This is a genomic window from Reyranella sp. (assembly GCF_017305915.1).
Lineage (GTDB): Bacteria > Pseudomonadota > Alphaproteobacteria > Reyranellales > Reyranellaceae > Reyranella.
In genome coordinates, this window is sequence record NZ_JAFKJN010000006.1 from 164,690 (window position 1) to 219,784 (window position 55,095).

A 55,095-nucleotide genomic window follows, 5' to 3' on the forward strand; every position below is an offset into this window, starting at 1 on the left:
TTCGGCCCTGACCTCGCGGCGGGCGCCGCCCGGCTCGAAGCGACGCTGCAACAGCTCGGCGTGTCGCCGCGCGCCACCGATCACGGCATCGCCGCGCGCGACTGGTCGGCGCTGGTCGACGGCGCCCTGGCCGGCGAGCGCGGCCGCAACTTCATCGGCAGGCGGGAGGTCTTGATCGGGCAACTGGCTGCCTGAAAAAGCAAAAGGAAAGGGAAGGAAACCATGAGCAAGATGACACGTCGCAAGCTGGGGCTTCTGTCCGCCGGCGTCCTGCTGGCTGCGCCCGCGGTCCGCGCCCAGACGGTGCTGAAGGTCGGGCTTATCCCGTCCGAGGACTCACGCGCCATGCTGGCGCAGAGCAAGGACATCCTCGACGCCGTCGAGAAGAACCTCGGCATGAAGGTCCAGGGCTTCGTCGCCACCGACTACAACGGCGTCATCGAGGCGCTGCGGGCCAAGCACCTCGACATCGCCTATCTCGGCCCGTTCTCCTACGTGCTGGCGACCACGGTGACGCCGGTCGAGGCCTTCGTCATCGCCGAGACGGCGAAGTCCGGCCGCACCTACTATCACAGCCAGATCATCGCCCTGAAATCGAGCGGCATCAAAGACCTCAACGATCTCAAGGGCCGCAACTTCGCCTTCGTCGACCCGGCCTCGACCTCGGGCTACGCCTTCCCGCTGGCCGGCCTGCTCAAGGCCGGCATCGAGCCCAAGCGCGACTTCAAGACGGTGATCTTCACCGGCGCGCACGACGCCAACGCCGTCGCCGTGGCCAACGGCAAGGTCGACGCCGCCACCATCGCCGACCGCATCCTCGATGCGGCGGTCGCCAAGGGCCACATCAAGGCCGAGGCGATCCAGATCGTGTGGCGGTCGGCGCCGATTCCCGAATCGCCGATGGTCTGGCGCAAGGACCTGCCGGACGACCTCAAGAAGCGGGTCAAGGACGCCTTCCTCGCCATCAAGGACCTCAACTGGTCCGACCAGGGCAAGCTGAACGGCTTCAAGCCGACCAGCGACGCCGACTACGACGTCGTGCGCGAGACCGCCAAGCTCGCCAACATCGACCTCAAGAAGCACAAGTAGCCGGCCATGATCGAGATCCGCCGGCTGGCGAAGTCCTATGGCAGCCATCAGGCTCTGAAGGACGTCAGCCTGACCATCCGGCCCGGCGAGTTCGTCGTCGTGCTGGGACCGAGCGGCGCCGGCAAGTCGACGCTGCTGCGCTGCATCAACCGGCTCACCCCGCCGACCGGCGGCGAGATCGTGGTCGACGGCGCGCCATTCTCCTCGAGCGGCCGCGACCTGCGGCTGCTGCGGCGCAACGTCGCCATGATCTTCCAGCAGCACAACCTGGTGAAGCGGCTGAGCGTGCTGAAGAACGTGCTGGTCGGCCGCATGGCCGACCTCTCGCCGGTGCTGAGCAGCCTGCAGCTCTTCCCTGAGGCCGACGTGAAGATCGCGATGCACTGCCTCGAACAGGTAGCGATGGTCCACAAGGCGCGCAGCCGCGCCGATGCGTTGTCAGGCGGCGAGCAGCAGCGCGTGGGCATCGCGCGGGCGCTGGCGCAGCAGCCGCGCTTCATGCTGGCCGACGAGCCGGTGGCCAGCCTCGATCCCAAGACCTCGCGGGTGGTGCTGACCTACCTCAAGAAGAGCTGCAAGGACTCCAACATCGCCGTGCTCTGCAACCTGCACCAGATCGACTACGCACTGGAGTTCGGCGAGCGCATCGTCGGCCTGTCGGGCGGCGAGGTGGTCTATGACGGCGCGCCGGGCGGCGTGAGCGGCGACGTCATCCGCCGTATCTATCCCGGCCTCGACGATCCCAATGTCCTCGATGCCGCCCAGCGGCTGACCGAGCGGCGGCGCGCCGCCGCCGAGGCCGAGACCGCCGCCACCGTTCGCGAAGAGAGGGTCTGACCATGTCGCTCGGCACCCTGCAATTCGTCGTCAACAAGCCGCGCGGGCCGCTCGGCTGGTGGATCCTGGCGCCGATCGTCGGCATCGCCGGCGCAGTCCTGTGGTGGTCCGCGGTCGGCACGCAGCTCAGCCTGTCCGGGCTGGTCGCCGGCCTGCCGTGGATCGCCGACTTCCTCGACCGCATGCTGCCGCCCAACTTCGCCTTCATGCAGAAGCTGGTGAAGCCCGCGATCGAGACCGTGCAGATCGCCCTGTGGGGCACCCTGCTCGGCATCCTGCTGGCGCTGCCGGTCTGCTTCTTCGCCGCGCGCAACCTGTCGCCCTATGCCTGGGTGTTCCACGGCCTGCGCCAGGTGCTCAACGTGATGCGCGGCATCAACGAGATCATCCTGGCGCTGATCTTCGTCGCCGCGGTCGGGCTCGGGCCGTTCGCCGGCGTGCTGGCGATCGCCATCCACGGCGCCGGCATGCTGGGCAAGTTCTTCGCCGAGGCGATCGAGGAGATCGACGAAGGCCCGCTCGACGCCCTGCGCGCCGCCGGCGCAGGCACTCTGCAGCGCATCGTGTTCGGCGTGCTGCCGCAGGTGCTGCCGGCCTGGATCGGCGTCGTGCTCTACCGGTTCGAGACCAATATCCGCGTCTCCACGGTGCTCGGCATGGTGGGGGCGGGCGGCATCGGCTTCGAGCTGATCAGCTCGATGAAGCTGTTCGCCTACGAGGACACCGCCGCCTGCGTGCTGGTGATCCTGATCCTGGTGCTGGCCGCCGACCTGATCTCCTCCAAGCTCCGGGCGATGATCCGCTAGGACGGTGGCGCGGTGATCCCCGAGAGGCGATAGTCCGTAGACAGGCCATCGGGGGAGAGCCGCATGAACGCCTTCGTCACCGTCTTCTACGACTGGTCGCTCGCCGTCGCGCGCCCGTTCTTCTGGGCGGCACCGCTCGCCGTGCGCATCGTCGTCGGCCTGGTGTTCGCCGACACCGGCTGGGGCAAGCTGCACGCGCTGCCGCGCATGATCGAGAACTTCCGCGGCTGGGGCATCCCGGCGCCCGAGATCCTGACCCCGCTCGCTTCGGGCATCGAGTTCGTCGGCGGCCTGATGCTGCTGGTCGGCCTGCTGACCCGCTTCGCCGCGGTGCCGCTGATGATCGTGATGGTGGTCGCGATCCTTTCGGCCAAGCTGGGCGAGATCGATTCCCTCGTCACCCTGCTGGGCTTCGAGGAGGTCTCCTACCTCGTGATGTTCGCCTGGCTGGCGATCGTCGGGCCGGGCCCGGTGTCGCTCGACCACTTTATCTTGAAGGCTTCAGGCCGCGATCCCAGGGCTCACGGCGCCTGAGAGCCCGGCTTGCGATCCAGCAGGATATCGAGCATGCGTTCGGTGTCGTTGAGGCAGGTGCGGGTCACGCCGTAGTGCTCGGTGTCGCGATACTCGATGCGGCGCGGCGGCCCGTCGTCGAGCCCATGGATCGCCGCGTCCGGATAGGCCAGCAGGATCGGCGAATGGGTGGCGATCAGGAACTGCGAGCCGTCCTTCACCAGATCGTGCAGGCGGGACAGGAAGGCGAGCTGCCGTTTCGGCGACAGGGCCGCCTCGGGAGCCGTTCTCCCCCACGAAGAACGTCACCGGACGGTCGAACTCGATCGTGTCGAGGCCGCCGATCGCCGGAATGCTGAACGGGAACTCGGTGAACGACGTCACGATCTCGCGCCGGAGGGTGGCGCGGACCAGGAAGTTGCGGGCGTCCCATGTCGCCATGGAGACGCGATACTACAGCTGCGCCCGCTTCACCACGTTCTACCGGTTGCGTTCGCGCGAATCGGCGGGAGCCTCGGCGCGTTCCGTCATGCCGTAGTCGCGCAGCACCGAGGCGACGCGCAGGCGGTAGTCGCGGAACACGCCCTCGCGGCCGGCCTTCTGGGCCTGCCGGTGATGCTCGACGTTGCGCCACGCCTTGACCGCCGCCTCGTCGCGCCAGAAGGACAGCGACAGGATCTTGGTGTCGTCGACCAGGCTCTGGAACCGCTCGATGCCGATGAAGCCGTCGATCCGCTCGAGCTCGGGCCTGAGGCTGGCGGCAATGTCGAGATAGGTCTGCTTGCGGCCGTCGGCCGGCCAGACTTCGAAGATCACGGCGATCATGGCTGCTCTCCTTTCAGGGCTCGGCCGACGGCTTCGTAGAGACTGCGCCGTCCGGTCTCGAGATGCATCAGGTGCGTGCCCGCCTCGAGCCGGCGGTCGTGCCGCGACGGCGCTGCGGTCGCGGCGTCGAGGATCATCGCGGCGTCGCCGTCGCGACACAGCGAATCCCAGGCGCCGCGCACGATCGCGACGGGCCGCGTGAGCCGTGCCGGATCCCACGGCAAGCGGCCGGCCCACGCCTCCATGTTGTCGGCGCGCGGGCCGTTGGGGATGCGCACGGCGGGCGGCGCGCGATCCGCGGCCACGGGATCGCTGGCGAGATAGGCCGGCGCCCAGCGGTCGAAGCCGATCAAGACCGGCGGATGGCCCGCGGGCACGTCCTCGACGAAGCGGGCGTGCTGCGCCGCGTCGGTGACGTCGACCCAGGCCGGCAGCGACGCCGGCCTGCCGCCGGCGCGCCGCGCGATCGGCGCGAACAGGACGAGGCGGTCGATCGTCTCGGGCGCGGCGATCGTCGCCAGCGCCGCCGGTGCGCTGCCCCAGGAATGCGCGACCAGCGACACCGGCCGCCCGGTCTCGCGGCGGATCGAGGCCACGACATCGGTAACCTGCTGGACGGCTTCGGACGCCCGGCCGAGCGGCGGATGGCGGTCGGCGGGCTCGCTCATCTCGGCGTAGCGGCCGCTCTCGCCGAAGCCTGCGAAGTCGAACGCCCAGGCGTCGAAGCCGCGGGTATTCCAGTCGTCGAGCCAGGAGCCATCGCCGAAGTCGAAACCGACCGACAGCGCCGACGGGAAGGTGGCGCCATGGACATAGAGCACTGCCGGCGCACCGGGGCGCGGCTGGCGGCGGACGAGCAGCGACGGCCGACGGTCGGTCGCGGGAAGCCGGAAGGTCTGCTGGGTCATGCGGCGGAGATAGGCACTCGCCGCGCGCCGTCCCTTCGGCGGCCGCCGAAGGGAACTTATCCACAGAAGGGGACAAGGAGGTGCTGGGAAAGCGGGAAGAATCGCAGAAAGGCCAAGCGGGCCGGCGTCTTACGCTTCCCACGGCGGTGGGAAATCGGTGGGAAACCCTTCCAGCCCGCTGCCGCCATAGAGCCAGTCGAGGGCGGCGTACCAGTCCTCCTGGCTCTTGGCGCCCATGATGGCGTTGCGCAGCGCCGCGTGCGGTCCGGCCGGGTGATAGACGTGATCGCCCATCGCCCGCGAGGTGAGCTGCACCCGCGTGGTGCGCAGCACGCGGCGACCGCGGTAGGTCTCGAGACCCGAATCCAGCGTGTCGGTCTTCGCCAGCGAATCGGCGAGGCAGACCGCGTCCTCCATCGCCATGCAGGCGCCTTGCGCCATGTATTGCAGCATCGGGTGCGCGGCGTCGCCGAGCAGCGCCACCCGGCCATCGCGCCAGCGCTCGACCGGGTCACGGTCGCACAGCACCCATAGGCGCCAGTCGCGGCCGTGGCTGATGATGCTCTGGGCGCGGGCGCAGATATGGGTGAAGCCCTGCCGCACCTCCTCCATCGACACCGGCTTGCCGGCGACCGGCTCGGGCGCATCGTTGTGATAGGTGACGACCAGGTTGAACACCTTCCAGCCCGATAATGGGTAATGGACGATGTGGCACTTCGGTCCCGCCCACAGCGTGGCTGCGTTCCAGCGCAGATCCTCCGGCATCTGCTCGGTCGGGATCACCGAGCGATAGGTGGTGTGGCCGGAGACGCGCGGTGCGCCGTCGCCCACCACCTGGCGCCGCACGTTGGACCACAGCCCGTCGGCACCGATCAGCGCGGCGCCGGTGACGGCCCTGCCGTCGGCGAGCCGCGCGGTCACGGTCGTGCCGTCCTGGTCGTAGCCGGTGACCTCGCTCGATACCTGCAGCTCGATCAGCGGATGGTCGCGGCAGCCCTTGAGCAGCACGCCATGCAGGTCGCCGCGATGCACGACCGCATAGGGATTGCCGTAGCGCTTGCGGAAGGCCTCGCCGAGATCGATGTGGCAGATCTCACCGTCGGTCATCGAATCCATCAATCGTAGTTGGTCGATATAGACGGCCATCTGCCGCGCGGTGTCGCCGACGCCGAGGCGATCGAAGCAATGGAAGGCGTTGGGGCCGAGCTGGATGCCGGCGCCGATCTCGCCCAGTTGCGCGGCCTTCTCCAGCACCAGCGACGGGATGTTCTTCCGGGCGAGCGCCAGCGCCGCGGCCAATCCGCCGATGCCGCCGCCGGCGATCAGGATTCTATCGCCAAATTTACTTGTTGGGGCCACCCACGACCTTCTCGTCATGCAGCCGGGCGATCTCGTGCCCCGGCAGGCCGAGGATACCCGACAGGATCTCGTCCGTATGCTGCCCCAGCACCGGCGCCGGCTTCGGCGCCTCGCGTGGGGCGGCGCCGAACTGCAGCGGCGAGGCGGCCACCGGATAGGCGCCGATGCCCGGCTGGTCGATGAAAGTGAACATCGGGTTGTCGATCACGGCATCCTTGTCCGTGCTGAGCTCGCGGAAGGTCTTGTAGGGCGCCCACAACGCGCCGGCCGTCTTCAGCGCCGCGCTCACCTCGTCCGTGGTGTGCGCGGCGACCCACGGCTCGATCACGGCGATCAGCTCGGCGCGGGCGTTCCAGCGGCCGGCGTCGGTCTTGAGGTCCTGGCCGGTCTTCTGCTCGATGGAGGCGAAGGCCTCCTTGAAACCGCCGGCGGCCGCCAGCGCATCGACATGGCGGTCGGAGAAGATGCAGATCATCACGTGCCGGCCGTCCTTGGTGCGGAAGTCGCGGCCGAAGGTGCCGAAGATCTCGTTGCCGAAACGCGGTCGGTCGACCTGGTTGACGACAGCTTCGCCGAGGTAGCCCAGCGCCGAAGTCGCCGCCAACGCCATGTCCTGCAGGGGCAGCACGATGCGCTGGCCCTGCCCGGTCAGCCGCCGGTGCCGCTCGGCCGCCAGCAGCGCCATCGCACCGGCGTAAGCCGTGGCGAGATCCCACGGCGGCGCCACGGCATTGACCGGACCGCTATGGCCGACCGCGCCGGTCACCATCGGGAAGCCGGTGATGGCGTTCACCGTGTAGTCGACATTCGCCGTACCGTGGCGGTCGCCCAGGATATTGAGGGCGATCAGGTCGGCGCGCTTCTTCGACAGCGCCTCGTAGGAGAGCCAGCCGCGCGCCGGCATGTTGGTGGTGAAGATGCCGGCGCCCTCGCCCGGCGCGGTGATCAGCGCCGTCAGCAGCTCGCGGCCCTTCGGCGAGCGCAGGTCGACGGCGATCGAGCGCTTGCCCTTGTTGAGGCCCGCCCAATAGATCGACTTGCCGTCCTTGGTGACCGGCCAGCGATCCGAATCGAGACCGCCCTTGATGTCGTCGAAGCGGATCACGTCGGCGCCCATCTGCGCGAGCGTCATGCCGCCCAGCGGCGCGGCAATGAAGGCCGAGCCTTCGACGATGCGAAGGCCTGCGAGAATGCCGGTCATTTCGGCTGCCCTGTTGCGGCTCTGTCGGCAGGGAGGTTGTTCTTGCGCTTGTCGAGCCACCAGCCGTACTCGGGGTTCCACATCCCGAAGTCGATGTCGCAGCCCAGCTCCTGCGCGGCATGGACCGGCCAGAACGGGTTGTAGAGCGCCTGGCGGCCGATCGCGATCAGGTCGGCGTCGCCGTCCTGCAGGACCTTCTCGGCCTGCGGCCCGTCGAGGATCAGGCCGACCGCCATGGTCGGGATGTCGGCGCCGCGCTTCACCGCGGCGGCGAACGGCACCTGGAAGCCGAGCGAGCGCTTCACCGGCAGCGCCGTCGAGACGCCGGTGAGGCCGCCCGAAGAGGTGTCGATCACGTCGATGCCCAGCGCCTTCAGCTCCTGGGCATAGGCTACCGTGTCGTCGACGTCCCAACCGCCGCCGCCATCGACCGCCGAGACGCGGATGAACATCGGCTTGCTCTCCGGCCACGCCTCGCGCACCGCGCGAGCAGCAGCCAGAGGAAAGCGCATGCGGCCGGCGCGGTCGCCGCCAAACTTGTCGTTGCGCTTGTTGCTGAGCGGCGAGAGGAACTGCGCCAGCAGGTAACCATGCGCGCCATGGATCTCGATCACGTCGTAGCCCGCGGCGTCGGCGCGGCGCGCGGCCTCGCCGAACTTCCGGACGATGTCGTCCATCTCCGAGGCTTCGAGCGCAACCGGCAACTCGGAGTAACGGTCTCCAGCGGACAGCGCCGAGGGGCCAACGACTTGCCAGCGCTGCCAACCTGCCCCCTTCGGCCCGAACTCGTCCGGCTTGTCGAACTGGCGCGGCGACGACGCTTTGCGGCCGGCGTGGGTGATCTGGGTGGCGGCGAGCGCGCCCTCCTGCTGCAGGAAGCGCGTCAGGCGCCTGTGGCCCTCGATCTGGCTGTCGTCCCACAGGCCGAGATCGCCCTGGGTCACCCGGCCGCGCGGCTCGACCGCGCAGTTCTCGGTGAAGACGATGCCGAACTTGCCCAGCGCGAACTTGCCGAGATGCACCAGGTGATAGTCGTTCACCTGCCCGTCCCTGGCGCGGTACTGCACCATCGGCGAGACCACGCAGCGGTTGGGCGCGACCACGCCGCGCATCTTGAAGGGCGTGAAGAGCTTCGGCTTTTGCAAGGGCGGGATCCCCGAAACGAATGGATTGGTTGGGGCGGGAACATAGACCGCCGGGCCATCCCAAGCCTATCCTCGGACCATGTTTGACCTCGTCATCCGAAACGGCACCGTGATCGATGGCTCCGGTGCCCCGCGTCGCATCGCCGATGTTGCGGTGCAAGACGGCAAGATCGCCGCCGTCGGCGCCAAGCTTGGTGCGGGCAGGCGCGAGATCGATGCAGGCGGCCTGCTGGTGACGCCGGGCTTCGTCGACATCCATACCCATTACGACGGCCAGGCGACCTGGGATCCGTTCATCACGCCCTCGTCGTGGCACGGCGTGACCACGACGGTGTTCGGCAATTGCGGCGTCGGCTTCGCGCCGGTACGGCCCGGCCATTCGGCCTACCTGATCAACCTGATGGAAGGTGTCGAGGACATCCCCGGTTCGGTCCTCAGCGAAGGCGTGAAGTTCACCTGGGAGAGCTTCCCGCAGTTCCTCGACGCGCTGGCCGCGATGCCGCGCACGGTCGACGTGGCGGCGCAGTTGCCGCACGGCGCGCTGCGCTTCTACGTCATGGGCGACCGCGGCGCCGACCATGCCGAGATGCCCAACCAAGGCGAGCGCGAGGAGATGACGCGGCTGGTCGAGGAAGCGCTGCGCGCCGGTGCGCTCGGCGTCACGACCTCGCGCACCACCAAGCACAAGGCCAAGGACGGCCGCTTCACGCCCTCGCTCAGCGCCCGCGAGTCCGAGCTGTTCGCGCTGGCCGAGGGCATGCGCCGCGCCGGCTCGGGCGTGCTGCAGGTCAACTCCGACTTCGGCCCGGGCGAGTTCGAAGCGCTCGATGCCGCGGCCGAGCTCGCGGGCCGGCCGCTGTCGGTGCTGCTGGTCCAGGTCGACGCGCAGCCCAAGCTGTGGCGCGAGACCCTCGACCAGGTGCACGGCGTCCGGGCGCGCGGCCGCGCCGCCAACGCGCAGGTCGGCTCTCGGCCGATCGGCGTGATCATGGGCTTCGAGACCACGGTGCATCCCTTCGCGGCCCACGCGGTGTGGCGCGAGCTGCGCAAGCTCTCGCCCGCCGAGCTGCAGGTGCGGCTCACTGCCGACGCCGACCTGCGCCGCCGCCTGGTGGCGCCGCGTGCCGATGGCGGCGCGCCGGCCTTCATGGGCGAGTCGTTCCACAAGATGTTCCCGCTCGGCGCCAAGCCGGACTACGAGCCCGATGCTGCGAACTCCGTCGCGGCGATCGCCCAGCGCACGGGCCGCACGCCACAGGAAGTCGCGCTCGAGACGATGATGGCGCAGAACGGCAAGGGCCTGCTGATGCTGCCGTTCGAGAACTACGCCTATGGCAGCCTCGACGTGGTGCACGAGATGATCACCGATCCCGCGACCGTGCTCGGCGTCGCCGACGGCGGCGCGCATGTCGGCGTGATCTGCGACGCCTCCTCGCCGACCTCGCTGCTCACTTTGTGGGGCCGCGACCGCCAGCGCGGGCCGAAGCTTGGCCTCGAGTTCCTGGTCGCCAAGCAGACGCGCGGTACGGCCGGGGCCTACGGCCTCGCCGACCGCGGCCTGCTGGCGCCGGGCTACAAGGCCGACATCAACGTCATCGACTTCGACGCGTTGTCGGTAAAGGCGCCGGAGGTGGTTTACGACCTGCCGGCCGGCGGCCGCCGCCTGATCCAGCGCGCGAGCGGCTATCGCCACACCTTCAAGAACGGCACCGAGACCCTGCAGAACGACGAGCTGACCGGCGCGCGGCCGGGCGGCGTGGTGAGGGGCGGCGTACACGGCGGTCAATAATCGCCAGGCCCCGAGCGGGACGCCGGGAGTCCACGGAGTCCGCACGAGTCCACACCGGTGTGGACCGGTTCGATGCCGATGGCATCGGCGTTTTCGGCCCGGAGTCCACGAATCCACCGACTCTGGCGGGGCCCCGAAAAAACACTCCATCCAGAGTCCCGGCACGACCGCGCGCAGGCAGCGGGCGGCCCCTCCGAGAAGGATCGTAACGTGGCGCATCATCATGCGCGCCACACTGCCTCAGGGCACACCGAATACCTATTATGGGCAATGGAAGCTATTTCTCGCCAAGAAAATCAGGGGGCGACTCGCGTTCCATTGCCCATAAAGAGATTCGTCCGCGAGGGCTTATCCACAGGCTAGAGTCTAATTGCTTCGGCTCGAACCCCAGTGTCATCCCGAGCGGAGCGAGGGATCTATGGGGATCAGTATGGATCCCTCGCTACGCTCGGGATGACACCGTTACCTTCGCGAGAACATCCCGTTCACGCAATTCAGCCTCAGCCGATCCCGAGCTAGACGGTCATGTGCCGGCGCACCGCCTCGGCATCGAAGGTCTCGCGGGTGCCCGACATCACGACCTCGCCGCGGTCCATCACCGCGAAGTCGTCGGCCAGCTCGTGGGCGAAGTCGAGATACTGCTCGACCAGCAGGATCGCCATGTCGCCGCGCTGGCGCAGGAAGGTGATGGCACGGCCGATGTCCTTGATCACCGACGGCTGGATGCCCTCGGTCGGCTCGTCGAGCACCAGCAGCTTGGGCCGCATGGTGAGGGCGCGGCCGATCGCGAGCTGCTGCTGCTGGCCGCCCGACAGGTCGCCGCCGCGCCGGCGCAGCATCGACTGCAGCACCGGGAACAGCTCGAACACCTCGTCCGGCACCTTCTTCTGGTCGCGCTCGAGCGGCGCGAAGCCGGTCTCGAGGTTCTCGCGCACCGTCAGCAGCGGGAAGATCTCGCGGCCCTGCGGCACCAGCGCCACGCCGCGCCGCGCGCGCTCGTAGGCCGGCAGCTTCGAGACGTCCTGGCCGTCGAGCTGGACCGACCCCGATGCGATCGGCTGCAGGCCGCAGATCGCGCGCAGCAGGCTGGTCTTGCCGACGCCGTTGCGGCCGAGCAGGCAGAACACCCGGCCGATCTCGGCCGACAGCGACACGCCGCGCAGCGCCTGCGCAGCGCCGTAGTACAGATTGACGTTCTGGACCGAAAGCATTGCCCGATGCCCCTCACTCATGGCCTTCCTCCCCATTCATATGGGGAGGTGGCGCCGTCATACGGCGACGGAGGGGTCATCAGCCCCAGTCATGCTGTTGCTCATGACCCCTCCGTCGCGGATTACCGCGCCACCTCCCCATATGAATGGGGAGGAAAGCCTGGCAGCGCGAGTGTCGACGCCGTCGTCATTCATCGGCCGAGATAGACTTCGACGACGCGCGGATCGGCGCTGACCTGGTCGAGCGAGCCCTCGGCCAGCATCGCGCCTTCGTGCAGCACCGTGACCTTGACGCCGAGCGCGCGCACGAAGCTCATGTCGTGCTCGACCACGACGACGGAGTGGTTCTTGTTGACCTCGCGCAGCACCTGTGCAGTGGTCTCGGTCTCGACGTCGGTCATGCCGGCGACCGGCTCGTCGACCAGCAGCAGCTTGGGGTTCTGCGCCAGCAGCATGCCGATCTCGAGCCACTGCTTCTGGCCGTGGCTGAGGCGCGCGCCCAGCATGTGCTGCTGCTCCTCCATGCGGATGATCGACAGGATCCCGGCCAGGCGATCGTTCTCGGCCCTGGTCGGCGCGGCGCCGAGCAGCTTGTACCAGCTCCGGATGCCGGCCAGCGCCAGCAGCAGGTTGTCGCGCACCGTGTGGTTCTCGAACACGGTGGGCTTCTGGAACTTCCGCCCGATGCCGAGCGTGGCGATGTCGGCCTCGTCGAGCTTGGTCAGGTCGGCGCTGCCGTCGAACACCACCTCGCCCTCGTCCGGCCGGGTCTTGCCGGTGATGACGTCCATCATGGTGGTCTTGCCGGCGCCGTTGGGGCCGATGATTGCGCGCATCTCGCCCGGCTCGACCAGCAGCGAGAGGTTGTTCAGCGCCTTGAAGCCGTCGAACGAGACGGTGACGCCGCTGAGATACAGGAGCGCGGAAGTGCTGCGGGGTGCGTTCATGCCGGTTGCGCCCTCCGCGCCTTGATCTGGCCCCACAGCCCGACCACACCCTTCGGCAGGAACAGCGTGACCAGGATGAACAGCGCGCCCAGGGCGAACAGCCAGACCTCGGGCAGCGCGCCGGTCAGGTAGGTCTTGGCCCAGTTGACGATGAACGCGCCGACCACCGGCCCGATCAGGGTGCCGCGGCCGCCGACGGCGACCCACAGCACCGCCTCGATCGAGTTGCCGGGCGCGAACTCGCTGGGATTGATGATGCCGACCTGCGGCACGTAGAGGGCGCCGGCGATGCCCGCCATAGCCGCCGACAGCACGAAGACGAAGAGCTTGTAGCCCTCGACCCGGTAGCCGAGGAAGCGCATGCGGGATTCGGCATCGCGCACCGCGGTCAGCGCCTTGCCGAAGCGCGAGCCCACCACCGCGGCCGAGATCACCAGGAAAATCGCCAGCGCCAGCGCCGAGGCGAAGCACAGCACGCCGCGGGTGGCGTCGGACTGGACCGAAAAGCCCAGGATGTCCTTGAAGTCGGTCATGCCGTTGTTGCCGCCGAAGCCCATGTCGTTGCGGAAGAAAGCGAGCAGCAGCGCGTAGGTCATCGCCTGGGTGATGATCGACAGGTACACGCCGGTGACGCGGCTGCGGAACGCGAACCAGCCGAGCGCCAGCGCCAGCGCGCTGGGCACGATCACGATCATGGGGGCGGCAAACCAGAAGCTGTCGAAGCCGTGCCAGAACCACGGCAGCTCCTTGTAGTTCAGGAACACCATGAAGTCGGGCAGGACCGGGTTGCCGTAGACGCCGCGCGTGCCGATCTGGCGCATCAGGTACATGCCCATGCAGTAGCCGCCGAGCGCGAAGAAGGCAGCGTGGCCGAGCGAGAGGATGCCGCAGAAGCCCCAGACCAGATCGACTGCAAGCGCCAGCGCGGCATAACAGAGATACTTGCCGACCAGTTGCAGCACATAGGCCGGCACGTAGAACGGGCTGGTCCTGGGCATCAGCTGGTTGAGCAATGGCAGGGCGATGCCGATCGCCAGCACCAGCAGCACGAACAGGCGCAGGTTGCGGCTCATGCCGTTCCAGAGGAAGCGCGTGATCATTCCACTGACCGTCCCTTGAGCGCAAAGAGTCCGCGCGGGCGGCGCTGGATGAACAGGATGATGAACACCAGCACCAGGATCTTGCCCAGCACGGCGCCGGCATAGGGTTCGAGGAACTTGTTGACGACGCCGAGCGCCGTCGCGCCGACCAGCGTGCCGAACAGATTGCCGACGCCGCCGAACACCACGACCATGAAGGAGTCGATGATGTAGCCCTGCCCGAGGTTCGGGCTGACATTGTCGATCTGGCTCAGCGCCACGCCGGCGAGGCCGGCGATGCCCGAGCCCAGGCCGAAGGTCAGGGCATCGACCCGCGGCGTGCGGATGCCCATGGCCGAGGCCATCGGCCGGTTCTGGGTCACCGCCCGCATGTAGAGGCCGAGCGGCGTCTTGCGCAGCAGCAGGAGCAGAGCCGCGAACACGGCGAGCGCGAAGATCACGATCCAGAGGCGGCCGTAGGTGACGTCGATCTGGCCGACCTTGAAGGCGCCCGACATCCACGACGGCGACGCGACCTCGCGATTGGTCGGGCCGAAAGCCGAGCGCACCGCCTGCTGCAGCACCAGCGACAGGCCCCAGGTGGCGAGCAGCGTGTCGAGCGTGCGGCCGTAGAGGAAGCGGATGATGCTGCGCTCGATCAGGATGCCGACGAGGCCCGACACCAGAAAAGCGAGCGGCAGGGCGATGACGATGGAGAAATCGTTGAGCTGAGGTGCTGCGCTGCGGATCGCCTGCTGCACGACGAAGGTCGTGTAGGCGCCCAGCATCACCATCTCGCCATGCGCCATGTTGATGACGCCCATGGTGCCGAAGGTGATGGCGAGGCCGATCGCGGCGAGCAGCAGCACCGAGCCCAGCGAGATGCCGTACCAGACGTTCTGCGCGCCCGCCCAGGCAGCGAGCGACTGGCGCACCGCATCGGCGGCCGCGGTCGCGGCAGCCTTCACGGTTTCGTCGGGCGACGCGGCTGCCGCCTGCAGCACCCCCATCGCGTCGCGGTCGCCGCGGTCGCGCACGATCGCGATGGCCTCCACCTTCTTGTCGGCCGGCGCGTCCGAGGCGAGCACCACCGAGGCACGCGCCTCGACCATCGCGCGCTTGATGCCGTTGTCCTTCTCGGCAGCGATCGCCTTGTCGAGTCCCTCGAGCGCCGACGGATCGCGCCGGCTGAACAGCGCCTGGGCGGCCGCACGACGCACCCTGGGATCGGGATTCATCAGGGTGAGCGAGCCCATGACGGACTCGATCGTGCCGCGCAGGCGGTTGTTGATCTTGACCCGCTCGAGATCGTCCTCGGTGGCGGTGCCGGCTTCCTTGCCGGTGACGGCGTCGGTCAGCGCGAGCTGCTTGCCGCTGCCCTTGGCGATGACCACCACCTTGTCGGCGTTGCGGACGTAGAGCTCACCCGCGCCCAGGGCCTGCAGGATCGGCGCCGCCCGCTCCTCGCCCGACGCGGCCAACGCGGTGATCGCCGCGTCGCGCTCGCTGTAGCCGCCGGTCACCAGGTTCGCCACCAGGGTCGTGAGGTCGGCCGCAAAAGCCGAACCGGCCACGAGCAGGATGGCGAGGGCTCCCACAACCCTGCCAAGAAGACGCTTCAGCGACATTTTCCAGAATTAACTCGTAGATGGGAACGGGGCGACTCGAAAGTCGCCCCGCCCCTGTGTGTCATCAGGGTGTGTCGATCAGGCCGGGCTTACTTGCCCGAGCCAATGCACTTCTTGGCCACGGTGTCGTAGTTGCCGCAGTTCAGAGCCGAGGTCCAATCGGCCTTGAGGTTCTTGGAGTCGTCCAGGATCGGCGACCAGGCGGCGCCCGGGACCAGGCCCGGCGTCTTCCACACCACGTCGAACTGGCCGTTGGCCTCGATCTCGCCGATCAGCACCGGCTTGGTGATGTGGTGGTTCGGCAGCATCTCCGACACGCCGCCGGTCAGGTTCGGGACCTTGATGCCGACGATGCCGTCGATGACCTTGTTCGGGTCCGTCGTGCCGACCTTCTTGACCGCTTCGACCCACATGTTGAAGCCGATGACGTGCGCTTCCATCGGATCGTTGGTCACGCGCTTGGGGTTCTTGGTGAAGGTCTGCCAGGACTTGATGAACGCCTCGTTGGTCGGGTTCTTGACCGACTGGAAGTAGTTCCAGGCCGCGAGATGGCCGACCAGCGGCTTGGTGTCGACGCCGGCGAGCTCTTCCTCGCCGACCGAGAACGCCACGACCGGGATGTCCTTGGCCTTGATGCCCTGGTTGCCGAGCTCCTTGTAGAACGGGACGTTGGCGTCGCCGTTGATGGTCGAGACCACTGCCGTCTTCTTGCCGGCCGAGCCGAACTTCTTGATGTCCGCCACGATCGACTGCCAGTCGGAGTGACCGAACGGCGTGTAGTTGATCATGATGTCTTCCTTGGCGACGCCCTTCTGCAGCAGGTACGCCTCGAGGATCTTGTTGGTCGTGCGCGGATAGACGTAGTCGGTGCCCGCCAGGACCCAGCGCTTCACCTCGCCGCCGTCCTTGCTCATCAGGTAGTCGACCGCCGGGATCGCCTGCTGGTTCGGCGCGGCGCCGGTGTAGAACACGTTGCGCTGGCTCTCCTGGCCCTCGTACTGCACCGGGTAGAACAGGATGCCGTTCAGCTCCTCGAACACCGGCAGAACCGACTTGCGGCTGACCGAGGTCCAGCAGCCGAACACCGCGGCGACCTTGTCCTTCTGCAGCAGCTCGCGCGCCTTCTCGGCGAACAGCGGCCAGTTCGACGCCGGGTCGACGACCACCGCCTCGAGCTTCTTGCCGAGCAGACCGCCCTTCTTGTTCTGCTCGTCGATCAGCATCAGCATGACGTCCTTCAGGGTCGTCTCGCTGATCGCCATCGTGCCGGATAGGGAATGGAGGATGCCGACCTTGATCGTATCCCCTGCTTGCGCGAACGCGCTGCCCGCGGCGCCGGCCAGCAGGCCGGCGGCGACGAGGCTCGTCCGAAAGATCGAACCCAACTTCATCCCGCTTCTCCTTGTTCTTCTCCGACGGAATACCCCCGCCGGAGCCCAAGAAAGCGAGAAGCGTGCCAACCCGGCCCGGAGGCCGGGAAATGGGGCCCAATGGCCTGTTAGTGGGCCGCCAGCACCAGCGCGCCGCCAACCATGACGAGGCCGCCCAAGGCCCGCATCCCCAGGTTGCCGGTCAGCCGCTGGGCAACCCAGCCGAGTCCCAGGCCCACGGCATGGAGCAGGGCGGTCGCCGCCAGGAAGCCCAGCATGTAGCTGCCCGGGTCGCCGGCCGGCGCCTCGGCGGCGTGGGAATAGCCGTGCAGCGCGGCAAACCAGCCGACCAGCAGCATGGCGGTGGCGAGCGGCAGCCGCACGGCGGCCACGACAAGGCCACCGAGCATGAAAACCGAGGCCAGGATGCCCGCCTCCGAGAAGGGCAGTTTTATGCCCGCGAATCCGGCAGCTGCCCCAAAGGCCATCATCAGCATGAAGGCGGCCGGGACCCAGAAGGAAGCGGCCGGCCGGCGGGTCGCCAGGAAGGCCGCCCACATGCCCACCGCCACCATCGCCAGGAGATGGTCGGCGCCGATCAACGGGTGGAGGAAACCCGATTCGGCATGGCCCGGATGGGCGAAGGCCGGGCTGGCGATCGCCAGAAACAAAGCTGACAAAGCGAGGATACGGGGCATCGCGTATTTTTCTCCCATTCTCAGCGGACGGGCAAGCCGCCCTGGCGGACGATGAAGGCCGCGATCTCGTCGACGCCCTTGTTCTCCTTGAGGTTGGAGAACAGGAACGGCCGCTGGCCGCGCATCTTGCGGGCGTCGCGGTCCATGACGTCGAGATTGGCGCCGACCAGCGGCGCGAGGTCGATCTTGTTGATCACCAGCAGGTCGGAGCGGGTGATGCCCGGCCCGCCCTTGCGCGGGATCTTCTCCCCGGCGGCGACATCGATGACGTAGATCGTGAGATCGGCCAGCTCGGGCGAGAAGGTCGCGGCGAGATTGTCGCCACCCGATTCGACGAACACCACCTCGACGGCGGGCCATTTGCGCACGATGTCCGATACAGCGGCGAGATTGATCGAGGCGTCCTCGCGGATCGCGGTGTGTGGGCAGCCGCCGGTCTCGACGCCGACGATGCGCTCGGGCGCGAGCGCGCCGGCGCGGGTCAGGAACTCGGCGTCCTCCTTGGTGTAGATGTCGTTGGTGACCACGGCCAACTCGTAGGTCTCGCGCATCTTCTTGCACAGCCGCTCGACCAGGGCAGTCTTGCCCGAGCCGACCGGTCCGCCCACGCCCACCCGCAAGGGGCCTCGCATCGTCATCTCATATTCCCTGTGCCAACAAAGCCATCAAGCCGGTCGCCAGGATCATGCAGAGCGGCGAATAGAGTTGCATGTCCCAGGTGGCGAACGGCTCGGTCGAGAAGCGCGCCCGCCAGCGCGGACTATAGCCGGCCGAGCCCCGCACGAAAAAGATCGCCGCCGCGACGATGCCGACCACCAGCACTGGCGGGCTGTCCGGATGCGCCAGCATCGCCCACGGCCACGCCGCCACGATCAGCAGCAGGAGGGCGACACCGAAGCAGGCCCAGGGCGGCGGCATCCGCGTGCGGCCATCGCCGATCACGGCGCGCGCCAGATCGGCGGTATTGCGCGCCGGCCAGATGCCGCCCAAGCCCCAGTAGACATGCAGCGCGGCAATCGCCGTGAATGCCGCCGTGAGGACGGCCGCCAGCCAGGTCATGAGCGGAACAGCCGGGTATACTGCGTCTCGTGACGCATCGAGCACCAGTCGAGCAGCGGCGTGGCGGTGCCGACCTCGTCGAGATCGCCGGCCAGCGCCGCCTGCACGGCCATGCGCACGGCAGGCTCCAGGCTCGCCAGCGCGATCTGGCCGTCGCTCTGCCCCAACGGCACGGCGCGCACCGCGGCCGAGATCAGGTTGGCGGTGAAGGCCTGCAGGTAGCCTTCGAGCGCGGCCTCCAACGCGATGCCGTGCGCCGCCGCCGCCAGCGCGACGGCGACCGGCAAGGCGATCTCGCCAACCAGACGCTGATGCGCCGCGTCGAGATCGGGATGCGGCCAGGCCGTGCGGGTGATCGACAGGAACGAGCCGCCCTGCTGGCGCGATTCCAGCGCCATCTCCGACGTGCCGCGCCAGGCCGCAGCGCGTCCGGCGACCGCATCGAAGGCCGGCCAGTCCTTCGCCTCGGCCGCGCGCCACGCTGATGCGAACAGCGCGCCGTCGACCCGGCCGGTGCCGGCACCAAGCACGGTTTGCAGCCAGGCGACCAGCGAGGCGCGATTGATGACGAAGCCCTCCTCGATCGCGGTCTCGATGCCGTGGCTGTAGCTGAAGCCGCCGATCGGATAGGCCGGCGACAGCCACGCGAGCAGGCGATAGAGCGGCTCAGCCATGGCGCTCGGCGTGCAGCGCGCCGTGGCGATGGTCGGGATCGTGGTTGTGCTGGCCGTAGGCGCCGCCTTCGGGATCGAAGGGGCTGCGGACCTTGCGCACCTCTGCGCCGAGGCCCTTCAGCATGTCGATGATCACATGGTCGTCGCGGATCAGGATGCGGTCACCCTCGATCTGCGCCGGCAGGTGGCGGTTGCCGAGATGCCAGGCGAGGCGCGCGAACGAGGCGGCGTCGCGGCCCTTCACCTCGACCAGGTCCTCCTCGGCCGCCCTGACCTCGACGTAGCCGCCCTCCTCCAGCCTGAGCCCGTCGCCGCCGTGCAGCACGGCCGGCTCGATCAGGTCGAGCAGGAAGTCGAGCCCGCCGTCGCCCAGCATGCGCAGGCGGCGGCGATAGCGGTCGTCGAACAGCAAGGTGACGGTGTCGGCGCGCTCGGCCAACGGCCAGCGCCCGGAGCGAACGACGTCGATGGCGCGTTTCATGGGCTGCCTTTTGTCATCCCGAGCGCCCACCGTGTCATCCCGAGCGAAGCGAGGGATCTATGATGCGCCCTAGATCCCTCGCTACGCTCGGGATGACAAGCTTTGCGGTTCATCGCTCGTGCGTCAAAACAGGAAGTAGCGCTGCGCCATGGGCAGCACCTCGGCGGGCTCGCAAGTCAGCAGCTCGCCGTCGGCACGGACCTCGTAGGTCTCGGGATCGACCTCGATCTTCGGACAGAGCGAATTGTGCACCATGTCCTTCTTGCCGATCTTGCGCGTGCCCTTCACCGCCGCGAGCGGCCTTGCGAGGCCCCACTTCTTCGCCACGCCCTTGGCGATCGCCGCCGCAGACGTGAAGATCACCGGGCTGGCCACCAGGCTTCTACCATAGGCGCCGAACATCGGCCGGTAGTGGACCGGCTGCGGCGTCGGGATCGAGGCGTTGGGATCGCCCATCGGCGCCGCGGCGATCGAGCCGCCGATCAGCACCATGTCGGGCTTGGCGCCGAAGAAGGCCGGCGCCCAGATCACCAGGTCGGCGCGTTTGCCGACCTCGACCGAGCCGACATGGCGCGAGATGCCGTGGGTGATCGCGGGGTTGATCGTGTATTTGGCGACGTAGCGCTTGGCGCGGACGTTGTCGTTGTCGCCGGTCTCCTCCTTCAGGCGTCCGCGCTGCTTCTTCATCTTGTCGGCGGTCTGCCAGGTGCGGATCACGACCTCGCCGACGCGGCCCATCGCCTGGCTGTCGGACGACATCATCGAGAAGGCGCCCATGTCGTGGAGGATGTCCTCGGCCGCGATCGTCTCCTTGCGGATACGGCTCTCGGCGAAGGCCACGTCCTCGGGGATGCGCGCATCGAGGTGATGGCAGACCATCAGCATGTCGAGATGCTCGTCCACGGTGTTGACCGTGTAAGGCATCGTCGGGTTGGTCGACGACGGCAGCACGTTCTTCTCGCCGGCCAGCCGGATGATGTCGGGCGCATGGCCGCCGCCGGCGCCCTCGGTATGGAAGGTGGCGATGGCGCGGCCCTTGAAGGCGGCGCGCGTGGTCTCGACGAAGCCCGATTCGTTCAGCGTGTCGGTGTGGATCGCAACCTGCACGTCCATGCGGTCGGCGACGGTCAGGCAGTTGTCGATCGCCGCCGGCGTGGTGCCCCAGTCCTCGTGCAGCTTCAGCCCGCAGGCGCCGGCCTCGACCTGCTCCTTGATGCCGGCGGGCTTGCTGGTGTTGCCCTTGCCGAAGAAGCCGAGATTCATCGGCAGGCCTTCGGCCGCCTGCAGCATGCGGCCCATGTGCCACGGGCCCGGCGTCACCGTGGTGGCGAGCGTGCCGTGCGCCGGGCCGGTGCCGCCGCCCATCATGGTGGTGACGCCGCTATAGAGCGCGTCGTCGATCTGCTGCGGGCAGATGAAGTGGATGTGGCAGTCGACGCCGCCGGCGGTGACGATCTTGCCCTCGCCCGCGATCGCTTCGGTGCCCGGCCCGATGACGATGGTCACGCCCGGCTGGACATCGGGATTGCCGGCCTTGCCGATGCCGACGATGCGGCCGTCCCTGAGGCCGATGTCGGCCTTCACGATCCCCCAATGGTCGAGGATCAGGGCGTTGGTGATCACCGTGTCGACCGCGCCTTGCGCCCGCGTGCGCTGGCTCTGGCCCATGCCGTCGCGGATCACCTTGCCGCCGCCGAACTTCACCTCCTCGCCGTAGATCGTGTGGTCCTTCTCGACCTCGATGAAGAGGTCGGTGTCGGCGAGCCGCACCTTGTCGCCCACCGTCGGCCCGAACATGCCGGCATAGGCAGCGCGCGAGATCCGCGTCGGGCCCTCGTTCGACGGCCCGACCTTGGCGATCGGCCCCAGCTTGCCCGAGACCTTGGCCTGGAAGCCGTGGCTCTCGCGGCTGCCGAGATAGGGCGTCAGCCGCACGGTGCGCGACTGGCCGGGCTCGAAGCGCACCGCGGTGCCGGCGGCGATGTCGAGCCGCATGCCCCTGGCGCGCTTGCGGTCGAACTTCAGCGCCTCGTTGGTCTCGAAGAAGTGGTAATGGCTGCCCACCTGGATCGGCCGGTCGCCGCTGTTGGCGACCTCGATCGTGATCGGATTGCGGTTCTTGGCGGCATTGAGCTCGAGGTCGCCCTTCGCAGGCAGGATCTCACCGGGCTTCATGGGCGTCCCTCAGCGGATCGGGTTGTGGACGGTGACGAGCTTGGTGCCGTCGGGGAAGGTCGCCTCGACCTGGATCTCGTAGATCATCTCGGCCACCCCCTCCATCACCTGCTCGCGGCGGATCACGGTGCCGCCGTCGCGCATCAGATCGGCGACCGAGCGGCCGTCGCGTGCGCCCTCGACGACGAAATCGGTGATCAGCGCCACCGCCTCGGGATGGTTGAGCCTGACGCCGCGCTCCAGCCTGCGGCGCGCCACGGTGGCCGCCATGGCGACCAGCAGCTTGTCCTTCTCCCGCGGCGTCAGATTCATGGGCTTCGTTTCCCCCTCGATTTCACTATAGAGCGAGCATCAAATATGCCAAATGCGCTTCCCGTCCCACCCGTCCCAGGGGGCCATGGGACGGCTTCGATGCCGATGGCATCGGCATCGAAGGCCTGCGAGTCCCAAAAATTTTTTGACCGAAGCCCGGCTCTGCAAGACGCGCCCCCGTATGCACGGCTCGGGCTCAGCAAGAAGTTTTCACCGGCGCGGCGAGCCTTTATCCACAGCCCTTCAGACGTGCCAAACGCGCGGCAGGCGACGCCCACGGAAATCGCCGAGAAAGCGCGTCGTGGCGGCCCGCACCGCCGTCGCCTCGCCCAGCAGGCGCGCGACCATGATGCCGTTCACCAGGGTCACGCCCGCCCGCACCGCGTCTGCGCTTTCGAGCAGCGCCCGCGCCCTCTCGAACCTTGCCTGCGGCTCGTCCCACACGCCGATGATCGTGGCCAGCGCATTGGCCGGGCCGAAGCCCGCGCCGGCCGGCGTCTCGCCCTCGACGCGCAAGGTATCGGTCCAGGCGAGCTTGCCGGCGCGCCGCACCGACCAGGAGTCGAGCAGCAGGCCCCCGGTGAAGCGCTCGCCCGAGGCGGCGCGGCCCAGCACCACCGTCTCGCAGGCGAGCAGCGAGCCGCCGGCGGCGACATCGGCCACCGTCCGGCGCTTCAGGCGCGCGCCCTGGAACACGATGGTCTCCTGCGGCAGCCAGTCGAGGCTCGCGCCCTCGCCCACCGCCACGGCGATGTCCATGGCGCAGTGCTCGGCGGACCGGGCGGCGCGATAGATCTTCTCCGCCGCCTGGGTCGCGGCGACGGCGGTCGCGCCCGGCCCGACCTCGACAGCCATCGTGAGGGAATCGCCGTCGGTGACGCCGCCCGAGGTGGTGACCAGCACCGCCTGCGGCGGCTCGCCGGGCTCCGGGTCGGGGAACAACACCCGGCAGGGATCGCGTTGATAGAGATCGGCAAGCCGCGTCTGCCCGTCCCGCATGGCGAAGACCACGCGGCTGTGGCCGGAGGCACGCTGCAGGCGGGGTCGGCTGACGTCCATCGGCCCCGTTGATAGAGTAAGGACCGACATGAGCAAAGCCTTCACCAAGGAAGACGACGGCGCGGACGACGACGACCTGCCGGAAGAGTCCGGCGGCCTGCCGCTCGCCGCCAAGAACTACATGACGCCCGCGGGCTTCGCGCGGATGCGCGAGGAGCTCGATTCGCTGATGCGCAAGGAGCGGCCCGAGGTGGTGAAGGTCGTGAGCTGGGCCGCGGGCAACGGCGACCGCTCGGAGAACGGCGACTACATCTACGGCAAGAAGCGGCTGCGCGAGATCGACCGCCGCGTCCGCTATCTCAGCAAGCGGCTGGCCAACGCCGAGGTCGTCGATCCGGCCAAGCGCGCCAGGACCGACCAGGTGTTCTTCGGCGCCACGGTGACCTATGCCAACGGCCGCGGCGAGGAGCGCACCATCAAGATCGTCGGCGTCGACGAGGTCGAGCTCGACAAGGGACACGTGAGCTGGATCTCGCCGATCGCCAAGGCGCTGCTCAAGGCCGAGGAAGGCGACGTCGTGAAGATGCGCACGCCGCAGGGCATCGACGAGATAGAGGTCATCAAAGTCGTCTATGCCTGACGCGGGACGAATCGGGGGGAGGCATGAAATCCAAGGCTTCTTCGTACGTCGTCAACGGACGGCTATCCGACGTCCTGGCCCTCATCCAGGTTCTCGCGCTGGACAAGCACGCACATCGAAGCGCGGAGGGATTGGCGAGAGGGCTGCAAGGCCCTCCCGGTTCGGCCTCGTCGTGGTCGGATGTAGCCGAGAAGCACCCGGAATTCTTTCGGCTTTCAAGCGGCACGAATCGGGTTTCTCTTGTCGCTCGGCACGTGACGCCCCGCGAAGCCGACGATTCGCGAAAACCCCTCGATGCCGACTACACGGCAACCCTGCTCGAGCTCGCGGTCGAGCTGCACGACCGGGAGGTCAAGCGCGCAGAACGATGGCAGGTATGGATGCCTCTGGCCGTCGCCATCACGGCCGGTGTCTTCACCGTTTTTGGCGTCCTCCTGAAAAGTGTACTGGACGTCAACTGATTTGCCGGTGGCCACCGCCGGTCACATCGCGATCAATGCCAGGTCCTGGAACCAGCTCTGCGCCTGGACGTAGGTCTTGATGCGCGGCGACAGCGCCCGCGGCATGGTGTCGTGATAGACCTAGACCATCGCCGCATCGTCGACCGCCCTGGCGTGGATCTGCGCCGCCAGCGCATCCTGCTTGGCGCCGCGGTCCGGCTGGCCGGTGGTCAGCGGGATGTCGGTCATCGGAATGCCGTAACGCACAACCTTCTCCTGCGCCCAGGCGACCGGTGGCAGACCGAGTGCGGCGGTCCCGGCGAGGAGCGAACGGCGTGACAGCGTCATGATGCGGACCCCTGCGTAATACACGGCCAGCTATGCGACTCCTGTGCCAGACCATCGTTGCCGCCTAGCGAACCGAGGCCTAGGCTCGATCACGGTCGCGTAAGCGTTGCCCACCAGAAAACTTCCGGAGGAGAACGCCATGTCGCAGCAACAACGCGCGCCTCATGTGTCACGCCGCGGCGTGATCGGCGCCGCCGGCGCCACCGTCCTGCTGGCACCCGCCATCGTCCGTGCGCAGACGCCGACGCCCGCCCCGCCCGCGGGCCCGGCCGCGCCCGCCACCACCATCACCACGCCGCCGCGCGACTTCAGCCCGCGCGGCGCGCCGACCACCTACTTCTGGGACCCCGACATCATCGACGTCGATCCATCGTTCAAGGGGCTCGCCCAGCCCAACGCTGCGATCAAGCGGCTATGGACCGGCGCGCTGTGGGCCGAAGGCCCGGCCTGGAACTCGGTCGGCCGCTACCTGATCTGGAGCGACATCCCCAACAACCGGCAACTACGCTGGATCGAGGACGACGGCCACGTGAGCGTGTTCCGCTCGCCGTCCAACAACAGCAACGGCAACACCTTCGACTTCCAGGGCCGCCAGCTTTCCTGCGAGCACCTGACGCGCCGCGTGACGCGCTACGAGACCGACGGCTCGGTCGTGGTCATCGCCGACAAGTACAACGGCAAGCGGCTCAATTCGCCCAACGACGTCGTGGCGCATCCCGACGGCAGCTACTGGTTCACCGATCCGCCCTACGGCGGCCAGCTCTACGAGGGCACGACCGATGCGGCCGGCGGGCCGAGCAATCCCGCCGGCAAGATCAATCCCAGGCTCGGCCAGGCGGAGGGCATCGGCGAGTTCAAGCGCGAGCTGCCGACCGGCACCTACCGCGTCGACACCGCCGGCAAGGTCGAGCTGGTGGTCGGCGAGGACCAGGTGCCCGATCCGAACGGCCTCTGCTTCTCGCCCGACTACAAGAAGCTCTACGTCGTCAGCACCGGCAAGGGACCGGGCGACACCGGGCCCGGCGGCAAGGGCGACGTCTGGGTGTTCGACATCGGCGCCGATCACAAGGCGAGCAACGGCAAGCGGTTCTCCGACTTCATGATCGACGGCATCAAGTGCGGCCCCGACGGCGTGCGCTGCGACGTGTTCGGCAATGTCTGGGCCTCGAGCAATGCCGGCCGCAACCTGGGCTACAGCGGCGTCACCTGCTGGTCGCCCGAAGGCAAGCTGCTGGGCCGCATCCGGCTGCCGGAAGTGTGCGGCAACATCAGCTTCGGCGGCCCCAAGCGCAACCGGCTGTTCATGGCGGCGAGCCAGTCGCTCTACGCCGTCTACACCGCGACGCAGGGCGCCGCGCCGGCCTAACGCTTGAGGCTTTCGAGCAACCGATCGACGAAGCTCGGCGAATAGCCGAGCAACGATCCTGAATCGGCCAGCTCCTTCTCGAGCTGGCCGAGAGCTGAAACGAACGAGCCGCCCTGCGCCAGCGCCTTCTCGACGATCGCGCCGGCCTTCGCCTTGCCCATCGTCTCCGCCAGCAGGAACGTCGCCCGCTCGGCGAAGACTGCCGCCTCGGTCGCATCCATGTTGGCCTGGATCGCGGCGGTGTCGATCGCGAGGCCGGGCGCCACCTCTTTCATGGCCTCGACCGCAGAGCCCAGGGTCTCGCACAGCGCCGCCAAAGTCGGCCATTCCGACTGCCAGCCGCCCAGCGCGCGCTCGTGCTCCTGCACCATGCCGCCGACGACGGTCGCGGCGAGCTGGGGTGCGCGGTTGGCGGCGGCCAGCGTCAGCGCCGCGCCGACCGGGTTTCGCTTGTGCGGCATGGTCGAGGAGCCGCCGCGGCCGGGGCCCGACGGCTCGGCCGCCTCGCCGACCTCGATCTGCATCATCAGCGAGATGTCGCGGGCGGCCTTGCCCAGCGCGCCGCAGACCAGGGCGATGTCTTGCGCCAGCGCCGCGACGCGCACGCGCTGCGTGAACCACGGCGCCGGCGGCAACGGCAACGCCAGCTCCTGCGCCAGAACCGTCATCACCGCCTCGGCCTTGTCGCCCAGCGCCGACAGCGAGCCCGAGGCGCCGCCGAACTGCACGACCCGACTCTCGGCGTAGCTCTCCGCCAGGCGCTGCTTCGCGCGGTCGAGATCGGATGCCCAGCCGGCGATCTTCTGGCCGAGCGCCAGCGGTGTCGCCGGCTGCAGCAGCGTGCGGCCGAGCATCGGCGTCGCGCGATGCTTCTCGGCGTGAGCCGCAAAAGCCGCGACGATGGCCTCGATGTCCTTCAGCAAAGGCGGCAGCGCCTCGCCGAGCTGCAGCACCATCGCGGTGTCCAGCACGTCCTGGCTGGTGGCACCCCAATGGACGTAGTCGGCGGCGTCCTTGTCGCGCCTGGCGACTTCCGCAGTCAGCGCCTTGACCACCGGCACGGTCAGCGTCGCGGTACGGCGCGCCGCCTCGGCGAGCGGCGCGGGATCGTAGAGCGACGCATCGCAGGCAGCGGCGATGGTGGCGGCATGCTTCTTCGGGATCAGGCCGGCATCCGCCACGGCCTTCGCCAATGCCGCCTCGAAGCGCAGCATGTGGCGCAGCGTATTGCGGTCGGAGAAGGCGTCTGCGGTCGCCGCGGCGGCGCCCAGCGCGTTGACGAGCGCGCCCGCCATCAGACGTCGAAGAAGACGGTTTCGTTCGGACCGCCGAGATGGATCGGCAAGCGCCAGGCGCCCTTGGCGTCCTTCCTGGCGATCAGCGTCGAGCGCCGCGCCGGATCGACCATCTTCAGCACCGGATCCTCGGCGTTGGCCGGGTCGCCGTCGAAATAGAGCCGCGTCGCGACGCGGTTCAGCAAACCGCGGGCGAAGATCGAGACATTGATGTGCGGCGCCTGCATGCCGCCCGCCGGCCACGGCACGCGGCCGGGCTTTACGGTGTCGAAGGTGCTGCAGCCGTCGGTGAAGGTCGAGGCGCGGCCGTAGCCTTCGAAGCCGGCATCGAGCGGCAGGTTGCGGCGGTCCTCGGGATGGTTGTAGCGGCCATGGCTGTTGGCCTGCCAGATCTCGAACAGGCCGTCGGGCACGATGGCGCCCTCGGCGTCGTGCAGCACGAGCGCGACCGAGAGGCGCTCGCCGGCGACGCCCGGTGGTGCCAGGTCGGCGCGGTAGACCTTGACGATGGTGCCCCAGTAGAACGGGCCGATGGTCTGCGACGGCGTCGGCTGCATTTTCAGTTTTCCAGGGGCGTGGCGTTGCGGCCGCGCAGCACGATGTCGAACCTGTAGGCGAGCGCCCATTCGGGCCGCGTGCTCTCCATGTCGAACGCCGCCTGCAGGCGCTCGCGCGCGCCAGCCGGCACCGAATTGTAGATCGGGTCGTAGGCGAGCAGCGGATCGGCGGGGAAGTACATCTGGGTGATCAGGCGCGTCGCGAAGGCCGGCCCGAACAGCGAGAAGTGGATGTGCGCCGGCCGCCAGGCGTTGTGATGGTTCTTCCAGGGATAGGCGCCGGGCTTGATCGTGATGAACTGGTAGCCGCCATCCTCGTCGGCGCGCACCCGGCCGCCGCCGTAGAAGTTGGGATCGAGCGGCGCGTCGTGCTGGTCGCCGGGATGGTGATAGCGGCCGGCGGCATTGCACTGCCAGATCTCGACCATCGCCTTCGGAATGGCTTTGCCGTTCTCGTCGAGCACGCGGCCGTGCACGACGATGCGCTCGCCGAGCGGCTCGCCCGAGCGCTGCCGGGTGAGGTCGTTCTCCAGCGCATCCAGCCGCTCGGCCTCGAGCAGCGGGCCGGTGATCTCCGACAGGGTCTGCGGCAGCACGATCGCAGGCTGCCGCGGCGCGCGGCCGCCCGTCGACTTGTACTCGGGCGACAGGTTGGCCGGATGCGTGCCGGCGCCGGTGCGGCGATAGAGGTCCTGGGTCATGCGCGAAGCCTAGCCCAACTGTCGTCCTGAGCGAAGCGAAGGACCTAGCGCCTGCTCCAAAGAGCGCGTCCATGGCTGGCGCTAGGTCCTTCGCTGCGCTCAGGATGGCAGAAAACTCAGGCGGCGCGCATCTCCAGCCCCTTCGGCGTGGCGCGATAGCCGGTCAGGGTGCGATCGGCGTAGCCCAGCCGCCAATTCAGCATCTTCTGCGCATATTCGCCGACCCGGGCGGCATAGGCCGGATCGTCGGCGCGGTTCACGAACTGGCCGGGATCGGCCTTGAGGTCGAAGAACAGCGGCGGCAGGGCGGCGAAGTGGACGTACTTGTAGTTCTCGTCCTGCACCACCGCGAGGCCGCACTTGTCCATCGGCACGCCGAGCGCCGATTCGGGCTGGCTGTAGTGCAGGTCGCGGAAGTCGAACTCGTAGTGCACTTCGGTCCGCCAGTCGGACGGCGGGTTGCCCTCGACGAATGGCAGCAACGCCCGGCCGTCGCACTGGCGCGGCACCGGCAGGCCGAGCCATTCGAGAATGGTCGGCATGGTGTCGATGGTCTCGGTGAACTTCTCGACGATGGTGCCGCGCGTGCCGTTCGCCTCGGGCCGCGGATCGCGGACGATCAGCGGGATGCGATAGGATTCGTCGAAGTAGCCGATCTTGCCCAGCAGTTGATGGTCGCCGAGCTGCTCGCCGTGGTCGCAGGTGAAGACGATCAGCGTGTTGTCCCACTGCCCGGTCGCCTTGAGATAGGCGAAGACGCGGCCGAGATGGTCGTCGATCTCGCTCATCAGGCCGCAATAGGTGGCGCGCATCTGCGCCACCTCGGCCTCGCCCATCTCCGAGCCGGGCTTCTTGCCGTCCTGGAAGAACGACGCCTGCTTGATGTTGTTGACGTAGTAGGCGGTCAGCGCGTTCTGCCTGGCCTCCTCGGCCGGCGACGATGCGCGCACGACCTTCGGCATGTCCTCGGGCCGGTACATCGCGTTGTAGGGCGCCGGCGCGATGAACGGCGGATGCGGCCGGTAGTAGCCGAGATGCAAGAACCACGGCTTGCGGCCGTAGCCGCCGTCGCTATTGGCGCGCGCGGCGATGCCCTGCAGGTAGGCGAGCCCGCGCTCGGTGAACCACGCGGTGTCCGACAGCTCCTTCGGGATCACCGCCGGGTTCGCGGTTGCGCCGCCCGGCGAGGCGCCTTGCGGCAGCCAGACGTCGTCGCGGTTCTGCGGCAGCTTGAAGCCCTGGCTCGCCACCCAGCCGAAATAGGCGTCGCGGTTCTCGAACGCGCCGACCGAATGGAAGCCCTCCATGATGTCGCCCAGCACGAAGAAGCGCGGGTCGTTGGGCGCGGTGGTGCGCGGATCGGGCGTGGTCGTGGTGTAGCCGACCAGCGCCGGATCGTAGCCGCCGCGGCGCAGCTCGTGCGCGAGATTGGTGAAGCGCGCATCGAGCGGGATGGTGTTCTGCACCGCGCGGTGATTCATCAGGTAGAGCCCGGTCAGCAGGCTCGCCCGCGCCGGGCCGCACGGCACGGACTGCGTGAAATGGTTGCGGAAGGTCACGCCCTCGGCGCACAGCGCGTCGATGTTGGGCAGCTTGAGGTAATCCGCGCCGAGCTTGGGCAGCATCAGGCCGCGCCACTGGTCGACGACGATCAACAGGACATTCTTGCTGGCGGACATCGATCCCTCCTGCCGCTACAGTACGGACAAATCCGTGGAGGAGACAACACGTGGCTAATTTCAAGATCGTGACGACCGGGCCCGGCAACACCGATCATTCCCTGGAAATGGAATCCCTGGCCGCCCTGGGCGCCGAGATCGTCGAGGTAGCGGGCGACGATGCGGCCCTGCTGAAGGCGGTGGTCGACGCCGACGCGATCTACGGCAAGGGCCGGCCGCGCATCACCGCCAAGGTCATCGAGGCCGGCAAGAAGCTGAAGGTGGTGTCGCTAGGCAGCGTCGGCGTCGATTCGGTCGATGTCGAGGCGGCGACCGCGATGGGCGTCCCGGTCACCAACGTGCCCGACACCTTCATCGAGGAGGTCGCCGACCATGCCATGACCCTGATCCTCGCCTCGTGGCGCCGCCTGGTCGTGCAGGACCAGATGGTGCGCAAGGGCGAATGGGCCAAGGCGCGGCCGATGCTCTACCAGTTCCCGCGCCTGATGGGCATGACGCTGGGCTTCATCTCGTTCGGCCACGTCGCGCGCGGCGTCGCCAAGCGTGCCGCGCCGTTCGGCTTCCAGATGCTGGCCTACGATCCCTACATCGAGGAGCTGGTGATGAGCGAGCACGGCGTGCAGCCGGTCGGCTACGACGAGCTGCTGCAGCGCTCCGACATCATCTCGATGCACGCGCCCGGCACCAAGGACGCCCATCACCTGATGAAGGAGCAGCACTTCCGCAAGATGAAGAAGACGGCGCTGTTCGTGAACACCGGCCGCGGCTCGACGGTCGACGAGCCGGCGCTGATCAAGGCGCTGCAGGAAGGCTGGATCGCCGGCGCCGGCCTCGACGTGCTCGAGACCGAGCCGGTCGGCCACAACAATCCGCTGCTCGGCATGGACCAGGTCATCCTGACGGCGCATGTCGCCTCGGCGTCGGACCGCTTCGACAAGGCGCGCAAGCGCCGCGTCGGTGCCGAGCTGTCGCTGGTGCTGTCGGGCAAGTGGCCGCGCGCCTGCGTCAACCCGATGATCCTGGAGAAGTCCAAGCTGCAGCGCTGGCAGCCCTACTCGATGGAGCGCGGGCCGGGCAACTGACAGCATCACGCATCGCGAGACGCTGTCATCCCGAGCGTAGCGAGGGGATCTTTCCTGCAACCGAAAGATCCCTCGCTTGCGCTCGGGATGACGAGTGTGGCTGCGGCGCCGCTCAGTGCTTCAGCGCCTTCGTCCGCTCGTGATCGCGGATGTTGCGCTCGCACTCGGCCAGGCTGACGAACGGGCCGAGCACGACGTGCTCGGCATCGTCCAGGGCGTACCAGCCGGGCTCTGAGACGCAGTAGTCGCCCACGTCCTGTTCGGCGACGTGGGCGGCAAAGAGATCGGGACTGCTGGGCAGCATGGTCAGCCTCGTCGCGTCCAATCCTCGAGGTTCGCCGCTCCCGGCGGGACCTCCCCCTTCACCAGCGCCTCGACCTGACGGACGGTGTCGAACGCCTGGCTTTCGCTCGCTGGAGGGGTCAGACCCCCGATATGGGGCGTCGCGATAACGTTTTCCAGCCGGGCGAGTTCCGGCGACGGCATCTGGTCGGCTGCCCGGCCGACATCCATCGCAGCACCGGCGATGCGGTTTTCCGTCAGCACCTGCAAAAGCGCCTTTTCGTCGACAAGATTGCCGCGCGACATGTTGATGAAGAAGGCGTCCGGCTTCATGCGGGCGAAGGCGGCCGCGTTGACCAGATTCTCGGTCTCCTCGTTGGCGATCGCCAGGCAGACGACGTAGTCGGATTCGGCCATCAGCGCCGGCAGGTCGCGCTTCTCGAACCGCCGGTCGTCGACCTGCGCATAGGGATCGGACACCAGCACCTTCATCCCGAGCGTCGCCAGCACCGGCGCGAGCGCGCGGCTGATGCGGCCATAGCCGATGATGCCGACCGTGCTGCCGCCAAGCTGCCGGCCGACCCGGATCTCCGGTTTCTCGCCGCGGTGATAGGCTGCTGCCGCGCGGCTCATCCCCCGGGAAAGATCGACCAGCAGGCCCACCGTCAGCTCGACCACCGACGGCACGAAGCCCGCCTCGGCATGGGCGACCAGCACGCCCGCCTTGGAGGCCGCCGCCTGGTCGATGTTGCGGATGTCGATGGCGCTGCGCATCACGACCTTGAGCTTCGGCAAGGCGGAGAAGACCTCGGCCGGAACAGGAGTGGCGCGGTCGGCAATGATGAAGTCGACGTCCTGCGCGGCCGTGATCAGGCCCTTTGCGTCGAGCGGCGCGTCGCCCTCGTGCAACTTGACCTCGACCAGCTCGTGCAGGCGAGCGAGCGCCCGGTCGCCGTAGTATTGGCGGCGGGCTTGCGGAACGTGGGTGAGCAGCAGTCTCGACATTTCAGGCTATGATCGGGGCCGACGGAGGAACATGCAATGACGACGGCCGCCAAGAAATCGCCCCAGGAGCTGCGCAGCGCCCGCTGGTTCGCGCCCGACGACCTGCGCGCCTTCGGCCACCGCTCGCGCGCCATGCAGATGGGCTACGGGCCGGAGGATTGGGTTGCCAAGCCGGTGATCGCCATCCTCAACACCTGGTCCGAGGCACAGCCCTGCCACATGCATTTCAAGAGCCGCGTCGACGACGTGAAGCGCGGCATCCTGCAGGCCGGCGGCTTCCCGATGGAGCTGCCGGCGCTGTCGCTGTCGGAGAGCTTTCTCAAGCCCACCACCATGCTCTACCGCAACCTGCTCGCCATGGACGCCGAGGAGCTTTTGCGCGGGCACCCCGTTGATGGCGTGGTGCTGATGGGCGGCTGCGACAAGACCACGCCGGCGCTGCTGCTCGGCGCGATCAGCATGAACCTCCCGGCGATCTACCTGCCGGCCGGGCCGATGCTGCGCGGCAACTGGAAGGGCAAGGTGCTGGGCTCCGGGTCGGACGCCTGGAAGTACTGGGACGAGCGGCGCGCCGGCAAGATCTCGGACGACGACTGGGTCGACGTCGAGGCCGGCATCGCGCGCAGCTACGGCACCTGCATGACCATGGGCACGGCCGCGACCATGATGGCGATGGCCGAGACGCTCGGCATGTCGCTGCCCGGCGCCTCGTCGATCCCGGCGGCCGACGCCAACCACATCCGCATGGCCGCCGAATCCGGCCGGCGCATCGTCGACATGGTGTGGGAGGATCTGACGCCGAGGAAGATCCTGTCGAAGAACGCCTTCCTCAACGCCATCGCCGCGGCGATGGCGGTCGGCTGCTCGACCAACGCCATCATCCATCTGATCGCGCTGGCCCGCCGCGCCGGCCATGAAGACGTCGGGCTCGACGATTTCGAGCGCGCCAGCCGAAAGGTGCCGGTGATCGCCAACATCCGGCCCTCCGGGACCACGTACCTGATGGAGGATTTCTTCTATGCCGGCGGCCTGCCCGGCCTGCTGGAGCAGATCCGCGACCACCTGCATCTCGACGTCCTGACCGTCACCGGCAAGACGCTGGGCGAGAATGTGAAGGGCGCGGAGATCTACAACGACGACGTGATCCGCACGGTCGCGAACCCGATCTACAAGGAGGGCGCGCTGGCGGTGCTGAAGGGCAACCTGGCGCCCGACGGCTGCGTGATCAAACCCTCGGCTTGCGCGGAAAAATTCCTGAAGCACACCGGGCCGGCGCTGGTGTTCGACGACTATCCGTCGATGAAGGCCGCGATCGACCGCGACGATCTCGACGTCACCGAGGACACCGTGCTGATCCTGCGCAACGCGGGCCCGCAGGGCGGGCCGGGCATGCCGGAATGGGGCATGCTGCCGATCCCGAAGAAGCTGGTGCAGCAGGGCGTGCGCGACATGGTGCGGCTCAGCGACAGCCGCATGAGCGGCACCAGCTACGGCGCCTGCATCCTGCACGTCTCGCCCGAGAGCTATATCGGCGGGCCGCTGGCGCTGGTGAAGACCGGCGACATGATCTCGCTCGATGTCGACAAGCGCACCATCGACATGAACGTGTCGGACGAGGAGCTGGCCAGACGCAAGGCGGCGTGGAAGAAGCCTGAAGCGCGCTACGAGCGCGGCTACGGCTGGATGTTCACCCGCCACATCAAGCAGGCCAACGAGGGCTGTGACTTCGACTTCCTCGAGACCAGGTTCGGCGCGCCGGTCGCCGAGCCGTCGATCTACTGAGGCACACCATGAAGACCGAGACCCGCGACAAGCTCCTGACCGTCAGCACGCCGACCGCGGCGACCGCTTTGTTCAAGCGCGGCCATCGCATCCAGGCAATCCAGGATGTCCATCCCTTGTCGCCGAACCAGCCGACTCTGGTCGGCGAGGCCTTCACCTTGCGCTACATCCCGGCGCGCGAGGACCTCAACAAGCTCGAGGCGTTCCGCGACCGCAGCCATCCGCAGCGCAAGGCGGTCGAGGACTGCCCGCCCGGCGCCGTCCTGGTGATGGACAGCCGCAAGGATGCGCGCGCGGCCTCGGCCGGCGCGATCCTGGTGACGCGGCTGATGAAGCGCGGCGTCGCCGGCGTGGTGACCGACGGCGGCTTCCGCGATTCGGCGGAGATCGCGGCGCTGAACTTCCCGGCCTATCACCACCGGCCGAGCGCGCCGACCAACCTGACCTTGCACCACGCGATCGACATCAACGTGCCGATCGCCTGCGGCGACGCCCCGGTGTTCCCGGGCGACGTGATCCTGGGCGACAGGGACGGCGTGATCGTGATCCCCGCCCATCTCGCCGACGAAATCGCGGCCGAGGCGGTCGAGATGACGGCCTACGAGGACTTCGTCGCGGAGCGGGTGCACGCGGGCTCGGGCATCTTCGGCCTCTATCCCGCGACCGATCCCAAGTCGCTCGAGCTCTTCGCGGAGTGGCGCAAGAAGAACAACAGATAATCCTCCCCATTCATATGGGGAGGTGTCGCCGTCTTACGGCGACGGAGGGGTCAGAGGCCGCGACGCAGAAGGGTTGCCCATGACCCCTCCGTCGCGGGTTACCGCGACACCTCCCCATTTGAATGGGGAGGGTTAGCCTGCGCGCCGCGGACCAGCCGGCCCGGCAGCGCGCCGGTGAACTGGCCGTCGCGATAGGTGATCGCGCCCGACACGACGGTGGCGCGGTAGCCGTCGGCCTTCTGCTCGAGGCGGCGGCCGCCGCCCGGCAGGTTGTGCACGGGATGCGGCGCGGCGACCTTGAGATTGTCGAGATCGATCACGTTGACGTCGGCCTTGGTGCCCGGCGCCAGCCGGCCGCGATCGCCGAGGCCGACCAGCCGCGCCGGCACGTCGGTGAGCTGCTGCACCGCCCACGGCAGCGGCCAGCGCTCGCCGATGCGGTCGCGCGTCCAGTAGGTCAACGCGTGGGTGGTATAGCTCGCATCGCAGATCATGCCGTAATGCGCGCCGCCGTCGCCCAGCGCCATCACCGTGTCGTCGTGATGCAGCATGCTCGCCATGTTGGCGTCGGATGAGTCGGTGTAGTTGGCGCCGGGATGGAACAGGATGGTACGACCGTCGCCCGAGACCAGCAGGTCGTAGGCCAGTTCCAGCGGCGTCACGCCGAGCTTGGCCGCGCGCTTGTCGAGCCGGCTCTCGCCCGGCGGCGTGTAGTTCGGCGGATCGCCCAGCACGTACATGTTGCCGACGCTGCGCATGAAAGCGAGCATCTGCGGATTGCGATAGGTCGGCTCCTCGGCCAGCAGCTTCGCGCGCATCGCCGGATCGCGCAGCTTGGCGAGCTTCCGATCCAGCGGCAGGTCGGCCACCTGGGCGTAGCTCGGGCAGGTCGAGAACGGATTGAACGACAGCTCCAGCCCATAGAGCAGCGCGACGGGCCGGCCGGCGACCTGGCCTTTGATCGAGAGGCCGTCGCGGTTGGCGCGCTCGACCTCGCGCAGCAGGGTCTTCCAGCGGCCGGGATAGATCGAGATGTCGAGCAGGGTGAACGACAGCGGCCGCCCCGAGGCCTCGACCAGCCGCCGCAGCATGGCGAACTCGGTCGAGCCCGCATCGGTCGCGTCGGCGAAATCGTCGAGCAGCTGGATCACGCCCTTGCCGATCCGGCCCATGCCGCGGGCGATCGCCGTCAGCTCCTCCTCGGCGGCGGTGATGGTCGGGGTCAGCACGCCGTCGGGCGTGCGATGGAACAGCGAGCGCGAGGTCGAGAAGCCGAGCGCACCGGCCTCGATGCCCTCGGCGACCAGCGCCGCCATGGTCGCCATGTCCTGTGCCGTCGCCGGCTCTCGGTCGACGCCGCGCTGGCCCATCACGAAGACGCGCAGCGGCGCGTGCGGCACCTGGGCGGCGAAGTCGATGTCGCAGCGGCGCGCGGCCAGAGCGTCGAGGTATTCGGGGAAGCTCTGCCAGTTCCAGGGCACGCCTTCCTGCATGACGATTTCGGGGATGTCCTCGACGCCCTCCATCACCTTCATCAGGGTGTGGCGGTCCTGCGGCCGGCAGGGCGCGAAGCCGACGCCGCAATTGCCCATCAGCACGGTGGTGACGCCGTGCCCCGACGACGGCTTGAACTGCTCGTCCCAGGTCGCCTGGCCGTCGTAATGCGTGTGCACGTCGACGAAGCCCGGCGTCACGGCGAGCCCCTTGGCATCGATCTCCTCGCGACCGGCGCCGAGCCCGCGATCGACGGCGGCGATGCGGCCGTCCGCGATCCCGACATCGGCTTCGCGCGGCTCGCTGCCGGTGCCGTCGAGCACCGTGCCACCCCGGATGACGAGATCGAACGCCGCCATGGCTACTTCCTCATCGCTGTCGCCTCGCCGAGCAGGGAGACGTGCGCCGCCACGATACGCCAGCCCGCCGGCGTGCGCATCCAGGTGTGACTCTGCCGGCCGATCCTGGTCTGGCCGTGGCGGCGAAACTCGCAATTCGCCATTCCGAAATCGTGGCCATAGGTGACGATCCAGAGCTTGAGCAGGTCGCGATCGACGACGAACCCCGGATCGCGGCCGGCGCGAAACGCAGCGATCTGGTCGTAGCCATAGAGCTGCTCGCCGACTCCGTACCGCAAGGTGTGGGGGCTGTTCCAGAACAGCTCGTCGAGCGTCGCGACGTCGTTGCTGTTCAGCGCTTTCTCATAGCGGTTGAAGGCCGCCGTCACCTCGGCGACGACCGACGGGATATTGATCTCCATTGAATTCCTCTAGAGCGCAGGCGATGTTGATCACACAGGGCATATTCCGTCCGGCTTCGCCGGACGGAATATGCTCTAGGCGGGAGTTGAGACGCAGACGCCTTGCTTCTCGAGGTATGCGGCCACGCGCAGCGCCGCCGCCTCGTTGTAGGGCCGCGCGATCACCTGCACGCCGATCGGCAAACCTGGCTTGCGCGTCGGCACGGCAACCACCGGCAGGCCGATGAAGGAGATCGGCTGGGTGAACATGCCGAGATTGGCGCGCACCGGCAGCTCGACGCCGCCCAGGGTCATCATCACCTGGCCGATCCTGGGTGCGCTGCAGGGCGTCGCCGGCGCCAGGATGATGTCGACGTCGTTGAACAGCTTCAGGACGTCGGCGCGATACTGGCGGCGGAAGCGCTGCGCCTTGACGTACCAGGAGCCCGGCAGCAGCGCGCCCGCCATGAAGCGCTCGCGCGTGTCGGGATCGAAATCCTGCGGCCGCGTGCGCAGCCGCGGCAGGTGGAGCTGCGCGCCCTCCATGGCGGTGATGACATAGGCTGCGGCGCGTGCCGCCGCGGCGTTGGGCAGCACGACCGTCTTCGTCGCGCCGAGCGCCTTGGCGACCGTGGCGACGGCCTCGAAGCCTTCGGGCTCGCCGCCTTTGGCGAAGTAGTCGCCGGCGATCGCGATCCTGAGGCCGCCGATGCCTTCGTGCAGCGCCAGCAGGGTCGGCTCGACGGCACGGTCGGTACAGACCGGGTCGTCGGGATCCCAGCCCTGCATCGCATCGAACGACAGCGCGAGATCCTCGGTCGAGCGTGCCAGCGGCCCGAGATGGTCGAAGGCATCGACGAAGGGATAGGAGCCGGCGCGGCTGAGCCGACCGTAGGTCGGCTTCAATCCGAACAGCCCGCACAGCGACGCCGGCACGCGGATCGAGCCGTTGGTGTCGGAGCCCAGCGCCAGCGGCACCTCGCCGGCAGCCACGGCAGCGCCCGAGCCGCCGGACGAGCCGCCGGTCATGCGCGTCGGATCGTGCGGATTGCGCGAGGGCCCGTAATGCGCGTTCTCGCCGGTGAAGTCGTAGGCGTACTCGCCCATGTTCAGGCTGCCGACGAGGATCGCGCCGGCCGCCTCGAGCTTGCGCACCAGGGCGCCGTCGCGCCGGGCGATCGGGCCGTCGACGTTGATCTTCGAGCCGGCGCGCGTCGGCAGCCCCTGGATGTCGAACAGGTTCTTGACCGCGAACGGCACGCCCATCAGCGGCCCGAGATGGCGGCCGGCATCGATCTCCACCGCTCTCCGGCGAGCTCGGTCGGCCACGATATCGGTGAAGGCATTGACCGTCGGCTCCGACGCTTCGATGCGCTTCAGCGCCGCCTCGACGACGGCGCTCGCCCTCGCCTTGCCGCTCATGACCGCGCGGGCGATCTCGCTCGCGGTGGCGGCCTTCGACAGGATGTCCGTCATGGCCTGTAGACCGGCAACGGGGTCAGCTCGTCCTCGAGCTCCAGTGCCAGCAGCGGCTGCGCGATGGCCAGCGACCGCTCGACGTTGAGGATGACTTTCTCGCGATACTCGGGCGCGATCGGCAAGCCAATTGCTTTGGCTGCCTCGTCCACCCAAAGAGCGATGTCCGGTTTGTCGTCAGCCACGTTTCCCCCTCTTTGCGAAGATGGCGCGGTCGCAAGGAGTATGCCAATGAACGCCCGATGACCATCGACCTCGGCGTCCACAACCTTCGCACAGCCTACCGCGCCGGCACCCTCACTGTCCGCCAGGTCATCGACGAAGTGCTGCAGCGCATCGCCGCCGCGGGCGACGACAAGGTCTGGATCAACCGCGTGCCCGACGCCATCCTGCGGGCGCAAGCGGACGATCTCGACCGCCACGGCAACAACGACCTGCCGCTGTTCGGCATCCCCTTCGCCGTGAAGGACAACATCGACGTCGCGGAACTGCCAACGACGGCCGCTTGCCCCGGCTTCGCCTATCAGCCGAAGGAATCGGCCAAGGTCGTGGAGCAGCTCGTCGCCGCCGGCGCGATCGTCATCGGCAAGACCAACCTCGACCAGTTCGCGACCGGCCTGGTCGGCGTGCGCTCTCCCTACGGCGTGCCACGCAACCCGTTCAACCCGGCCTACGTCCCCGGCGGCTCCAGCTCGGGCTCGGCCGTCGCCGTGTCGTCGGGTCTCGTGTCGTTCTCGCTCGGCACCGACACCGCAGGCTCGGGCCGCGTCCCGGCCGGCTTCAACAACATCGTCGGCTGGAAACCAACGCCGGGCTCCGTCAGCACCGAGGGCGTCGTGCCCGCCTGCGCCTCGCTCGATTGTGTGTCGGTGTTTGCATTGTCGTGCGTCGATGCCGATCTCGTGCGGCGCGCGCTCATCCCACCGGGTCCGGTGACGACCTTCGATCGGGATTTTCGGTTCGGCGTGCCCAAGCCGCTCGAGTTCTTCGGCGATGCCGCCCATGCCGCGCTCTACGCGCAGGCGATCGAGACGCTGAAAACAATGGGCGGCACGCCGGTCGAGATCGACTACGCACCGTTCGCCGAGGCGGCGCAGCTCCTCTATGCCGGCCCGTGGGTCGCTGAGCGCACTGCCGCCGTCGGAAACTTCATCGAGAAGGCCGATGCAAAGGCCGGCGTCTGGCCGACCACCCGCGACATCATCCTGGGTGGACGCAAGTACAGCGCGGTCGACGCGTTCGAAGGGCAGTACAAGCTGAAGGCGCTGCTGGCCCGTGCAGAAATAGCCATGAGCGAGGTAGACTTCCTTGCCCTGCCGACAGCCGGCACGATCTACACCCTGGCCGATCTCGAACGCGAGCCGGTGCGGTGCAATTCCAATCTCGGCCACTACACCAACTTCGTGAACTTCTTCGGCCTGAGTGGACTCGCCCTACCCTTCGGCTTCCGTCCCGATGGCTTGCCGTTCGGCATCACGCTCGTCAGCCATGCCTATCATGACCAGGACCTCCTCGAATTCGGCGCGCGCTGGCAGCGCACCGTGCCGCTGGCGCTCGGCAAGACCTCAAGTGTCCTGCCTCCCCCCGAAGCCGATCCCAAGGTCGCGGAACGGCGCGTGTCGATCGCCGTCGTCGGCGCGCATATGAGCGGCCTGCCGCTCAATCTCCAGCTCACCGAGCGGTTTGGCCGGCTGGAGAGCACCACCCGCACGGCGCCGCGCTACCGGCTCTATGCGCTGCCCGGCGGGCCGCCGCAGCGGCCGGGCCTGGTGCGGGTCGGTGCCGGCGGCGCCGCGATCTCGCTCGAGGTCTGGAGTCTGCCGGTGTGGAAGTTCGGGGACTTCGTCGCCGAGATTCCCGCGCCGCTCGGCATCGGCACGATCGAGCTCGAGGACGGCTCGACCGTGCAGGGCTTCGTTTGCGAGGGCTATGCGACCGCGACCGCGCGCGACATCACCGAATTCGGTGGCTGGCGCGCCTACCTCAAGAACCTGGGCTAGCCGCGCACCGCGCCGGGACGGCCGGCTTCGACGGCGAAGCGCTGCGCCGTGGCGACCGCCGATTGCGGATCGCGTACGTCGGCGAGCGTGCGGAACGACACAAGCGCCTTCCTGGCGTCGAGCACGACCAGGCCGTAGCCGTTCACCTGCGTGAGTGCCGCGCGGAGGTGCGGGTTCCTGGCCATATATCCCTTCAGGCGGTCGGCCGGCGGGCCTTGCGAGGTGATCGAGCCGCCGACGAACTCGGTGGCGACCGTCGGCGCCTTGGCCTGCGCGAAGTCGCGCTTGAGGTCGGCCGCCCAGAAGGCATGCACGTCGCCGCCCAGCACCAGCGTGTCCCGGGTCGGCGACGCCGCCACCGCATCGAGCAGGCGCTGGCGCGCCACCGGGTAGCCGTCCCAGCCGTCGGCCCAGTAGACGTGCCGCTCGCCTGGGCCGCGGTCGAGCTCGGCCATCAGCGTCTGCTGCGCCAGCACGTTCCAGCGCGCCGAGGCGCTCTTCATGCCTGAGGCGAACCACGCCTCCTGCTCGGCGCCGAGCATGGTGCGGGCCGGATCGAGCCGCTCGTCGCAGCTCTCCAGCGGCTTGCCGCGGGGGTTCAGCGTCGCGCGGCAGGCATGGTGCGAGCGGTACTGCCGGTCGTCGATCACCGTGAGCTCGGCGAGGTCGCCGAAGCGGTAGCGATCGAACAGCCGCATCGACGGACCGGCGGGCCGCAGCGCATTGGGCAACGGCATGTGCTCCCAGTAGGCCTGGTAGGCCGCGGCGCGCTGCTGCAGGAAGCGCGCGGGATCGGGATCCTGCGGGCCGATGTCGGCGGTGTAGTCGTCGGTCACCTCGTGGTCGTCCCAGGTCACGATCCAGGGATGCGCCGCGTGCGCCGCCTGCAGGTCGGCGTCGGATTTGTACTGCGCGTAGCGCTCGCGATATTCGTGCAGCAGCGTGCAGCGCCCGCCGGTGTGATGGCGCACCAGGTTGCGGCCCCACGACATCTCGTAGATGTAGTCGCCGACGAACAGCACGGCGTCGAGCTCTTCGCCCGCCATGTGCCGGTAGGCGGCGAAGTAGCCCTGCTCGTACTGCGCGCACGAGGCGATCGCGAAGCGCAGCGCCGCCGGCTTGTCGCTCGGCGCCGGCGCGGTGCGCGTACGGCCGACCGGGCTCGCCTGGCCGTTGGCCGTGAAGCGATACCAATAAAACCGGCTGGGCTGCAGGCCCTCGACATCGACATGCACGGCGTTCGCCCAGCGCTCCTCGGCCGTCGCGGCGCCGTTGCGCACGACGCGGCGCATGCCCTCGTCCTCGGCGATCGCCCACGTCACCGTCCCCGGTGCCGCCATGCGCGTCCACAGCACGATCGACGTCGGCCGCGGACAGCCCGACGCGACGCCGAGCGGAAAGGCCTGGCCTTGCGCCATTGCCGGCAGGGCAAGCCCACCCGCGCCCACGAGGAACGAACGCCGCAGCATGTTTGCGACTCTGCCGCCATCGTCTGCTAGGGTCCAGCTTTCGAGGAGGAAATGAACATGAGCGGCAAGATCGCAGTCGTAACGGGTGCGGGCAGCGGCATCGGCCGCGCCTCTTCACTGGCTCTGCTGAAGAACGGCTATAAGGTCGCGCTGGCCGGCCGGCGCAAGGACGCGCTGGACGAGACCGCCAAGCTCGCCGGCAACAACGCCCCCAACGCGCTGGCCGTGCCGACCGACGTCACCAAGCGCGACGACATCGTGGCGCTGTTCGCCAAGGTCAAGGCGACCTGGGGCCGGCTCGACCTGGTGTTCAACAACGCCGGCGGCGGCGCTCCGCCGGTGCCGCTCGAGGAGCTGCCCTACGAGACCTGGCTGTCGGTCGTGGCGGCCAACCTCACCGGCCCGTTCGTGTGCACCCAGGAAGCGATGAAGATCATGCGCGATCAGAAGCCGCGCGGCGGCCGCATCATCAACAACGGCTCGATCTCGGCGCACGCGCCGCGGCCGTTCTCGGTCGCCTACACCTCGACCAAGCACGCCATCACCGGCCTCACCAAGTCGACCTCGCTCGACGGCCGGCAGTACGACATCGCCTGCGGCCAGATCGACATCGGCAATGCCGTCACGCCGATGACCGAGCGCATGACCAAGGGTGTGCTGCAGCCCGATGGCTCGACGCGGGTCGAGCCGCGCATGGACGTCGAGGCGGTGGCCAACGCCATCGTCTACATGGACAGCCTGCCGCTCGATGCCAACGTGCAGTTCATGACCGTGATGGCGACCAAGATGCCGTTCGTCGGCCGCGGCTGATCGCCCGCGGCTAGAGCGCCCGGCATTGCTGGGTTCACCGGGCACATTCCGTTCGGCTGCTTCCAGCCGAACGGAATGTGCTCTAGTAACCTTCGTGCATCAGCGGGAAGGCGCTGTGCACGCTGGCCGGATTGGTCGGCATGCCCTGGCTGATGTACGACCCGTCGAGCTGCTTGAGGCTGGTGACGCCGAGCAGGCCCATCGCCTCCTTCATCTCCTCCTCGAGCAGCTCGATCACCCGCTCGATGCCGGCCGCACCGTTGGCGGCGAGGCCGTAGCAGTAGAGCCGGCCCAGGCCGACCCAGTCGGCGCCGAGGCAGATCGCCTTGACGATGTCGGTGCCCCGGCTGAACGAGCCGTCGACGATCACCTTGGCCTTGCCCTTCGCCACCTGGACGATCTCCGGCAGCACCGCCGTCGAGCCGCGGCCATGGTCGAGCTGGCGGCCGCCGTGGTTGGAGCAGTAGACGCCCCAGGTGCCTTCCCTGATCGCGATCTCGGCATCCTCGGCGCAGCCGATGCCCTTGAGGATGAACTTCACGTCGGGGAACTGGTCCCTCACCCGCTTGTAGTTGTCCCAGGCGAAGGCGGCCTGGTGGTCCTGGCCGGTCGCCGCAGTGCGCCACGACTTCACGAAGCGCTTGGCGATGTCGCGCTCGCGGCGCGAATAGACCGCGGTGTCGACGGTGATGCAGAAGGCGTCGTAGCCCGCGCCCATCGCCTGCTTGACCCGCTCGGCCACCCACTTGTCGTCGCCGCGGACATAGAGCTGGTAGATCTTGGGGCCGTTGCCGCCCTTGACGATGTCCTCGAGCCTGAGCGTCGTCACCGAGCTGATCAGCATGCCGACGTCGGCGGCGCCCGCACCCTTGGCGACGGTGATGCCGCCGCCCGGCTCGAACGATTCGAGCGAGCCGACCGGGGCCAGCAGCACCGGGATGCGCAGCTTCTTGCCGAAGATCTCCGACGACGGGTCGATGGCGCTGACGTTGCGCAGCACCCGGGGCTTGAAGGCGATCGAATCGAGCGCCATGCGGTTGCGCCGCAGCGTCGTCTCGGTCTCGGTGGCGCCGATCAGGTAATCCCAGATATTGGCGTTGAGCCGGATTTTGGCCGCTTTCACGACCTCGTGCAGCGTCACGTATTCGTTTTCCAGCCCGCTCGCCATGGTCCCCTCACATTCGACCGGCTAGACTTACCGCAACAAACTTACCGGAGGAAGCAATGGCGGCATCTGCGGCCGTGTTGCAGAGCGAAGCCGAAATCCGCGTCCGGCCGATCAACGGCTTCATCGGCGCGGAGATCGAGGGTGTCGACCTGAGGCGCCCGCTCAGCCCTGCCCAGTTCAAGGTGATCCACGACGCCTTCGTGAACTACGAGGTGATCGTGCTGCGTGACCAGGACATCACGGTCGACCAGCAGATGGCGTTCGGCGCGCTGTTCGGAGAGCTGTCGATCCATCCCTTCTCGCCCAACCTGCCCGACAAGCCCGAGGTCATCATCCTCGACTATTCGGCCGACAATCCGCCGGCGCTGACCGACATCTGGCACGTCGACGAGACCTTCCGCGAGACGCCGCCGATGGCGACCATCCTGCGCGGCAAGGTCGTGCCCGAGGCCGGCGGCGACACGCTGTTCGCGTCGATGAGCGCCGCCTATCGCGGCCTCAGCGAGCGCATGAAGCAGCACATCCACGGGCTCGAGGCGCAGCACGACTTCAAGCCGTGGCGGCCGCTGTTCGGCCACAGCGACCGCGCCAAGCTGCGCAAGCTCGAGGACGAGTTCCCCAATCCCTGGCATCCGGTAGTGCGGGTGCATCCGGTGACCGGGCGGCGCGTGCTCTACGTCAACCGCCAGTTCTGCACCCGCATCAAGGACCTCAAGCCCGACGAGAGCGACGCGCTGCTCGAGTTCCTCTACCGCCAGGCCACCATCCCCGAGGTCCAGCTCCGGGTGAAGTGGCAGCCCAACACGCTGGTGATGTGGGACAACCGCTCGGTGCAGCACTATGCCAGCCACGACTACTACCCGGCGCGGCGCACCATGGAGCGCGTCACGGTGAAGGGCGACAAGCCGCAGGGCGTCACTGGCGCGTACACGGTCGACACCGTGCCGGCCAACGGCACGGTCAAGCCCGCGATCGCCGAGGGCACGCGCCCTGGCCCCAAGCGCGCCTTCGATCGCTACTAGGATGAGGCTCGGACGACGGCCGTTGCTGGCCAGTTCGCTGGCCGGTGCGCTGGCGCTGCCGGTAGCAGCCAAAGCACAGAGCTGGCCCAGCCAGCCGATCAAGGTCGTGGTGCCCTACCCGCCGGGCGGGCTGACCGACGTGCTGGGCCGGCTGGTCGGCGAGCGGCTGCAGACAGGCTTCGGCCAGCCGGCGGTGATCGAGAACAAGCCGGGCGCGGCGACGCAGGTCGGCGCCGCCGCCGTCGCCAAGTCCCCGTCCGACGGCCACACGCTGCTGCTCGCCACCGTCAGCACGCTCTGCATCACGCCGGCGCTCTATGCCAAGCCGCTGATCCATCACACCGACTTCGCGCCGGTGGCGATGATGGGCCGGGTGACGCTGATCCTGGTCTGCCGTCCCGATCTGCCGGTCGCCGATCCCAAGGCGCTGGTGGCGATGCTGCAGGCCAAGCCGGACGGCTATTCCTTCGGCTCGCCGGGCGTCGGCACGGCCCATCACCTGCTGGTCGAGCTGATGCGCTCGATGCAGCCGTTCAAGGCGATTCATGTGCCCTACCTCGGCTCGGCCAAAGCGGTGATCGACCTGATGGAGGGCCGCTTCGAATTCATGTTCCTCGACGCGGCCGTGGCGCTGCCGCCGCTCAAGGCGGGCAAGCTCACGGCGCTGGCCGTCACCGGTCCCGTGCCCGATCCTACCTTGCCGGAGGTGCCGCCGATCACCACCTACTTCCCAGGGTTGGACCTGCAGCCCTGGATGTCGATCGTCGGCCCGGCGGGCCTGCCCGCACCGATCGCGGCACGGCTCAATGGCGAGCTCAACAAGGCGCTGACCGAGCCGGCCTTCATCCAGCGCCTGGCAGAGGTCGGCCTGATCGCCCAGCCCTGGACCGTCGAGGCGTTTGGCGATTTCATCAAACGTGATGCGATGCGGTGGGCGGAATTGGTAAAATCGTCCGGCGCGAAGGCGGAGTAAGAGGTTTCGAGCATGAAGCGGCGGGTTTTCACGGCGGCGATCGCCTTTGCCCTGTGGGGGCCGTCCTTCGCCGAGGCGGAACCGCTGCCCAAGCTGCAGGAAACCCCGATGTTCGCCGAGCAGGTGAAGTCGGGCGCCCTGCCGCCGGTCGACAAGCGCATCCCCGAGGTGCCGTCGATCGTCAAGCATTTCGCCGGCAGCGACGGACCGGGCCAGTTGGGCGGCCAGGTCAACATGCTGATGGCCAACGCCCGCGACACCCGCATGATGACGCTGTACGCCAACGCGCGGCTGATCGTGTACGACGACCAGTTCAAGCTGCAGCCCGACATCCTCGAGAGCTACGAGGTCAAGGACAGCCGCGAGTTCACCCTGAAGCTGCGCGCCGGCCACAAATGGTCCGACGGCGAGCCGTTCACGACCGAGGACTTCCGCTACTTCTGGGAAGACATCGTCAACAACAAGGAGTTGTCGCCCGGCGGACCCAACGTCGAGCTGATGGTCGACAACAAGCCGCCCAAGGTCGAGATCATCGATCCGCTGACGATCAAGTTCACCTGGGAGAAGCCCAACCCCTACTTCATCGAGAGCCAGGCGCGGGCCGCGCCCCTGTGGCTGTTCCGGCCGGCGCACTACCTCAGGAAGTTCCACAGGAAGTACACGTCGGCCGAGGAGATCGCCAAGCAGGCGCGCGGCGGCCAGACCAGTTGGGTGCAGATCCATCGCCGCGTCGACGTGATGTACAACAACGACAACCCCGACCTGCCGACGCTCAACGCCTGGAAGCTGATGACGCCGGCGCCGGCGCAGCGCTTCGTGTTCGAGCGCAATCCCTACTATTACCGCATCGACGACAGGGGCCAGCAGTTGCCCTATCTCGACCGCGTGATCTTCACCGTGGCAGCGACCAACCTGATCCCGGCCAAGGCCGGGCTGGGCGAGGCCGACCTGCAGCCGCGCTACCTCAACATGCGCGACTACACGTTCCTGCGGAAGAGCAGCAAGTCGAGCCACGTCGACGTGCGGCTGTGGGAATCGGGCTCGGGCTCGCAGCTCGCGCTCTATCCCAACCTCAACATCAAGGACGAGGGCTGGCGCAAGCTGATGCGCGACGTGCGCTTCCGGCGGGCGCTGTCGCTGGCGATCGACCGCGACGAGCTGAACGAGGTCGTCTATATCGGCCTCGCCACGCCGTCGAACAACACCATCATGAAGCGCTCGATGCTGTTCAAGCCGGAGTACGCCACCAAGTGGGCGACCTACGATCCCAAGCAGGCCAACAGGCTGCTCGACGAGATCGGTCTCGGCAAGCGCAACGAGAACGGCACCCGCGTTCTGCCCGACGGGCGGGCGGCGACCATCATCGTCGAGCATGCCAGCGAGGAGACCGAGGACGCCGACGCGCTTTCGCTGATCGCCGACCAGTGGAAGAAGATCGGCATCAAGCTGCTGTTCAAGCCGCAGACCCGCGAGAACTTCCGCCTGCGCACCTTCTCGGGCGAGGCGATGATGACGGCCTATGCCGGGATCACCACCGCCGTGCCGACGGTCGACACCAGCCCCAAGGAGTTCGCGCCGACCATGCAGGGCGGCCTGCAATGGTCGCGCTGGGGCATGTTCGTCGAGAGCAAGGGCAAGCAGGGCGAGAAGTGCGACATGTCGGACGCCTGCGTGCTGCTCGACTACCTCGCCGAATGGGAGACCTCGACCGACGGCGCAACCCGGCGCAAGGCGTGGGACAAGATCCTCGAGACCACCGCCAACCAGGTCTTCTCGATCGGTACGGTCAACGGCATCCGCCAGCCGATCGTGGTCGGACCGAAGGTCAAGAACGTGCCGAAGGAAGGCTATTACGCCTGGGATCCGGGCGGCTACATCGGCCTCTACAAGCCCGACACCTTCTGGCTGTCGCAGTAAGCTGGGAGCGCGCCACTCCGTGGCGCGCTTCCAGCATTAGGCCTTCGCCGGCGTCGGCTCACCGAGCGACAGCATCAGTCGGTTCGCCCAGTTGAAGAACGAGGCGGCGTTGATGACGTCGACAATGGCGTCGTCGTCCAGCCCGACCGCGCGCAGGGCGTCGATGTGCTGCGGCCCGAAGGAGACCGGCGTCTCGGTCAGCGCGACCGAGCCCGCGACGATGGCGTTCCAGCGCTTGTCGAGATCGGCGCCGGTGCCCTCGGCCAGCAGCTTGTCGACATCTGAGGGGCGCTTGGAGTAGGTCGCGGCGAACCGCGCATGCACCGAGGCGCAGTAGATGCAGCCGTTCAGCCGCGAGGTCGCGGCGGCGGCGAGCTCGCGCTCGGCGCGCGGCAGGCCGGCGTCGGGATTGTAGAAGATGTCCTTGTCGGTGCGGGTGCGCGCCTCGAGCACGTCGGGATCGCGGGCGAGCAGGCGGAAGTAGTCCGACTTCATGCGCGCGGCGTCGACCAGGCTGGCGAGCTGCCGCTCGCTCATCTGGTCGGCCGCCACCGGCTCGAGCCAGGGCAGCCAGTCGAGCATGTCGCGGGTGAAGACGGCCGGCACGACGTGGCCGGATTGCGGGATGGTCTTGTCGGTCACGATGGCCTCACGATTTGGCGGCGAGGACCTTGAGGCCCGCCACGACTCGGATCTGGAAGGACAGGAACGCCACGAGCTGCGACAGTGTCACGACCTCGGTCGTCGTCCAGCCGGCATCGAGCAGCGACTGCAGCGAGCGCGCATCCGCATCGCGCGGATGGAACACCAGCATGTGCACGTGCTCGAAGGCCGCGGCGAGCCGCGGCCCCAGCGCCGCACGGTTCTTGTCGGCGACGCGATGGATCGGGCCGGCCGTGTCTTCGCTGCTGAGCGGTCCTTTCGGGAATGCCCCGTACGGACCCCTGGTCGTCGCCGCAGCGATCTCGGCATCGATTGGAGCCGTGTTTCCGGCCTTCCCGGCATAGAAGGCCTTGATAGCGTCTTGGCCATGCAGGCCGGCAATGAACACCGCGACCGCATGGCGCTCCGCCGCACTGAAGCCGCCGAAATCGGCCGGCGCGAACAGCGACTCGTAGCTCTTCTGGGCATGCTCGCGCGCCGTCGGCCGGCGCGTGCGCCGGATCGAATCGAGGTGCGAGCCCGCGGCGATGCCGGCCAAAGTGTCGATGACGTCCATTCGTTCCTTCCCTCAGGCGACGCGGCGCACAGCGCTCGTATCGTTGCGCACCCAGCCTAGCGCAGGCGCCACCTTCTCCGCCATCAGCTCGATCGAGCGCAGGATGAAAGGGTGCGGCGGATCGATCGAATGGACCTGCATGGTGAGGTCCGTCGCGCGTTCGAGCGTGGTATCCTTGGAGAGCGATTCGATCACCTCGTCCGGCGTGCCGAGATGGACGTCGAACGCCTTGATCAGCTCATGCACCGCACCGGCCGGCGCCGGTCCACCCATCGCCGCACGCTTGGCGACCAGCCGCGGCAGGCCCGATTCGGCGAAGCGGTAGGCGTCCTTGCGGTCGTCGACCACGAAGATCGTGCGCGAGGCGAGGATGCGCGGCGCGCGGCCTGCGGGCAGCGCCTCGTAGTAGGCGTCGAACATCGGGTTCTGCATCGCATCGAGCGGCACGAACGCGGCCCTCGGATCGCGCGGCTGGGTGCGCGACAGCATCAGCCCGTCGCCGGCCGCGCCGGCGCGGCGTGAGCCCTCGACCGAGAAGGTCGCCTGCCAGATGCGATCGACCAGGGTCGGGCTCGACGGGTAGAGCGTGTCGCCGCCCGGCAGTTGGCCGCCCGCCCAGGCGGTGCGCATCAGCTCGAGGTTGGCATTCATCAGCACATGGCGGTCCTTGGCCTCGCGCCCGAACGCGGTGAAGGCGGTGAGATTGCCGCCCGGTCCGACGCCGACCTCGAGGCGGTGATCGCTCAGCAGGTCGAGCACGACGGCGTCCTCGGCGACGCGCACCGGCAGCTCGAGCGGCAGGGTCACGATGCCGGTGCCGAGCCGGATGCGCGACGTCGCGGCAGCGGCATGCGTCAGGAACACGAACGGCGCCGGCAACCCGCCTTCGGCCTCGTGGAAATGGTGCTGGGCGATCCACGCCGAATCGAAGCCGCTGCGCTCGGCCTGCACGATCTGCGCGGTGGCGAGGCGGTAACGCTCCGCCGCCGTCGTTTCGTCGAGCAGCCGCGTGAAGAAACCCAGACGCTTGGTCATCATGGCAAACTCGCCCGAAACCCCGTCCTCATGCAAGACGGAGCATATCTCATGCCGGCTGCATGACCGCCGCTGGTACGCTCCATGCATAGTTTCTTCTGCGTCGGCATTGCACGACGTGAGGATGTGGTTTCCCGCGGCGAATCTTCGACGGGAACATTCTCTATGCCGCGAAGATTGCGCCTGCCACGTTCTGCGCCCTCTTCAAAACGGGCATTTGTGTCGCGAGGTGTTCCATGCCTGTGCTTCATCGTCGTTCTCTTCTCGCCGCCGCCTCCGCGCTGGTCCTGACGCGCGCCGTCCAGGCCGAGCCCGCCAAGGGCGAGCCGGTCCTTCTCGGGGTCAGCGGTCCGCTGACCGGCCCCAACGCGCAGTACGGCGCGCAGTGGAAGCAGGGCTTCGACCTGGCGCTCGACGAGATCAACGGCAGCGGCGGCATCAAGGGCCGGCCGCTCGCCTACATCTTCGAGGACACGCAAAGCGATCCACGCCAGTCGGTGGCGGTGGCGCAGAAGTTCGTCGCCGACCCGAAGATCGTGGCCGAGCTCGGCGACTTCGCCAGCCCCGCCTCGATGGCCGCCTCGCCGATCTACCAGAGGGGCAAGCTGGTGCAGTTCGGCTTCACCAACTCCCATCCCGATTTCACCAAGGGCGGCGACTATATGTGGAGCAACTCGGTGAGCCAGGCCGACGAGCAGCCGCTCAGCGCCGCCTATGCGGTGAAGCGGCTGGGCCTGAAGAAGATCGCCGTGCTGCACCTCAACACCGACTGGGGCCGCACCAGCAAGGACCTCTTCGACAAGGCGGCCAAGGAGATGGGCGCCGAGGTCGTCGCCACCGAGGGTTACTTGCCGGACGAGAAGGACTTCCGCTCGACCCTGGTGCGGGTGCGCGGCGCCAAGCCCGACGGGCTGATGCTGATCTCCTACTACTCCGACGCCGCGTTGATCGCGCGCCAGGTCCGGCAGGCCGGGATCAAGCTGCCGATCGTGGCGGCGAGCTCGGTCTATTCGCCGAAATTCATCGAGCTCGGCGGCGACGCGGTCGAGGGCGTGTTCACCGCCTCGCGCTACTTCCCCGACGACCCGCGGCCGCAGGTGCGCGACTTCGTCGGCAAGTTCAAGGCCAAGTACAGCAAGGAGCCGGACGCCTTCAACGCCTACGCCTACGACACCATGACCCTGATGGCCGCGGTGATGCGCGAGTACGGCGCCGACCGAAAGGCGATCCACGACGGCCTTGCGAAGATCAAGGACGTGCCGAGCGTGATCTTCGGCAAGACGACCTTCGACACCAAGACCCGCCGCGTCGACGGCGCGATGAACGTGGAGCTGGTGGTCAAGGACGGCAAGTTCCAGCTCAACGAGAGCCACGCCGCGGTGCGCTGACCACGGGTTCGACCTTTGTCTTCCTGGATCGACTACACCGTCAACGGCATCATCATCGGCAACATCTATGCGTTGCTGGCGGTCGGCCTCGCCCTGATCTTCGGGGTGAGCCGGCTGATCAACTTCGCCCACGGCTCGGTCTATGTCGTGGGCGCCTATGCCGGCTTCCTGGCGGTGACGCACCTCGGCACGCCGCTGCCGGTCACGATCGCCCTGGTGGTCGTGGTCGGCGCGCTGCTCGGCCTGGTCATCGAACGCTTCGGGCTGCGGCCGCTGCAGGGCTACGCCCATATCGCGCCCTTGCTGGCGACCATCGGCATCAGCTTCGTGCTCGACCAGCTGGTGCAGCTCTTCTTCACGCCCGATCCGCGGGCGCTGCCCAGCAGCCTGCTCGAGACGCGCTTCCAGATCGGCAGCGGAACGATCGGCGCGCTCGACCTGGTGATCGCCGCCATCGGCCTGGCGAGCGCGGGCCTGCTCTACACCTTCCTGCGCTACACCCGGCTCGGCTGGGCGGTGCGCGCGACGGCGCAGGACCGCGACGCGGCGCAGCAGATGGGCGTCGACGTCGACGCCGTGAACCGCACGGTGTTCGCGATAGCCTCGGGCCTGGGCGCGGTCTCCGGCCTGCTGGTCGGCATGTATTACAACTACATCGATCCGGCGATGAGCTTCCAGGCGACGCTCAAGGGCGTGGTCGCGCAAGTGGTGGGCGGCGTCGGCAACGTGCCGGGCGCGATCGCCGGCAGCCTGCTGCTGGGCCTGGTCGAGAGCTACGGCATCGCGCTGTTCGGCACCAGCTACCGCAACCTCTTCGCCTTCGTGCTGCTGGTCGCCGTGCTGGTGTGGCGGCCCAACGGCCTGTTCGCCAGCAAGCGCCAGACGCCGCCCGAGCCGATGACCGGCACCTTCATCGCGCCCAGCAGGCCGATCCAGATTCCCGGCAAGGTGCTGCTGGCCGCCGCCGCCGTCGCCGCCCTGGTGCCGCTGGTCTTGCCGCATCCCTACGTGCTGCAGACGCTGACCAACTCCTGGCTCTACGCGCTGCTCGGCCTCAGCCTCACGCTGATCGCGGGCACCGTCGGGCTGGTGTCGCTGGGCCACGCCGCCCTGCTGGCGATCGGCGGCTACTCTTCCGCGCTGCTCGCGCTCAATTTCGGCGTGCCGGTCGGCATCGCGATCCTCTCCGCCGGCCTGATCGCGGCGCTGCTCGGCACCGTGCTGGTCTTCCCGTCGTTCCGCCTGCGCGGCCACTACCTCTCGATCGCGACGCTGGCGATCGGCGAGATCGTCTCGCTGGTGATCCTGAACTGGGAATGGCTGACGCGCGGGCCGATCGGTGTGTCGGGTATCCCGTCGCTGTCGCTGTTCGGCATCGAGCTCGACACCGACCGCTCGGTCTACTGGTTCACCTTGGTCCTGGTGATCGTGCTGGCGGCGCTGCAGTTGCGCCTGCTCGGCTCGCACCTCGGCCGGGTGCTGCGCGCGGTGCGCGACGACGACGTGGCGGCGCGGTCCTACGGCATCCGACTGGACCGCTACAAGGCGCTGGCTTTCGCCTTCGGCAGCTTCGCGGCGGGCGTGTCGGGCGGCGTGACCTCGCACATCTACTCGTACATCAACCACGAGACCTTCAACGCCCAGCTCTCGATCCTGGCGCTGACCATCGTGATCCTGGGCGGCATGGGCAACGTCACCGGCGCGATCGTCGGCTCCGTCCTGCTGGTCGGCTTGCCCGAGGTGTTCCGCGTCGCCGCCGAGTACCGCGTGCTGATCTACGGCCTGGTCCTGCTGCTGCTGGTCCGCTTCCGGCCGCAGGGCCTGCTGGGGACGGTCTGAATGCTCGCGGTTCGCGGCCTCACCCGGCGCTTCGGCGGCCTGACCGCCGTCGATGCGGTCGATCTCGACGTCGCCGAAAAGGAGTTCGTGTCGATCATCGGCCCCAACGGCGCCGGCAAGACGACGCTGTTCAACCTCGTCACCGGCCTCGACGATCCCGACGCCGGCACCGTCCATCTCGCAGGCCGCGACGTCACCGGCTTGCCGGCGGAGAAGCTCGCGGCGCTGGGCGTCGCCCGCACCTTCCAGCACGGCCGCGTGTTCGCGAACCTCTCGGTCCTCGACAACATCCTGGTCGGCGCCCATGTGCGCTTCAAATCGGTGCGGCCGACCTGGCGCGGCCCGCTCGCCCTGCTCGACCCGATCGCCGAGCTGGCGCTGGCGCTGATCCGCCCCGGCAAGGTCAAGGCCGAGGAAGCGCAGATGCGCGAGGAAGCGTTGGCGATCCTCGCCCGCTTCGGCGAGCGGCTGCTGCCGCGCAAGGACAATCCGGCCTACAGCCTCAGCTACGCGAACCGCCGCCGCGTCGAGATCGGCCGCGCGCTGGCGCTCGGGCCCCGGCTGCTGATGCTCGACGAGCCGACCGCCGGCATGAACCAGACCGAGACTGCCGAGATGCAGGCGCTGATCGGCGGGCTCAAGAAGACCGGACTCACCATCCTGCTGATCGAGCACAAGCTCGACATGGTGATGCAGCTCTCCGACCGCGTCGTCGTGATGGACGAGGGCCACGTCATCGCCAACGGCAAGCCGGCCGACGTGCGCAACGACCCGAAGGTCATCGAGGCCTATCTCGGCCATCACCGCGCCGAACGGGCGCCGATCGAGGAGGCCGCGGAATGACCGAGCTGCTCTCGCTCGAGAACATCAACACCTTCTACGGCCCGGTGCAGGTCCATTTCGACCTGTCGCTCACCGTCGGCCGCGGCCACATCGTCTGCCTGCTGGGCGGCAATGCCAGCGGCAAGTCGACCACCATGAAGATCATCCTCGGCCTGGTGAAGCCGCAGTCGGGCATCGTGCGCTTCGACGGCCAGCCAGCGACCGGCCTGCCGACGCCGCAGATCGTGCGGCGCGGCGTCGGGTCGGTCCCCGAGGCGCGGCGGCTGTTCGGCGACATGAGCGTGCGCGAGAACCTGCTGATGGGCGCCTTCGTCCGCAAGGACCAGAAGGCGATCGCCGAGGATCTCGATCGCGTGCTGGGCTTGTTCCCCAAGCTCGCTGAGCGGCTGGCGCAGCGTGCCGGCACGCTCTCCGGCGGCGAGCAGCAGATGGTGGCGATGGCGCGCGCCCTGATGGGACGGCCCAAGCTGATCTGCATGGACGAGCCGACCATGGGCCTGTCGCCGCTGTGGGTCGACCGCGTGCTCGACTTGATCGCGGCGATCAACAAGGAAGGCGTCACCGTCTTCATGGTCGAGCAGAATGCGAGCCTGGCGCTGGAGATCGCGCACCATGCCTACGTCCTGCAGACCGGCCGCATCGTGCTGCAGGGGCCGGCCTCGCAGTTGCGCGCCGATCCGCGCATCCGCGACGCCTATCTCG

The 55,095-nt window shown here is 68.2% G+C and carries 55 protein-coding genes and 1 pseudogene (2 of these 56 only partly in view); 21 read left to right on the forward strand and 35 right to left on the reverse strand.

Translation table 11 applies throughout. The features are described 5' to 3' along the window. The 5 genes from psrA to J0J01_RS02885 form a co-directional block, all read left to right on the forward strand. Window positions 1-195, forward strand: partial view of an iron-containing alcohol dehydrogenase PsrA gene (gene psrA, locus J0J01_RS02865; RefSeq protein WP_296378665.1) — the 3' portion only. The gene continues 930 nt to the left of window position 1, outside the view; only the last 195 of its 1,125 coding nucleotides appear in the window; its start codon lies off the left edge, out of view; the stop codon is at window positions 193-195. A gap of 27 nt (window positions 196-222) precedes the next feature. After that, on the forward strand, window positions 223-1,089 hold the full coding sequence (phnD, locus tag J0J01_RS02870; RefSeq protein WP_296378666.1) for a phosphonate ABC transporter substrate-binding protein: 867 nt from the start codon (window positions 223-225) through the stop codon (window positions 1,087-1,089). A 6-nt stretch (window positions 1,090-1,095) separates the two neighbouring features. After that, window positions 1,096-1,926, forward strand: coding sequence for a phosphonate ABC transporter ATP-binding protein (phnC, locus tag J0J01_RS02875; RefSeq protein WP_296378667.1), 831 nt, complete (start codon window positions 1,096-1,098; stop codon window positions 1,924-1,926). A 2-nt stretch (window positions 1,927-1,928) separates the two neighbouring features. Next, window positions 1,929-2,732, forward strand: coding sequence for a phosphonate ABC transporter, permease protein PhnE (gene phnE, locus J0J01_RS02880; protein ID WP_296378668.1), 804 nt, complete (start codon window positions 1,929-1,931; stop codon window positions 2,730-2,732). A gap of 63 nt (window positions 2,733-2,795) precedes the next feature. Then, window positions 2,796-3,266 (forward strand): DoxX family protein, encoded by a 471-nt coding sequence (locus J0J01_RS02885; protein ID WP_296378669.1) that lies wholly within the window; start codon window positions 2,796-2,798, stop codon window positions 3,264-3,266. On the opposite strand, the gene J0J01_RS02890 is transcribed toward J0J01_RS02885, so the two are convergent. The 6 genes from J0J01_RS02890 to J0J01_RS02915 all read right to left on the reverse strand — a co-directional run bounded on the left by J0J01_RS02890 (window position 3,254) and on the right by J0J01_RS02915 (window position 8,683). Continuing rightward, window positions 3,254-3,466 (reverse strand): hypothetical protein, encoded by a 213-nt coding sequence (locus J0J01_RS02890; protein WP_296378670.1) that lies wholly within the window; start codon window positions 3,464-3,466, stop codon window positions 3,254-3,256. The genes J0J01_RS02885 and J0J01_RS02890 overlap by 13 nt on opposite strands. 259 nt (window positions 3,467-3,725) lie before the next feature. Beyond that, window positions 3,726-4,070, reverse strand: coding sequence for an antibiotic biosynthesis monooxygenase (locus J0J01_RS02895; protein WP_296378671.1), 345 nt, complete (start codon window positions 4,068-4,070; stop codon window positions 3,726-3,728). After that, on the reverse strand, window positions 4,067-4,978 hold the full coding sequence (locus J0J01_RS02900) for an alpha/beta hydrolase (protein WP_296378673.1): 912 nt from the start codon (window positions 4,976-4,978) through the stop codon (window positions 4,067-4,069). The genes J0J01_RS02895 and J0J01_RS02900 overlap by 4 nt, the downstream gene beginning before the upstream one ends. 129 nt (window positions 4,979-5,107) lie before the next feature. Beyond that, complete coding sequence (locus J0J01_RS02905; RefSeq protein ID WP_296378674.1) at window positions 5,108-6,337, reverse strand: 3-hydroxybenzoate 6-monooxygenase; 1,230 nt, start codon at window positions 6,335-6,337, stop codon at window positions 5,108-5,110. Continuing rightward, entirely contained in the window at window positions 6,321-7,538 is a 1,218-nt protein-coding gene (locus tag J0J01_RS02910; RefSeq protein ID WP_296378675.1) for a CoA transferase, read from the reverse strand. Before J0J01_RS02910 ends, J0J01_RS02905 begins: the two co-directional genes overlap by 17 nt. Then, window positions 7,535-8,683, reverse strand: a complete 1,149-nt coding sequence (locus J0J01_RS02915) for an NADH:flavin oxidoreductase/NADH oxidase (RefSeq protein ID WP_296378676.1) — start codon at window positions 8,681-8,683, stop codon at window positions 7,535-7,537. Before J0J01_RS02915 ends, J0J01_RS02910 begins: the two co-directional genes overlap by 4 nt. Before the next feature lie 79 nt (window positions 8,684-8,762). On the opposite strand from J0J01_RS02915, the gene J0J01_RS02920 reads away from it, so the two are divergent. Beyond that, window positions 8,763-10,472, forward strand: coding sequence for an amidohydrolase family protein (locus J0J01_RS02920; protein WP_296378677.1), 1,710 nt, complete (start codon window positions 8,763-8,765; stop codon window positions 10,470-10,472). Window positions 10,473-10,987: 515 nt separating this feature from the next. On the opposite strand, the gene urtE is transcribed toward J0J01_RS02920, so the two are convergent. The 13 genes from urtE to J0J01_RS02985 form a co-directional block, all read right to left on the reverse strand. Beyond that, a complete protein-coding gene (urtE, locus tag J0J01_RS02925; RefSeq protein ID WP_296378794.1) occupies window positions 10,988-11,683 on the reverse strand; it encodes an urea ABC transporter ATP-binding subunit UrtE in 696 nt (231 codons plus the stop codon). 191 nt (window positions 11,684-11,874) lie between these two features. After that, window positions 11,875-12,630 (reverse strand): urea ABC transporter ATP-binding protein UrtD, encoded by a 756-nt coding sequence (urtD, locus tag J0J01_RS02930; protein WP_296378678.1) that lies wholly within the window; start codon window positions 12,628-12,630, stop codon window positions 11,875-11,877. Beyond that, window positions 12,627-13,730 (reverse strand): urea ABC transporter permease subunit UrtC, encoded by a 1,104-nt coding sequence (gene urtC, locus J0J01_RS02935; protein WP_296378679.1) that lies wholly within the window; start codon window positions 13,728-13,730, stop codon window positions 12,627-12,629. The genes urtD and urtC overlap by 4 nt, the downstream gene beginning before the upstream one ends. Then, window positions 13,727-15,337 (reverse strand): urea ABC transporter permease subunit UrtB, encoded by a 1,611-nt coding sequence (gene urtB, locus J0J01_RS02940; protein WP_296378680.1) that lies wholly within the window; start codon window positions 15,335-15,337, stop codon window positions 13,727-13,729. Before urtB ends, urtC begins: the two co-directional genes overlap by 4 nt. 89 nt (window positions 15,338-15,426) lie before the next feature. Next, window positions 15,427-16,728: an urea ABC transporter substrate-binding protein gene (gene urtA, locus J0J01_RS02945; RefSeq protein ID WP_296378681.1), complete on the reverse strand. Its 1,302-nt coding sequence runs from the start codon at window positions 16,726-16,728 to the stop codon at window positions 15,427-15,429. Window positions 16,729-16,835: 107 nt separating this feature from the next. Further along, complete coding sequence (locus J0J01_RS02950; protein ID WP_296378682.1) at window positions 16,836-17,405, reverse strand: HupE/UreJ family protein; 570 nt, start codon at window positions 17,403-17,405, stop codon at window positions 16,836-16,838. A 20-nt stretch (window positions 17,406-17,425) separates the two neighbouring features. Next, a complete protein-coding gene (ureG, locus tag J0J01_RS02955; RefSeq protein WP_296378683.1) occupies window positions 17,426-18,043 on the reverse strand; it encodes an urease accessory protein UreG in 618 nt (205 codons plus the stop codon). 1 nt (window position 18,044) lies between these two features. Then, on the reverse strand, window positions 18,045-18,464 hold the full coding sequence (locus J0J01_RS02960) for a DUF3995 domain-containing protein (RefSeq protein ID WP_296378684.1): 420 nt from the start codon (window positions 18,462-18,464) through the stop codon (window positions 18,045-18,047). After that, window positions 18,461-19,138 (reverse strand): urease accessory protein UreF, encoded by a 678-nt coding sequence (locus tag J0J01_RS02965; RefSeq protein ID WP_296378685.1) that lies wholly within the window; start codon window positions 19,136-19,138, stop codon window positions 18,461-18,463. Before J0J01_RS02965 ends, J0J01_RS02960 begins: the two co-directional genes overlap by 4 nt. Next, window positions 19,131-19,619 carry an urease accessory protein UreE gene (locus tag J0J01_RS02970; protein ID WP_296378686.1) on the reverse strand — a complete coding sequence of 163 codons (489 nt, stop codon included), beginning with the start codon at window positions 19,617-19,619 and terminating at the stop codon, window positions 19,131-19,133. The genes J0J01_RS02965 and J0J01_RS02970 overlap by 8 nt, the downstream gene beginning before the upstream one ends. A 123-nt stretch (window positions 19,620-19,742) precedes the next feature. Next, window positions 19,743-21,794 carry an urease subunit alpha gene (gene ureC, locus J0J01_RS02975; RefSeq protein ID WP_296378687.1) on the reverse strand — a complete coding sequence of 684 codons (2,052 nt, stop codon included), beginning with the start codon at window positions 21,792-21,794 and terminating at the stop codon, window positions 19,743-19,745. Between the two features lie 9 nt (window positions 21,795-21,803). Then, window positions 21,804-22,106, reverse strand: coding sequence for an urease subunit gamma (locus tag J0J01_RS02980; protein ID WP_296378688.1), 303 nt, complete (start codon window positions 22,104-22,106; stop codon window positions 21,804-21,806). Window positions 22,107-22,349: 243 nt separating this feature from the next. After that, window positions 22,350-23,165 (reverse strand): urease accessory protein UreD, encoded by an 816-nt coding sequence (locus tag J0J01_RS02985; RefSeq protein WP_296378689.1) that lies wholly within the window; start codon window positions 23,163-23,165, stop codon window positions 22,350-22,352. Window positions 23,166-23,193: 28 nt separating this feature from the next. On the opposite strand from J0J01_RS02985, the gene greB reads away from it, so the two are divergent. Together greB and J0J01_RS02995 are read left to right on the forward strand one after the other, a co-directional pair. Next, the gene (greB, locus tag J0J01_RS02990; RefSeq protein WP_365735761.1) at window positions 23,194-23,745 is read left to right on the forward strand and encodes a transcription elongation factor GreB; all 552 of its coding nucleotides are present in this window, start codon (window positions 23,194-23,196) and stop codon (window positions 23,743-23,745) included. 23 nt (window positions 23,746-23,768) lie between these two features. Beyond that, complete coding sequence (locus J0J01_RS02995) at window positions 23,769-24,206, forward strand: hypothetical protein (RefSeq protein ID WP_296378690.1); 438 nt, start codon at window positions 23,769-23,771, stop codon at window positions 24,204-24,206. 21 nt (window positions 24,207-24,227) lie between these two features. Here J0J01_RS02995 and J0J01_RS03000 read toward each other — a convergent pair. Further along, window positions 24,228-24,392: pseudogene (locus tag J0J01_RS03000) on the reverse strand (ABC transporter substrate-binding protein); the annotation flags it as partial. Between the two features lie 280 nt (window positions 24,393-24,672). Between J0J01_RS03000 and J0J01_RS03005 the strand changes: the two are divergent. After that, window positions 24,673-25,899 carry an SMP-30/gluconolactonase/LRE family protein gene (locus J0J01_RS03005; RefSeq protein ID WP_296378691.1) on the forward strand — a complete coding sequence of 409 codons (1,227 nt, stop codon included), beginning with the start codon at window positions 24,673-24,675 and terminating at the stop codon, window positions 25,897-25,899. Here J0J01_RS03005 and pcaB read toward each other — a convergent pair. From pcaB to J0J01_RS03025, 4 genes are all read right to left on the reverse strand, one after another. Continuing rightward, window positions 25,896-27,194 (reverse strand): 3-carboxy-cis,cis-muconate cycloisomerase, encoded by a 1,299-nt coding sequence (pcaB, locus tag J0J01_RS03010; RefSeq protein WP_296378692.1) that lies wholly within the window; start codon window positions 27,192-27,194, stop codon window positions 25,896-25,898. The two genes, J0J01_RS03005 and pcaB, sit on opposite strands and share 4 nt — an antisense overlap. Further along, complete coding sequence (gene pcaG, locus J0J01_RS03015) at window positions 27,194-27,751, reverse strand: protocatechuate 3,4-dioxygenase subunit alpha (RefSeq protein WP_296378693.1); 558 nt, start codon at window positions 27,749-27,751, stop codon at window positions 27,194-27,196. The genes pcaB and pcaG overlap by 1 nt, the downstream gene beginning before the upstream one ends. A gap of 2 nt (window positions 27,752-27,753) precedes the next feature. Further along, window positions 27,754-28,452, reverse strand: a complete 699-nt coding sequence (gene pcaH, locus J0J01_RS03020; RefSeq protein ID WP_296378694.1) for a protocatechuate 3,4-dioxygenase subunit beta — start codon at window positions 28,450-28,452, stop codon at window positions 27,754-27,756. Between the two features lie 116 nt (window positions 28,453-28,568). Further along, complete coding sequence (locus J0J01_RS03025; RefSeq protein ID WP_296378695.1) at window positions 28,569-30,131, reverse strand: alkaline phosphatase family protein; 1,563 nt, start codon at window positions 30,129-30,131, stop codon at window positions 28,569-28,571. Window positions 30,132-30,181: 50 nt separating this feature from the next. On the opposite strand from J0J01_RS03025, the gene J0J01_RS03030 reads away from it, so the two are divergent. Beyond that, complete coding sequence (locus J0J01_RS03030) at window positions 30,182-31,213, forward strand: C-terminal binding protein (protein ID WP_296378696.1); 1,032 nt, start codon at window positions 30,182-30,184, stop codon at window positions 31,211-31,213. Between the two features lie 112 nt (window positions 31,214-31,325). Here J0J01_RS03030 and J0J01_RS03035 read toward each other — a convergent pair whose 3' ends face one another. After that, window positions 31,326-31,517: a hypothetical protein gene (locus J0J01_RS03035; protein ID WP_296378697.1), complete on the reverse strand. Its 192-nt coding sequence runs from the start codon at window positions 31,515-31,517 to the stop codon at window positions 31,326-31,328. Window positions 31,518-31,519: 2 nt separating this feature from the next. Beyond that, window positions 31,520-32,500 (reverse strand): NAD(P)-dependent oxidoreductase, encoded by a 981-nt coding sequence (locus J0J01_RS03040; RefSeq protein ID WP_296378698.1) that lies wholly within the window; start codon window positions 32,498-32,500, stop codon window positions 31,520-31,522. Between the two features lie 36 nt (window positions 32,501-32,536). Here J0J01_RS03040 and araD point away from each other — a divergent pair, with 36 nt between their 5' ends. Both araD and J0J01_RS03050 read left to right on the forward strand, forming a co-directional pair. Then, entirely contained in the window at window positions 32,537-34,282 is a 1,746-nt protein-coding gene (araD, locus tag J0J01_RS03045; protein WP_296378699.1) for an L-arabinonate dehydratase, read from the forward strand. An 8-nt stretch (window positions 34,283-34,290) separates the two neighbouring features. Further along, window positions 34,291-35,001 carry a ribonuclease activity regulator RraA gene (locus J0J01_RS03050; protein WP_296378700.1) on the forward strand — a complete coding sequence of 237 codons (711 nt, stop codon included), beginning with the start codon at window positions 34,291-34,293 and terminating at the stop codon, window positions 34,999-35,001. 98 nt (window positions 35,002-35,099) lie between these two features. On the opposite strand, the gene J0J01_RS03055 is transcribed toward J0J01_RS03050, so the two are convergent. The 4 genes from J0J01_RS03055 to J0J01_RS03070 all read right to left on the reverse strand — a co-directional run bounded on the left by J0J01_RS03055 (window position 35,100) and on the right by J0J01_RS03070 (window position 38,895). Then, entirely contained in the window at window positions 35,100-36,854 is a 1,755-nt protein-coding gene (locus tag J0J01_RS03055; protein ID WP_296378701.1) for an amidohydrolase family protein, read from the reverse strand. A gap of 2 nt (window positions 36,855-36,856) precedes the next feature. Then, window positions 36,857-37,255 carry an oxalurate catabolism protein HpxZ gene (hpxZ, locus tag J0J01_RS03060; protein ID WP_296378702.1) on the reverse strand — a complete coding sequence of 133 codons (399 nt, stop codon included), beginning with the start codon at window positions 37,253-37,255 and terminating at the stop codon, window positions 36,857-36,859. 75 nt (window positions 37,256-37,330) lie between these two features. Beyond that, a complete protein-coding gene (locus tag J0J01_RS03065) occupies window positions 37,331-38,710 on the reverse strand; it encodes an AtzE family amidohydrolase (protein WP_296378703.1) in 1,380 nt (459 codons plus the stop codon). Beyond that, window positions 38,707-38,895 (reverse strand): DUF4089 domain-containing protein, encoded by a 189-nt coding sequence (locus tag J0J01_RS03070; protein WP_296378704.1) that lies wholly within the window; start codon window positions 38,893-38,895, stop codon window positions 38,707-38,709. The genes J0J01_RS03065 and J0J01_RS03070 overlap by 4 nt, the downstream gene beginning before the upstream one ends. A 57-nt stretch (window positions 38,896-38,952) precedes the next feature. Between J0J01_RS03070 and atzF the strand changes: the two genes are divergently transcribed. Continuing rightward, a complete protein-coding gene (gene atzF, locus J0J01_RS03075) occupies window positions 38,953-40,710 on the forward strand; it encodes an allophanate hydrolase (protein ID WP_296378705.1) in 1,758 nt (585 codons plus the stop codon). Here the strand turns inward: atzF and J0J01_RS03080 are convergent. Continuing rightward, the gene (locus tag J0J01_RS03080) at window positions 40,707-42,179 is read right to left on the reverse strand and encodes an alkaline phosphatase D family protein (protein ID WP_296378706.1); all 1,473 of its coding nucleotides are present in this window, start codon (window positions 42,177-42,179) and stop codon (window positions 40,707-40,709) included. The two genes, atzF and J0J01_RS03080, sit on opposite strands and share 4 nt — an antisense overlap. Before the next feature lie 51 nt (window positions 42,180-42,230). Between J0J01_RS03080 and J0J01_RS03085 the strand changes: the two genes are divergently transcribed. Next, window positions 42,231-42,989, forward strand: coding sequence for an SDR family oxidoreductase (locus J0J01_RS03085; RefSeq protein ID WP_296378707.1), 759 nt, complete (start codon window positions 42,231-42,233; stop codon window positions 42,987-42,989). A gap of 82 nt (window positions 42,990-43,071) precedes the next feature. Here the strand turns inward: J0J01_RS03085 and J0J01_RS03090 are convergent, their stop codons facing one another. Continuing rightward, a complete protein-coding gene (locus J0J01_RS03090; RefSeq protein WP_296378708.1) occupies window positions 43,072-44,157 on the reverse strand; it encodes an alpha-hydroxy acid oxidase in 1,086 nt (361 codons plus the stop codon). A 56-nt stretch (window positions 44,158-44,213) separates the two neighbouring features. On the opposite strand from J0J01_RS03090, the gene J0J01_RS03095 reads away from it, so the two are divergent. The 3 genes from J0J01_RS03095 to J0J01_RS03105 are packed head-to-tail and all read left to right on the forward strand — an operon-like array spanning window position 44,214 to window position 48,069. Then, entirely contained in the window at window positions 44,214-45,179 is a 966-nt protein-coding gene (locus tag J0J01_RS03095; protein ID WP_365735775.1) for a TauD/TfdA family dioxygenase, read from the forward strand. 1 nt (window position 45,180) lies between these two features. Continuing rightward, window positions 45,181-46,152 (forward strand): tripartite tricarboxylate transporter substrate binding protein, encoded by a 972-nt coding sequence (locus J0J01_RS03100; protein WP_296378709.1) that lies wholly within the window; start codon window positions 45,181-45,183, stop codon window positions 46,150-46,152. 12 nt (window positions 46,153-46,164) lie between these two features. After that, a complete protein-coding gene (locus J0J01_RS03105) occupies window positions 46,165-48,069 on the forward strand; it encodes an ABC transporter substrate-binding protein (RefSeq protein ID WP_296378710.1) in 1,905 nt (634 codons plus the stop codon). A gap of 36 nt (window positions 48,070-48,105) precedes the next feature. Here the strand turns inward: J0J01_RS03105 and J0J01_RS03110 are convergent, their stop codons facing one another. From J0J01_RS03110 to J0J01_RS03120, 3 genes are read right to left on the reverse strand one after another with little or no spacing between them, the layout of a single operon-like run. Continuing rightward, window positions 48,106-48,696, reverse strand: a complete 591-nt coding sequence (locus tag J0J01_RS03110; RefSeq protein WP_296378797.1) for an alkylhydroperoxidase domain protein — start codon at window positions 48,694-48,696, stop codon at window positions 48,106-48,108. A gap of 22 nt (window positions 48,697-48,718) precedes the next feature. Then, window positions 48,719-49,288 carry a CMD domain protein gene (locus J0J01_RS03115; protein WP_296378711.1) on the reverse strand — a complete coding sequence of 190 codons (570 nt, stop codon included), beginning with the start codon at window positions 49,286-49,288 and terminating at the stop codon, window positions 48,719-48,721. Window positions 49,289-49,300: 12 nt separating this feature from the next. Continuing rightward, window positions 49,301-50,326: a putative FMN-dependent luciferase-like monooxygenase gene (locus tag J0J01_RS03120; protein WP_296378712.1), complete on the reverse strand. Its 1,026-nt coding sequence runs from the start codon at window positions 50,324-50,326 to the stop codon at window positions 49,301-49,303. Window positions 50,327-50,559: 233 nt separating this feature from the next. Between J0J01_RS03120 and J0J01_RS03125 the strand changes: the two genes are divergently transcribed. The 4 genes in view from J0J01_RS03125 to J0J01_RS03140 are tightly spaced (at most 15 nt apart) and all read left to right on the forward strand, a layout consistent with a single transcriptional unit that may run on beyond the window. Then, window positions 50,560-51,711, forward strand: coding sequence for an ABC transporter substrate-binding protein (locus J0J01_RS03125; protein WP_296378713.1), 1,152 nt, complete (start codon window positions 50,560-50,562; stop codon window positions 51,709-51,711). Window positions 51,712-51,726: 15 nt separating this feature from the next. After that, complete coding sequence (locus J0J01_RS03130) at window positions 51,727-53,550, forward strand: ABC transporter permease (RefSeq protein ID WP_296378714.1); 1,824 nt, start codon at window positions 51,727-51,729, stop codon at window positions 53,548-53,550. Then, window positions 53,551-54,393: an ABC transporter ATP-binding protein gene (locus J0J01_RS03135; RefSeq protein ID WP_296378715.1), complete on the forward strand. Its 843-nt coding sequence runs from the start codon at window positions 53,551-53,553 to the stop codon at window positions 54,391-54,393. After that, window positions 54,390-55,095: the 5' portion of an ABC transporter ATP-binding protein gene (locus J0J01_RS03140; RefSeq protein WP_296378716.1), read on the forward strand. It continues 20 nt past the right edge of the window; only the first 706 of its 726 coding nucleotides appear in the window; its start codon is at window positions 54,390-54,392; the stop codon falls past the right edge of the window. The genes J0J01_RS03135 and J0J01_RS03140 overlap by 4 nt, the downstream gene beginning before the upstream one ends.

What these genes read in the sequence shown, in the direction of transcription:
- phnD (WP_296378666.1), top strand. Translation starts at nt 223, where the DNA reads ATGAGCAAGATGACACGTCGCAAGCTGGGGCTTCTGTCCGCCGGCGTC.
- phnC (WP_296378667.1), top strand. Translation starts at nt 1,096, where the DNA reads ATGATCGAGATCCGCCGGCTGGCGAAGTCCTATGGCAGCCATCAGGCT.
- phnE (WP_296378668.1), top strand. Translation starts at nt 1,929, where the DNA reads ATGTCGCTCGGCACCCTGCAATTCGTCGTCAACAAGCCGCGCGGGCCG.
- J0J01_RS02885 (WP_296378669.1), top strand. Translation starts at nt 2,796, where the DNA reads ATGAACGCCTTCGTCACCGTCTTCTACGACTGGTCGCTCGCCGTCGCG.
- J0J01_RS02895 (WP_296378671.1), bottom strand. Translation starts at nt 4,070, where the DNA reads ATGATCGCCGTGATCTTCGAAGTCTGGCCGGCCGACGGCCGCAAGCAG.
- J0J01_RS02900 (WP_296378673.1), bottom strand. Translation starts at nt 4,978, where the DNA reads ATGACCCAGCAGACCTTCCGGCTTCCCGCGACCGACCGTCGGCCGTCG.
- J0J01_RS02910 (WP_296378675.1), bottom strand. Translation starts at nt 7,538, where the DNA reads ATGACCGGCATTCTCGCAGGCCTTCGCATCGTCGAAGGCTCGGCCTTC.
- J0J01_RS02920 (WP_296378677.1), top strand. Translation starts at nt 8,763, where the DNA reads ATGTTTGACCTCGTCATCCGAAACGGCACCGTGATCGATGGCTCCGGT.
- urtE (WP_296378794.1), bottom strand. Translation starts at nt 11,683, where the DNA reads ATGCTTTCGGTCCAGAACGTCAATCTGTACTACGGCGCTGCGCAGGCG.
- urtD (WP_296378678.1), bottom strand. Translation starts at nt 12,630, where the DNA reads ATGAACGCACCCCGCAGCACTTCCGCGCTCCTGTATCTCAGCGGCGTC.
- urtC (WP_296378679.1), bottom strand. Translation starts at nt 13,730, where the DNA reads ATGATCACGCGCTTCCTCTGGAACGGCATGAGCCGCAACCTGCGCCTG.
- urtB (WP_296378680.1), bottom strand. Translation starts at nt 15,337, where the DNA reads ATGTCGCTGAAGCGTCTTCTTGGCAGGGTTGTGGGAGCCCTCGCCATC.
- urtA (WP_296378681.1), bottom strand. Translation starts at nt 16,728, where the DNA reads ATGAAGTTGGGTTCGATCTTTCGGACGAGCCTCGTCGCCGCCGGCCTG.
- J0J01_RS02950 (WP_296378682.1), bottom strand. Translation starts at nt 17,405, where the DNA reads ATGCCCCGTATCCTCGCTTTGTCAGCTTTGTTTCTGGCGATCGCCAGC.
- ureG (WP_296378683.1), bottom strand. Translation starts at nt 18,043, where the DNA reads ATGACGATGCGAGGCCCCTTGCGGGTGGGCGTGGGCGGACCGGTCGGC.
- J0J01_RS02960 (WP_296378684.1), bottom strand. Translation starts at nt 18,464, where the DNA reads ATGACCTGGCTGGCGGCCGTCCTCACGGCGGCATTCACGGCGATTGCC.
- J0J01_RS02965 (WP_296378685.1), bottom strand. Translation starts at nt 19,138, where the DNA reads ATGGCTGAGCCGCTCTATCGCCTGCTCGCGTGGCTGTCGCCGGCCTAT.
- J0J01_RS02970 (WP_296378686.1), bottom strand. Translation starts at nt 19,619, where the DNA reads ATGAAACGCGCCATCGACGTCGTTCGCTCCGGGCGCTGGCCGTTGGCC.
- ureC (WP_296378687.1), bottom strand. Translation starts at nt 21,794, where the DNA reads ATGAAGCCCGGTGAGATCCTGCCTGCGAAGGGCGACCTCGAGCTCAAT.
- J0J01_RS02980 (WP_296378688.1), bottom strand. Translation starts at nt 22,106, where the DNA reads ATGAATCTGACGCCGCGGGAGAAGGACAAGCTGCTGGTCGCCATGGCG.
- J0J01_RS02985 (WP_296378689.1), bottom strand. Translation starts at nt 23,165, where the DNA reads ATGGACGTCAGCCGACCCCGCCTGCAGCGTGCCTCCGGCCACAGCCGC.
- greB (WP_365735761.1), top strand. Translation starts at nt 23,194, where the DNA reads ATGAGCAAAGCCTTCACCAAGGAAGACGACGGCGCGGACGACGACGAC.
- J0J01_RS02995 (WP_296378690.1), top strand. Translation starts at nt 23,769, where the DNA reads ATGAAATCCAAGGCTTCTTCGTACGTCGTCAACGGACGGCTATCCGAC.
- J0J01_RS03005 (WP_296378691.1), top strand. Translation starts at nt 24,673, where the DNA reads ATGTCGCAGCAACAACGCGCGCCTCATGTGTCACGCCGCGGCGTGATC.
- pcaB (WP_296378692.1), bottom strand. Translation starts at nt 27,194, where the DNA reads ATGGCGGGCGCGCTCGTCAACGCGCTGGGCGCCGCCGCGGCGACCGCA.
- pcaG (WP_296378693.1), bottom strand. Translation starts at nt 27,751, where the DNA reads ATGCAGCCGACGCCGTCGCAGACCATCGGCCCGTTCTACTGGGGCACC.
- pcaH (WP_296378694.1), bottom strand. Translation starts at nt 28,452, where the DNA reads ATGACCCAGGACCTCTATCGCCGCACCGGCGCCGGCACGCATCCGGCC.
- J0J01_RS03025 (WP_296378695.1), bottom strand. Translation starts at nt 30,131, where the DNA reads ATGTCCGCCAGCAAGAATGTCCTGTTGATCGTCGTCGACCAGTGGCGC.
- J0J01_RS03035 (WP_296378697.1), bottom strand. Translation starts at nt 31,517, where the DNA reads ATGCTGCCCAGCAGTCCCGATCTCTTTGCCGCCCACGTCGCCGAACAG.
- J0J01_RS03040 (WP_296378698.1), bottom strand. Translation starts at nt 32,500, where the DNA reads ATGTCGAGACTGCTGCTCACCCACGTTCCGCAAGCCCGCCGCCAATAC.
- araD (WP_296378699.1), top strand. Translation starts at nt 32,537, where the DNA reads ATGACGACGGCCGCCAAGAAATCGCCCCAGGAGCTGCGCAGCGCCCGC.
- J0J01_RS03050 (WP_296378700.1), top strand. Translation starts at nt 34,291, where the DNA reads ATGAAGACCGAGACCCGCGACAAGCTCCTGACCGTCAGCACGCCGACC.
- J0J01_RS03055 (WP_296378701.1), bottom strand. Translation starts at nt 36,854, where the DNA reads ATGGCGGCGTTCGATCTCGTCATCCGGGGTGGCACGGTGCTCGACGGC.
- hpxZ (WP_296378702.1), bottom strand. Translation starts at nt 37,255, where the DNA reads ATGGAGATCAATATCCCGTCGGTCGTCGCCGAGGTGACGGCGGCCTTC.
- J0J01_RS03065 (WP_296378703.1), bottom strand. Translation starts at nt 38,710, where the DNA reads ATGACGGACATCCTGTCGAAGGCCGCCACCGCGAGCGAGATCGCCCGC.
- atzF (WP_296378705.1), top strand. Translation starts at nt 38,953, where the DNA reads ATGACCATCGACCTCGGCGTCCACAACCTTCGCACAGCCTACCGCGCC.
- J0J01_RS03080 (WP_296378706.1), bottom strand. Translation starts at nt 42,179, where the DNA reads ATGCTGCGGCGTTCGTTCCTCGTGGGCGCGGGTGGGCTTGCCCTGCCG.
- J0J01_RS03085 (WP_296378707.1), top strand. Translation starts at nt 42,231, where the DNA reads ATGAACATGAGCGGCAAGATCGCAGTCGTAACGGGTGCGGGCAGCGGC.
- J0J01_RS03090 (WP_296378708.1), bottom strand. Translation starts at nt 44,157, where the DNA reads ATGGCGAGCGGGCTGGAAAACGAATACGTGACGCTGCACGAGGTCGTG.
- J0J01_RS03095 (WP_365735775.1), top strand. Translation starts at nt 44,214, where the DNA reads ATGGCGGCATCTGCGGCCGTGTTGCAGAGCGAAGCCGAAATCCGCGTC.
- J0J01_RS03100 (WP_296378709.1), top strand. Translation starts at nt 45,181, where the DNA reads ATGAGGCTCGGACGACGGCCGTTGCTGGCCAGTTCGCTGGCCGGTGCG.
- J0J01_RS03105 (WP_296378710.1), top strand. Translation starts at nt 46,165, where the DNA reads ATGAAGCGGCGGGTTTTCACGGCGGCGATCGCCTTTGCCCTGTGGGGG.
- J0J01_RS03115 (WP_296378711.1), bottom strand. Translation starts at nt 49,288, where the DNA reads ATGGACGTCATCGACACTTTGGCCGGCATCGCCGCGGGCTCGCACCTC.
- J0J01_RS03120 (WP_296378712.1), bottom strand. Translation starts at nt 50,326, where the DNA reads ATGATGACCAAGCGTCTGGGTTTCTTCACGCGGCTGCTCGACGAAACG.
- J0J01_RS03125 (WP_296378713.1), top strand. Translation starts at nt 50,560, where the DNA reads ATGCCTGTGCTTCATCGTCGTTCTCTTCTCGCCGCCGCCTCCGCGCTG.
- J0J01_RS03135 (WP_296378715.1), top strand. Translation starts at nt 53,551, where the DNA reads ATGCTCGCGGTTCGCGGCCTCACCCGGCGCTTCGGCGGCCTGACCGCC.